The organism is Pseudomonas sp. GW821-FHT05D12, from assembly GCF_059419825.1.
In genome coordinates this window covers 54,343-109,409 of sequence record NZ_JBWKSN010000012.1, presented here as the reverse complement: position 1 = coordinate 109,409, position 55,067 = coordinate 54,343, and the positions used below count along the sequence as shown (strand labels likewise).

The 55,067-nt window shown below is 62.4% G+C and carries 55 protein-coding genes, 1 tRNA gene and 1 riboswitch (1 of these 57 running past the window's edge); of the genes, 25 read left to right on the top strand and 31 right to left on the bottom strand.

Annotated elements, in window-relative coordinates; genetic code table 11:
- Both AC07SI_RS22160 and olsB read right to left on the bottom strand, forming a co-directional pair.
- Window positions 1–439 carry the 5' portion of a lysophospholipid acyltransferase family protein gene (locus AC07SI_RS22160; protein WP_106804898.1) on the bottom strand. The gene continues 353 nt to the left of window position 1, outside the view, so only the first 439 of its 792 coding nucleotides appear in the window; it begins with the start codon at window positions 437–439; the stop codon falls past the left edge of the window.
- Window positions 439–1,194 carry an L-ornithine N(alpha)-acyltransferase gene (gene olsB / locus AC07SI_RS22155; protein WP_049709576.1) on the bottom strand — a complete coding sequence of 252 codons (756 nt, stop codon included), beginning with the start codon at window positions 1,192–1,194 and terminating at the stop codon, window positions 439–441. The genes AC07SI_RS22160 and olsB overlap by 1 nt, the downstream gene beginning before the upstream one ends.
- Before the next feature lie 301 nt (window positions 1,195–1,495).
- On the opposite strand from olsB, the gene AC07SI_RS22150 reads away from it, so the two are divergent.
- The 5 genes from AC07SI_RS22150 to AC07SI_RS22130 all read left to right on the top strand — a co-directional run bounded on the left by AC07SI_RS22150 (window position 1,496) and on the right by AC07SI_RS22130 (window position 5,842).
- A complete protein-coding gene (locus AC07SI_RS22150; RefSeq protein ID WP_141697254.1) occupies window positions 1,496–2,305 on the top strand; it encodes a hypothetical protein in 810 nt (269 codons plus the stop codon).
- A gap of 91 nt (window positions 2,306–2,396) precedes the next feature.
- On the top strand, window positions 2,397–3,470 hold the full coding sequence (locus AC07SI_RS22145) for a serine hydrolase domain-containing protein (protein WP_495006515.1): 1,074 nt from the start codon (window positions 2,397–2,399) through the stop codon (window positions 3,468–3,470).
- Window positions 3,467–3,781, top strand: coding sequence for an amidase (locus AC07SI_RS22140; RefSeq protein ID WP_495006514.1), 315 nt, complete (start codon window positions 3,467–3,469; stop codon window positions 3,779–3,781). The genes AC07SI_RS22145 and AC07SI_RS22140 overlap by 4 nt, the downstream gene beginning before the upstream one ends.
- 320 nt (window positions 3,782–4,101) lie before the next feature.
- On the top strand, window positions 4,102–4,683 hold the full coding sequence (locus tag AC07SI_RS22135; protein ID WP_065899461.1) for a YceI family protein: 582 nt from the start codon (window positions 4,102–4,104) through the stop codon (window positions 4,681–4,683).
- Between the two features lies 1 nt (window position 4,684).
- A complete protein-coding gene (locus tag AC07SI_RS22130; protein ID WP_495006513.1) occupies window positions 4,685–5,842 on the top strand; it encodes a phospholipase D-like domain-containing protein in 1,158 nt (385 codons plus the stop codon).
- Window positions 5,843–5,956: 114 nt separating this feature from the next.
- Here the strand turns inward: AC07SI_RS22130 and bglX are convergent, their stop codons facing one another.
- Entirely contained in the window at window positions 5,957–8,248 is a 2,292-nt protein-coding gene (gene bglX, locus AC07SI_RS22125; RefSeq protein WP_106804895.1) for a beta-glucosidase BglX, read from the bottom strand.
- A 238-nt stretch (window positions 8,249–8,486) separates the two neighbouring features.
- On the opposite strand from bglX, the gene AC07SI_RS22120 reads away from it, so the two are divergent.
- The 4 genes from AC07SI_RS22120 (at window position 8,487) to AC07SI_RS22105 (ending at window position 11,933) form a co-directional block, all read left to right on the top strand.
- Complete coding sequence (locus AC07SI_RS22120) at window positions 8,487–9,098, top strand: LemA family protein (RefSeq protein WP_106804894.1); 612 nt, start codon at window positions 8,487–8,489, stop codon at window positions 9,096–9,098.
- A gap of 18 nt (window positions 9,099–9,116) precedes the next feature.
- Complete coding sequence (locus tag AC07SI_RS22115; RefSeq protein ID WP_065899457.1) at window positions 9,117–9,845, top strand: TPM domain-containing protein; 729 nt, start codon at window positions 9,117–9,119, stop codon at window positions 9,843–9,845.
- Between the two features lie 31 nt (window positions 9,846–9,876).
- Window positions 9,877–10,494: a TPM domain-containing protein gene (locus AC07SI_RS22110; protein ID WP_495006512.1), complete on the top strand. Its 618-nt coding sequence runs from the start codon at window positions 9,877–9,879 to the stop codon at window positions 10,492–10,494.
- Window positions 10,495–10,715: 221 nt separating this feature from the next.
- Window positions 10,716–11,933: a class I SAM-dependent methyltransferase gene (locus AC07SI_RS22105; protein ID WP_495006511.1), complete on the top strand. Its 1,218-nt coding sequence runs from the start codon at window positions 10,716–10,718 to the stop codon at window positions 11,931–11,933.
- 438 nt (window positions 11,934–12,371) lie between these two features.
- On the opposite strand, the gene AC07SI_RS22100 is transcribed toward AC07SI_RS22105, so the two are convergent.
- The 6 genes from AC07SI_RS22100 to AC07SI_RS22075 all read right to left on the bottom strand — a co-directional run bounded on the left by AC07SI_RS22100 (window position 12,372) and on the right by AC07SI_RS22075 (window position 19,567).
- Window positions 12,372–13,271, bottom strand: coding sequence for a DMT family transporter (locus tag AC07SI_RS22100; RefSeq protein WP_065899454.1), 900 nt, complete (start codon window positions 13,269–13,271; stop codon window positions 12,372–12,374).
- A 236-nt stretch (window positions 13,272–13,507) separates the two neighbouring features.
- Entirely contained in the window at window positions 13,508–16,078 is a 2,571-nt protein-coding gene (locus AC07SI_RS22095; RefSeq protein WP_495006510.1) for a TonB-dependent receptor, read from the bottom strand.
- Between the two features lie 127 nt (window positions 16,079–16,205).
- On the bottom strand, window positions 16,206–17,174 hold the full coding sequence (locus AC07SI_RS22090) for a FecR family protein (RefSeq protein WP_495006509.1): 969 nt from the start codon (window positions 17,172–17,174) through the stop codon (window positions 16,206–16,208).
- Window positions 17,171–17,710 carry an RNA polymerase sigma factor gene (locus AC07SI_RS22085; RefSeq protein ID WP_065899451.1) on the bottom strand — a complete coding sequence of 180 codons (540 nt, stop codon included), beginning with the start codon at window positions 17,708–17,710 and terminating at the stop codon, window positions 17,171–17,173. The genes AC07SI_RS22090 and AC07SI_RS22085 overlap by 4 nt, the downstream gene beginning before the upstream one ends.
- A gap of 172 nt (window positions 17,711–17,882) precedes the next feature.
- Window positions 17,883–18,755 carry a dihydrodipicolinate synthase family protein gene (locus AC07SI_RS22080; protein WP_495006508.1) on the bottom strand — a complete coding sequence of 291 codons (873 nt, stop codon included), beginning with the start codon at window positions 18,753–18,755 and terminating at the stop codon, window positions 17,883–17,885.
- A 29-nt stretch (window positions 18,756–18,784) separates the two neighbouring features.
- Window positions 18,785–19,567 carry an aldolase gene (locus tag AC07SI_RS22075; protein WP_213551979.1) on the bottom strand — a complete coding sequence of 261 codons (783 nt, stop codon included), beginning with the start codon at window positions 19,565–19,567 and terminating at the stop codon, window positions 18,785–18,787.
- A 160-nt stretch (window positions 19,568–19,727) separates the two neighbouring features.
- Here AC07SI_RS22075 and AC07SI_RS22070 point away from each other — a divergent pair, with 160 nt between their 5' ends.
- On the top strand, window positions 19,728–20,255 hold the full coding sequence (locus AC07SI_RS22070) for a helix-turn-helix domain-containing protein (RefSeq protein WP_065899448.1): 528 nt from the start codon (window positions 19,728–19,730) through the stop codon (window positions 20,253–20,255).
- An 80-nt stretch (window positions 20,256–20,335) separates the two neighbouring features.
- Here the strand turns inward: AC07SI_RS22070 and AC07SI_RS22065 are convergent, their stop codons facing one another.
- A complete protein-coding gene (locus tag AC07SI_RS22065) occupies window positions 20,336–21,352 on the bottom strand; it encodes a DUF4917 family protein (RefSeq protein WP_065899447.1) in 1,017 nt (338 codons plus the stop codon).
- A 125-nt stretch (window positions 21,353–21,477) separates the two neighbouring features.
- On the opposite strand from AC07SI_RS22065, the gene yiaY reads away from it, so the two are divergent.
- A complete protein-coding gene (gene yiaY, locus AC07SI_RS22060; RefSeq protein ID WP_201143691.1) occupies window positions 21,478–22,626 on the top strand; it encodes an L-threonine dehydrogenase in 1,149 nt (382 codons plus the stop codon).
- Here the strand turns inward: yiaY and AC07SI_RS22055 are convergent.
- Window positions 22,593–23,780 carry an MFS transporter gene (locus tag AC07SI_RS22055; protein WP_495006507.1) on the bottom strand — a complete coding sequence of 396 codons (1,188 nt, stop codon included), beginning with the start codon at window positions 23,778–23,780 and terminating at the stop codon, window positions 22,593–22,595. The two genes, yiaY and AC07SI_RS22055, sit on opposite strands and share 34 nt — an antisense overlap.
- Before the next feature lie 455 nt (window positions 23,781–24,235).
- Between AC07SI_RS22055 and AC07SI_RS22050 the strand changes: the two genes are divergently transcribed.
- The 5 genes from AC07SI_RS22050 to AC07SI_RS22030 all read left to right on the top strand — a co-directional run bounded on the left by AC07SI_RS22050 (window position 24,236) and on the right by AC07SI_RS22030 (window position 29,513).
- Window positions 24,236–24,910: an NAD(P)H-binding protein gene (locus AC07SI_RS22050; protein ID WP_065899445.1), complete on the top strand. Its 675-nt coding sequence runs from the start codon at window positions 24,236–24,238 to the stop codon at window positions 24,908–24,910.
- Entirely contained in the window at window positions 24,910–25,818 is a 909-nt protein-coding gene (locus tag AC07SI_RS22045) for a LysR family transcriptional regulator (protein ID WP_120447824.1), read from the top strand. The genes AC07SI_RS22050 and AC07SI_RS22045 overlap by 1 nt, the downstream gene beginning before the upstream one ends.
- A gap of 171 nt (window positions 25,819–25,989) precedes the next feature.
- Complete coding sequence (locus AC07SI_RS22040) at window positions 25,990–27,183, top strand: CaiB/BaiF CoA transferase family protein (protein ID WP_262134002.1); 1,194 nt, start codon at window positions 25,990–25,992, stop codon at window positions 27,181–27,183.
- A complete protein-coding gene (locus AC07SI_RS22035; RefSeq protein ID WP_495006506.1) occupies window positions 27,180–28,121 on the top strand; it encodes a hydroxymethylglutaryl-CoA lyase in 942 nt (313 codons plus the stop codon). The genes AC07SI_RS22040 and AC07SI_RS22035 overlap by 4 nt, the downstream gene beginning before the upstream one ends.
- Window positions 28,122–28,181: 60 nt before the next feature.
- Window positions 28,182–29,513, top strand: a complete 1,332-nt coding sequence (locus tag AC07SI_RS22030; protein ID WP_065899441.1) for an MFS transporter — start codon at window positions 28,182–28,184, stop codon at window positions 29,511–29,513.
- Here the strand turns inward: AC07SI_RS22030 and AC07SI_RS22025 are convergent, their stop codons facing one another.
- The gene (locus AC07SI_RS22025) at window positions 29,514–30,002 is read right to left on the bottom strand and encodes a DMT family transporter (RefSeq protein WP_495006505.1); all 489 of its coding nucleotides are present in this window, start codon (window positions 30,000–30,002) and stop codon (window positions 29,514–29,516) included.
- Window positions 30,003–30,079: 77 nt separating this feature from the next.
- Between AC07SI_RS22025 and AC07SI_RS22020 the strand changes: the two genes are divergently transcribed.
- From AC07SI_RS22020 to AC07SI_RS22005, 4 genes are all read left to right on the top strand, one after another.
- Entirely contained in the window at window positions 30,080–30,997 is a 918-nt protein-coding gene (locus tag AC07SI_RS22020; protein ID WP_495006504.1) for a LysR family transcriptional regulator, read from the top strand.
- A 12-nt stretch (window positions 30,998–31,009) separates the two neighbouring features.
- Window positions 31,010–31,420, top strand: a complete 411-nt coding sequence (fos, locus tag AC07SI_RS22015) for a fosfomycin resistance glutathione transferase (RefSeq protein ID WP_495006503.1) — start codon at window positions 31,010–31,012, stop codon at window positions 31,418–31,420.
- A 44-nt stretch (window positions 31,421–31,464) separates the two neighbouring features.
- Complete coding sequence (locus AC07SI_RS22010; RefSeq protein WP_495006502.1) at window positions 31,465–32,106, top strand: LysE family translocator; 642 nt, start codon at window positions 31,465–31,467, stop codon at window positions 32,104–32,106.
- 118 nt (window positions 32,107–32,224) lie between these two features.
- Window positions 32,225–32,752, top strand: a complete 528-nt coding sequence (locus AC07SI_RS22005; RefSeq protein WP_016975135.1) for a DUF4142 domain-containing protein — start codon at window positions 32,225–32,227, stop codon at window positions 32,750–32,752.
- A gap of 54 nt (window positions 32,753–32,806) precedes the next feature.
- Here the strand turns inward: AC07SI_RS22005 and AC07SI_RS22000 are convergent, their stop codons facing one another.
- A complete protein-coding gene (locus AC07SI_RS22000) occupies window positions 32,807–33,232 on the bottom strand; it encodes a low affinity iron permease family protein (RefSeq protein ID WP_262133996.1) in 426 nt (141 codons plus the stop codon).
- Between the two features lie 179 nt (window positions 33,233–33,411).
- Between AC07SI_RS22000 and AC07SI_RS21995 the strand changes: the two genes are divergently transcribed.
- A complete protein-coding gene (locus tag AC07SI_RS21995) occupies window positions 33,412–34,236 on the top strand; it encodes a GNAT family N-acetyltransferase (protein ID WP_495006501.1) in 825 nt (274 codons plus the stop codon).
- Here the strand turns inward: AC07SI_RS21995 and AC07SI_RS21990 are convergent.
- From AC07SI_RS21990 to AC07SI_RS21975, 4 genes are all read right to left on the bottom strand, one after another.
- On the bottom strand, window positions 34,195–34,695 hold the full coding sequence (locus AC07SI_RS21990) for a methylated-DNA--[protein]-cysteine S-methyltransferase (protein ID WP_106804878.1): 501 nt from the start codon (window positions 34,693–34,695) through the stop codon (window positions 34,195–34,197). The genes AC07SI_RS21995 and AC07SI_RS21990 overlap by 42 nt on opposite strands.
- Window positions 34,696–34,785: 90 nt before the next feature.
- Window positions 34,786–35,196: a type II toxin-antitoxin system HicB family antitoxin gene (locus AC07SI_RS21985; protein ID WP_065899433.1), complete on the bottom strand. Its 411-nt coding sequence runs from the start codon at window positions 35,194–35,196 to the stop codon at window positions 34,786–34,788.
- Between the two features lie 23 nt (window positions 35,197–35,219).
- Window positions 35,220–35,402: a type II toxin-antitoxin system HicA family toxin gene (locus tag AC07SI_RS21980; RefSeq protein ID WP_065899432.1), complete on the bottom strand. Its 183-nt coding sequence runs from the start codon at window positions 35,400–35,402 to the stop codon at window positions 35,220–35,222.
- 167 nt (window positions 35,403–35,569) lie between these two features.
- Window positions 35,570–36,463 (bottom strand): LysR family transcriptional regulator, encoded by an 894-nt coding sequence (locus AC07SI_RS21975; RefSeq protein ID WP_495006500.1) that lies wholly within the window; start codon window positions 36,461–36,463, stop codon window positions 35,570–35,572.
- A gap of 95 nt (window positions 36,464–36,558) precedes the next feature.
- On the opposite strand from AC07SI_RS21975, the gene AC07SI_RS21970 reads away from it, so the two are divergent.
- Both AC07SI_RS21970 and AC07SI_RS21965 read left to right on the top strand, forming a co-directional pair.
- Window positions 36,559–37,722, top strand: a complete 1,164-nt coding sequence (locus AC07SI_RS21970; RefSeq protein ID WP_495006499.1) for an MFS transporter — start codon at window positions 36,559–36,561, stop codon at window positions 37,720–37,722.
- Window positions 37,719–38,915, top strand: coding sequence for an MFS transporter (locus tag AC07SI_RS21965; RefSeq protein ID WP_495006498.1), 1,197 nt, complete (start codon window positions 37,719–37,721; stop codon window positions 38,913–38,915). The genes AC07SI_RS21970 and AC07SI_RS21965 overlap by 4 nt, the downstream gene beginning before the upstream one ends.
- A 96-nt stretch (window positions 38,916–39,011) precedes the next feature.
- Here AC07SI_RS21965 and AC07SI_RS21960 read toward each other — a convergent pair whose 3' ends face one another.
- The 13 genes from AC07SI_RS21960 to AC07SI_RS21900 form a co-directional block, all read right to left on the bottom strand.
- On the bottom strand, window positions 39,012–39,317 hold the full coding sequence (locus AC07SI_RS21960) for a DUF6482 family protein (protein ID WP_262133991.1): 306 nt from the start codon (window positions 39,315–39,317) through the stop codon (window positions 39,012–39,014).
- A 20-nt stretch (window positions 39,318–39,337) separates the two neighbouring features.
- Window positions 39,338–39,862 (bottom strand): DUF3833 domain-containing protein, encoded by a 525-nt coding sequence (locus AC07SI_RS21955; RefSeq protein WP_106804874.1) that lies wholly within the window; start codon window positions 39,860–39,862, stop codon window positions 39,338–39,340.
- Between the two features lie 196 nt (window positions 39,863–40,058).
- Window positions 40,059–40,132 (bottom strand) — tRNA-Gly (locus AC07SI_RS21950).
- Between the two features lie 208 nt (window positions 40,133–40,340).
- On the bottom strand, window positions 40,341–41,225 hold the full coding sequence (locus tag AC07SI_RS21945) for an alpha/beta fold hydrolase (protein WP_106804873.1): 885 nt from the start codon (window positions 41,223–41,225) through the stop codon (window positions 40,341–40,343).
- A 304-nt stretch (window positions 41,226–41,529) separates the two neighbouring features.
- Window positions 41,530–42,222, bottom strand: a complete 693-nt coding sequence (locus AC07SI_RS21940; protein ID WP_495006497.1) for a 16S rRNA pseudouridine(516) synthase — start codon at window positions 42,220–42,222, stop codon at window positions 41,530–41,532.
- Window positions 42,212–42,418 carry a cysteine-rich CWC family protein gene (locus tag AC07SI_RS21935; RefSeq protein WP_120447834.1) on the bottom strand — a complete coding sequence of 69 codons (207 nt, stop codon included), beginning with the start codon at window positions 42,416–42,418 and terminating at the stop codon, window positions 42,212–42,214. The genes AC07SI_RS21940 and AC07SI_RS21935 overlap by 11 nt, the downstream gene beginning before the upstream one ends.
- A gap of 47 nt (window positions 42,419–42,465) precedes the next feature.
- Window positions 42,466–46,083 (bottom strand): urea carboxylase, encoded by a 3,618-nt coding sequence (gene uca, locus AC07SI_RS21930; RefSeq protein ID WP_495006496.1) that lies wholly within the window; start codon window positions 46,081–46,083, stop codon window positions 42,466–42,468.
- Window positions 46,084–46,322: 239 nt separating this feature from the next.
- Window positions 46,323–46,952, bottom strand: coding sequence for an urea amidolyase associated protein UAAP2 (locus AC07SI_RS21925; RefSeq protein WP_065899422.1), 630 nt, complete (start codon window positions 46,950–46,952; stop codon window positions 46,323–46,325).
- Between the two features lie 9 nt (window positions 46,953–46,961).
- Window positions 46,962–47,687, bottom strand: coding sequence for an urea amidolyase associated protein UAAP1 (locus tag AC07SI_RS21920; protein WP_065899421.1), 726 nt, complete (start codon window positions 47,685–47,687; stop codon window positions 46,962–46,964).
- Complete coding sequence (locus AC07SI_RS21915) at window positions 47,684–48,448, bottom strand: ABC transporter ATP-binding protein (protein WP_065899420.1); 765 nt, start codon at window positions 48,446–48,448, stop codon at window positions 47,684–47,686. Before AC07SI_RS21915 ends, AC07SI_RS21920 begins: the two co-directional genes overlap by 4 nt.
- Window positions 48,445–49,260 carry an ABC transporter permease gene (locus tag AC07SI_RS21910; protein WP_495006495.1) on the bottom strand — a complete coding sequence of 272 codons (816 nt, stop codon included), beginning with the start codon at window positions 49,258–49,260 and terminating at the stop codon, window positions 48,445–48,447. Before AC07SI_RS21910 ends, AC07SI_RS21915 begins: the two co-directional genes overlap by 4 nt.
- A 12-nt stretch (window positions 49,261–49,272) precedes the next feature.
- Window positions 49,273–50,340 (bottom strand): putative urea ABC transporter substrate-binding protein, encoded by a 1,068-nt coding sequence (locus tag AC07SI_RS21905; protein WP_065899418.1) that lies wholly within the window; start codon window positions 50,338–50,340, stop codon window positions 49,273–49,275.
- A gap of 59 nt (window positions 50,341–50,399) precedes the next feature.
- Window positions 50,400–50,501, bottom strand: a riboswitch (guanidine-I (ykkC/yxkD leader).
- Window positions 50,502–50,668: 167 nt separating this feature from the next.
- A complete protein-coding gene (locus AC07SI_RS21900; RefSeq protein ID WP_106805711.1) occupies window positions 50,669–52,291 on the bottom strand; it encodes a methyl-accepting chemotaxis protein in 1,623 nt (540 codons plus the stop codon).
- Window positions 52,292–52,607: 316 nt separating this feature from the next.
- Between AC07SI_RS21900 and AC07SI_RS21895 the strand changes: the two genes are divergently transcribed.
- Window positions 52,608–52,973 (top strand): hypothetical protein, encoded by a 366-nt coding sequence (locus AC07SI_RS21895; RefSeq protein ID WP_083221300.1) that lies wholly within the window; start codon window positions 52,608–52,610, stop codon window positions 52,971–52,973.
- Window positions 52,974–53,027: 54 nt separating this feature from the next.
- Here AC07SI_RS21895 and dspII read toward each other — a convergent pair whose 3' ends face one another.
- Complete coding sequence (dspII, locus tag AC07SI_RS21890) at window positions 53,028–54,140, bottom strand: enoyl-CoA hydratase/isomerase DspII (protein WP_495006494.1); 1,113 nt, start codon at window positions 54,138–54,140, stop codon at window positions 53,028–53,030.
- 135 nt (window positions 54,141–54,275) lie between these two features.
- Between dspII and ung the strand changes: the two genes are divergently transcribed.
- On the top strand, window positions 54,276–54,968 hold the full coding sequence (ung, locus tag AC07SI_RS21885) for a uracil-DNA glycosylase (RefSeq protein ID WP_065899415.1): 693 nt from the start codon (window positions 54,276–54,278) through the stop codon (window positions 54,966–54,968).
- Window positions 54,969–55,067 lie beyond the last annotated feature (99 nt).

Genomic DNA, 55,067 nt, shown 5'->3' with positions numbered 1-55,067 from the left:
GGAACATCAGCAGCGGGTGCTGTTGCTCCAGATGACGGGTCATCTGCTTGCGGATCAACTGGCTGTCACCTGAACCGCGGCGGATAAACAGGCTGCCGGCCTTGGCCGCCAACCATCCGGCCACCGGCCAGGTGCGCACTTCGGCCTTGGACAGGAACGACATCGGCGTGACCATGCCCAGCAGCGGGATGTCGGTCCACGACACGTGATTGCTCACCCACAGCATCGGCGTTTGCGGCAGCTCACCGTGCACCGTCACGCGAAAGGGCAGGGCGTTGGTCAGTCGCGCCATGAAAAACCGCGACCAGCGTTGGCGGCGCACCATCGAATTGGCCACCCCCATGCGTTCGAACACGCCAAACACACTGGCCATGCTCAAGCCCAGTGCCACCACCCCCAGCACCCGGGCAATGCGCCCGTATACGCGCAGGCGGCTCATCACATGGCCGCCTTGAAGTGACGTGCATAGCGCGGGCACAGCTCGTCGCGCTTGAGCAGGATGAACACGTCGGCGACCTGGAAGTCTTCATCCCAGCACGGCTCGCCGCAGATCTTCGCACCCAGGCGCATGTAGGCCTTGAGCAGCGGCGGCATTTCGGCGATCACGTTGGACGGCAGGTCCAGCGCCGGCAGCGGTTTTTTCGGTTCGGCGCGCAGGTGTTCGTTGCACAGGTAGCGTTCGCGCAGGCGCTGCATGATCGCGTGGGCCTGGATGCCGCCGTCGTGCATCGGGATGCTCGCGCACCCCATCAGGTAGCTGTAGCCGCCCTGGTTGAGCACTTCGGCCAACTCGCCCCACAACACGGCGATGGTGCCGCCATTGCGGTAGGCCGGGTCGACGCAGGTGCGGCCGATCTCCAGGATCGGGCCCTGCAAGTGCAGCAAGCCATGCAGGCTGAATTCTTCTTCGCTGTAGAACCGGCCCAGGGTGCTGGCGGCCTGGTGGTCGAGCAAGCGGGTGGTGGCGACGAGTCGACCGCTGTTCAAGTCCCGCACGCCGATGTGGCTGCAGTGAACATCATAGTCATCCATGTCCAGGCCCAGTTCCGCGCCTTTCAGCTTGGCGTTGAACTCGCCGCTGAACACGTTGAACCGCAGGGCCTGGGCTTCCTGCAAAGCCTGCGCGCCGATCAGGCGTTCGGCTTGCAGACGGCGTTCATTGCCGGTGTCGCTGATGCGGGCGATCTGAGTCATGGCGAGTCTCCGAGTGCCGGCCACGATTTCGGCCGGTCGACTTTGTTGTCCAAAGTCAGGCTATGTAGCCTCGGTGTCATCTCCATGAAGTTATGGTGACGCTTGGATGACAGGCGTTTTGATAGGGCTGCACAGCAACGGTCGCCCGATATTGTTTTCCTACTTTTGATTTGGAGTAGGACGACCGCTTGGAGGGAACCGGATTACCCATGCTGCCACACAGGCTCTGGATGTGAGGGCAGATGGGCGCCTTATGCCGTTGGACGTTTGCCAAGCCTTCCGTTGTGGAGGTAGGAGCACTATGCCGGTTTCGCCAGTTTCGAATACCACTCCCGCCTGGTGGGAAATTAATAATCATGAAAAAAGTCAGGGTTCTGAGCCGCCGGAGGTGCAAGTCATCAGCAAACGGTACAGCGGCACCCGCAGCCAGGATGGTCGGTCTTATGGCGAACCCGTCAACAACAAGGTCGTGGCGTCGGGCATGCACCTGTTTGTATACAAGCCAGATAGTCGTGATCCTGGGAAGAAACCCGAGGACATTTGGAGTGCTTTCAGCCAGTGGAATCAGGACAACTGTGTGACCGTTGCGGCAATAAAGATGGCGATGATGCAGTTTGGTGAGCAGCCAACCGACGTATTCAAGGAGGTGCGAGAAGTCCCGGGTGGTTTCCAGGTTACGTTAAGAAATAACGAGTCGGTTTACGTGACCCAGGCTGAGCTTGAAATGACGTCCATGGCAATGAAGTTCAAGGGGACGGATCCAGGGGCGATCACCTCGGCGAACGTAATCAGTACGGTTATGGCCAAGGTTGAGCAGCAGAAATTATCCAAGGAACAGAACAGGAATGTGGGGTTTGGCGAAGCGCTGCAGGTCTTGAATCGCCCTGACGCCCTTCCTTTGGCGCTTGCGCGGCTTGGCTTGGGAAATATGATTGAAATGGTATCGCCTGAAGACTTGCTCAAGGGCCGTTTAGGGGCTTTTTCCAGCGGCGCTAAAAACGGCAGTCATAGCTCTGTGAGCGTGGGTGGTAAAGAGGAGCGTTGGGGGCTGCGCGGCGGTCCATCCCCGACTGGGGAGGATATTTACGCATATGCATTCAAGAAATCATAAGCGTGCGATGCTTGTCATAGCGGGTTGTCACAAAACCATCATTAGTCTCGGCTAGCCTCGCGGGCTTGAATGCCCCCTTGAGTTTGCGTCCATGGTCCGAGGCCTGTTGTGCGTTGCCCTGCTGTTAGCCACCGTCACCGCCCGCGCCGAAACCTGGCCGGACCAGGACTGGGTCAAGGGCACACCGCTTGAAGGCCCCGCTGTCGAAGCGCTCAACACTTATGCGTTCCCGCCGCGTGATGACACCACCCGACAAGGCATCCGCACCGATGCGTTGCTGGTGATCCGTGACGGCGAAATCATTTATGAACGCTACGCTGCGCCCACCACTGCCACCACGCCGCACCTGACCTGGTCCATCAGCAAAAGCCTGATGGCCACCGTGCTGGGCGTGGCCTTCGGTGATAATCGCTTCAAACTGACCGACCCGGCGGCGCGGTTTTACCCGCCGATGAAACAGCACCCCACGGTGACCATGGCTGACCTGTTGCACTGGGCCTCGGGCCTGGACTGGCAGGAAGACTACGAATACGCCCCGTTGAAATCCTCGGTGGTGGCGATGCTCTACACCCGTGGCCACGCCGACATGGCCGAGTTCGCCGCCGACACCGAAGCTTTCGCCGCCCCGGGCCAGGTCTTTCGTTACTCCAGCGGTGACAGCAATATTCTCTCCGCCACCCTTAAAGGCATGCTCGGCCACAAGGCCTATATGAGCTACCCGTGGGATGCCCTGTTCAAGCCGCTGGGGATTCACAACGCCACGTGGGAGACCGACGCCGACGAAACCTTTGTCGCCTCGTCCTACGCCTACCTCACCGCCCGTGACCTGGCGCGTGTCGGTCTGCTGATGGCGCGGGACGGGCGCTGGGAGGAGCAACAGCTGGTGCCCAAGGCCTGGGTCGATTTCAATCGCCAGCCGTTCGGTCGCTACCAGGCAGGCCAGGACGAAGCCGTGCCCGGCGGCCAATGGTGGCTCAACCAAGGGGCTCCACGCCCGTGGCCCGACGCCCCTGCGGACACCTTCGCCGCCCTGGGTCACTGGGGTCAGGCGCTGTTTGTGATGCCTGAAGAACATTTGGTGATCGTGCGCTACGGCGATGACCGCGATGGCAGCTACCGCCATAACGAACTGCTCAAGCGCGTGCTGGCGGCGGTGAAGCCATGATCCGTCGTCGCCCGTTTACCAGCCTGTTTCTGCTGCTGTTGCTCGCCCTGCTAGGATGGATCTGGCACGAGCGCGTCAACCTGCAAGCCTTCCCCGACATCATCGCGGCCTATACCGCCAAGGAATATTGCTCGTGTCGGTATGTGGCGAACAACCCGGCTAAATATTGCCGGGGGTATGTGCAGCAGTACGTGCCCACCAGCGCATTCACCGACAACCCGGAGCGCAGTGAAGTGACGGCCAGTGGGTTGGGGCGCACACACAGCGCGCGGTGGTTCGGCGATCGGCAGGGGTGTCGCCTCAACCCCTGACACACCGCCTTCCCATGCAGTAACCGGCTTGCCGGCGATAGGGATGTCGGCTGGTCTACCGCTATCGCAGGCAAGCCAGCTCCCACATTTGCTCGGCTTTGTCAGTTCCATCGCGCCAGCACGCGGTGCCAGGTGTCGCCCGAATTCCTGACACACCGCCTTCCCATGCAGGCGCCGCCAAGCCGGCGATAGAAATGTTGGCTGGTCTACCGCCATCGCAGGCAAGCCAGCTCCTACGTTTGCTCGGCTTTATCAGTTCCATTGCACCGGGCCCACGGCACAGTTAAGGTTCGTGCAGGTTTTTTGCCGCATGAGTCTTTATGTTCAATGTCAAACCCCTGGCCTTCTTCCTGCTGATCGCCGCCGCTGCGCCTGCACACGCCGATTGGTACTTGGACAACGAGTCCTCGCGCCTGTCCTTTGTGACGACCAAAAACACCGAGATTGCCGAGGTGCAGCGCTTCCTGGTGTTGCACGGCAAGGTCGACGGCAAAGGCGCCGCGCAGTTGGAGGTGGAGCTGGAGTCGGTCAACAGTGGCATTCCGCTGCGCGATGAGCGCATGCGCAACCAGCTGTTCGAGATCAAGACCTTCCCTGACGCGCTGATCAATGCGCAGATCAACCTGCAACCCATCAACGACCTGGCGCCTGGCGCGCAATTGGAATTGCGCCTGCCACTGAGCGTGACGTTGCATGGCAAGACCCAGACCTACAGCGCCGAGCTGTTGGCCACGCGCCTGGATGATCGACGGTTCCAGGTGGTGACCCTGGAACCGGTGGTGTTGCATGCCGAGGATTTCGAGCTGGTGCCAGGTGTGGCCGCGTTGCGCAAGGCGGCGGGGCTCAAGTCGATCAGTTTGTCGGTGCCGGTGGGTGCGGTGCTGATTTTCACGGCGCGCTGACGTGAGCGGCGCGGTCTTCCCGTGGCGCAGTGCCAACCGTTTCGAGTTGTTGATCGACGGCCCGCAATTTTTCCCACAGATGTTGGTGGGCATTGCCCGCGCCGAGCGGCAAGTCGATGTGGAGTTGTATCTGGTGGAAGCCGGCGCCTGCGCCGAAGCCATGGTGCAGGCGCTGGTGTTGGCCGCCGAACGCGGGGTACAGGTGCGCTGCCTGTTTGATGATTACGGTAGCCTGGCCTTTACCTTGGGGCTGCGCAAACGCTTGACCGACGCCGGTGTGGCGTTGCGTTTTTACAATCGCCTGAACTGGCGACGGTGGATGCGCAATCTCTACCGTGACCACCGCAAGCTGTTGCTGATCGACCAGCACATCGCCGTGGTCGGCGGCACGGGCGTTACCGATGAGTTCTGGACGCCGGGGCAAGACACTGTTGACTGGCACGAAGTGATGGTGCAGATCAGCGGCCCGCTGGTGCAGGACTGGCAGGCACTGTTCGATCGCCAGTGGCACGCCAACGCCGCGCGGCGCGAGTGGAAACCGGCCACGCATTTTGGTTTGCCCCGCTTGCCCAAGGTGCCGGCGACCGGGCCGGGCCTGGGGCGCGTGGCCTATGCCGATGCCCGCCAGCACCGCGATATTCTGCAATCGCTGATCCGCGCCTTGAACAGCGGCCAGCACCGTATCTGGCTGGCCACGCCATATTTCCTGCCGACCTGGAGTGTCCGCCGTGCCTTGCGCCGCGCAGCCGGGCGCGGGGTGGACGTGCGCCTGTTGCTCACCGGCCCACGCACCGATCACCCGTCCGTGCGCTACGCCGGGCACCGTTATTACCCGCGCCTGCTGCGTTCGGGGGTGCAGATCTTTGAATACCAGCCGTGTTTCCTGCACCTGAAGATGGTGCTGGTGGACGATTGGGTCAGCGTCGGCTCATGCAACTTTGATCACTGGAATTTGCGCTTCAACCTGGAAGCCAACCTGGAAGCGTTGGACCCGGAATTGACGCAGGCGGTGGCGGGCAGTTTCGAGCGCGACTTTGCCCAGAGCCTGGCGGTGAGCCTGGAGGCGTGGAAGGCGCGGCCATTGTGGCGGCGGGTGAAGCAGCGGGTGTGGGGATGGATTGATCGGCTGGTGGTCAACTTGCTTGATCGACGCGGCTGATTCGCTCACATCGATAAACGGTGGGAGCTGGCTTGCCTGCGATGACGTTGGTGAATGTTCCACCACTATCGCAGGCAAGCCAGTTCCCACATTGACCGTGTCTACAGCTTCAGGTCAGAGCAGTTCGAAGGTTTGTTGCTGCACATCCTGGGAGTCCAGCCCGATCTGCACGTTGAACTGGCCGGGTTCGGCGGCGTACTTCAACTGGGTGTTGTAGAACTTCAAATCGTCCTCGGTGATGGTGAAGTGCAGCGTGCGCTCCTCACCGGCCTTGAGCATGACCTTCTGGAAGTTCTTCAGTTCTTTGATCGGGCGGATCATCGAGCCGGCCACGTCCTGGATATACAGCTGCACCACGGTTTCGCCGTCGACCTTGCCGGTGTTTTTCAGCGTGACACTGGCGTCGAGCTTGCCGGTCTTGTTCAGGGTGGTCGACGATAACGCCATTTCCGACAGGCTGAACGTGGTGTAGCTCAGGCCATAACCGAACGGGAACAGCGGCCCGGTGACGTCATCGAAGTACTGCGAGGTGTAGTTGCCCGGCTTGCCCGGAGTAAAGGGCCGGCCAATGGTCAGGTGGTTGTAGTAGGTCGGAATCTGCCCCACCGAACGTGGGAAGGTGATCGGCAGCTTGCCCGACGGGTTGTAGTCACCGAACAGCACGTCGGCAATCGCGTTGCCGCCTTCGGTGCCGGCGAACCAGGTTTCCAGGATCGCGTCGGCCTGTTGGTTCTCTTCCAGGATCGACAGCGGACGACCGTTCATCAGCACCAGCACCAGCGGCTTGCCGGTGGCCTTGAGGGCCTTGATCAGGTCGCGCTGGCTTTGCGGGATGTTCAGGTCGGTGCGGCTGGACGACTCGTGGGACATGCCGCGCGATTCACCCACGGCAGCCACCACCACGTCGGCATCCTTGGCGGCCTTGACCGCTTCATCGATCAGCACTTGCGGCGAGCGGGTGTCATCCACCACTTCCGGGGCATCGAAGTTGAGGAAGTTGAGGTAGTCGACCACGGCCTTGTCGTTGGTGATGTTGGCGCCCCGCGCGTAGATCACCTTGCCTTTTTCGCCGATCACGGCATTCATGCCGTCGAGCAGGGTCACCGACTGCGCCGGTTTGCCGGCGGCGGCCCAGCTGCCCATCATGTCGATCGGTGCCTTGGCCAGCGGGCCGACGAGGGCGATGGTCGCGGATTTTTTCAAAGGCAGGGTGTCGTTCTGGTTCTTCAGCAGAACCAGGCTGCGGCGCGCGATGTCGCGGGCCTCGCTGCGGTGCAGGCGGCTTTCGGCGTAAGTGTCGGCCGGGTCATCCTCGGCCTTGCCGATGCGCAGGTACGGATCGGCGAACAGGCCCATGTCGTACTTGGCGCCGAGCACTTCGCGCACGGCGTTGTCGATGTCGCTCTGCTCGATCTCGCCGGACTTGAGCAAGCCGGGCAATTCCTTGCCGTACAGCGAGTCGTTCATGCTCATGTCGATGCCGGCCTTGATCGCCAGCTTGGCGGCTTCACGCCCGTCCTTGGCCACGCCGTGCTTGATCAGCTCGAAGATCGCGCCGTGGTCGCTCACGGCCAGGCCCTTGAAGCCCCAGTCCTTGCGCAGCAGGTCGTTCATCAACCAGGTGTTGGCGGTGGCGGGGACGCCGTTGATCGAGTTCAGGGCGACCATCACGCCGCCGGAGCCGGCCTTGATCGCCGCGTGGTAGGGCGGCAGGTAGTCCTGGTACATCTTGACCGGGCTCATGTCGACCACGTTGTAGTCACGCCCGCCTTCCACCGCGCCGTACAGGGCGAAGTGCTTGACGCTGGCCATGATACTGTCGGCATTGGCGGGGCTGGTGCCCTGGAAGGCCTTGACCATCACTTCGGCGATGCGCGAGACCAGGTAGGTGTCTTCGCCGAAACCTTCGGAGGTGCGGCCCCAGCGCGGGTCGCGGGAGATGTCGACCATCGGCGCGAAGGTGATGTCGAGGCTGTCGGCGGCAGCTTCCTGAGCGGCGATGCGCCCGGAGCGGCCGATGGCGTCCATATCCCAGCTGGACGCCAGGGCCAGGCTGATCGGGAAGATCGTGCGGTGGCCGTGGATCACGTCATAGGCGAAGAACATCGGGATCTTCAACCGGCTGCGCATGGCCGCGTCCTGCATCGGACGGTTTTCCGGGCGGGTGATCGAGTTGAAGGTGCCACCGATGCGGCCGGCGGCGATTTCCTTGCGGATCAGCTCGCGGGGCATCTCGGGGCCGATGCTGATCAGGCGCAACTGGCCGATCTTTTCATCGAGGGTCATCTGCTTGAGCAGGTCGCTGACGAAGGCGTCCTTGTCCTTGAGCGCAGCAGGCTTTGTTTCTGCCCAGACGGGGTGGGTGGCCAGAGTGGCAACAAGGCCGAGCAAACACAGCTTCTTCATGAATATCCTTTTTCGGCTCACTGCACAGCGCTGGGGCTGATCGGCCAAAATGTGGGGAGCGTCTATTGTTGTTCGGGTGTTGTTCAGATAAATGCAGCACACTCTGAACTCTTTTTCGCGCTGGGCATCTTTGTAGCTGATTGGCTCAATGCATTCCAGTGGTGGCGGATTATGCCCCAAGCGCGCGGTTTATAGGGTTAGTCGTCACATTCCATCCAGTTTGGTCAGGAGAAACACCATGCAAGCAGCACACTCTTCCCGCTGGGGCCTCAAGGCCGCGGCTTTGCTACTGATCAGCACGGTGCTGAGCGGTTGCGGCATCAACACCATCCCGACCCTGGATGAGCAGGCCAAGGCCGCCTGGGGCCAGGTGCAGAACCAGTATCAACGCCGTGCCGACCTGATCCCCAACCTGGTGGAAGTGGTCAAGGGCTACGCCGCCCATGAGCAGGACACCCTGACCGCCGTCATTGAGGCACGGGCCAAGGCCACCTCGATCCAGGTGGATGCCAGCACCCTCGACAACCCGGAAAAACTCAAGCAGTTCCAGCAGGCCCAGGATGGTTTGAGCGGTGCCCTCAGCCGCTTGATGGTGGTGTCCGAGCGTTACCCGGACCTGAAGGCCAACCAGAACTTCCTGGCCCTGCAATCGCAGCTTGAAGGCACCGAAAACCGTATCGCCGTGGCCCGGCGCGACTTTATCCAGGCGGTGCAGGCCTACAACACCGAGATCCGCACTTTCCCGGGTCGCTTGTGGCACAGCGTGATGTACAGCGATCTGCCGATCCGCGCCACGTTTGAAGCCACCAGTGCCGATGCCGATAAAGCGCCGCAAGTGAAGTTCAAATAAGGCTGCATTGAGGTGTCGATGCGTTTATTCAGGATAGGCCTGGCGCTGTGGCTGCTGGCCTGCGTGGGCGTGGCCCAGGCGGCGCTGACCTTCCCGGCATTGACCGGTCGGGTGGTGGACACCGCCCAGATGATCGACCCGGCAACCCGGGAGCAGATCACCCAGCAATTGCAGGCGCTCGAGCAAGCCCGTGGCGACCAGATCGTGGTGGTCACGGTGCCCGACCTGCAAGGTGTACCGATTGAAGACTACGGTTATCAGTTGGGCCGCCAGTGGGGCATTGGCCAGAAGGGCAAGGACAACGGCGCGCTGTTGATCGTCGCCCGCGATGAGCGCAAATTGCGCATCGAAGTCGGCTATGGCCTGGAAGGCGTGCTGACCGATGCGCAGTCCTGGGTGATCATCAACCAGGTGATCGCGCCCAAGTTCAAGGCCGGCAATTACAGCCAGGGCATCAGCGATGGTGTTTCGGCGATGGTGCAGGTGGTCGGCGGTGAACCGCTGGCGGTGCCGGCGCATGTGGCGGACGCCAACTTTGCCAAGGATAATCCGGGGTTTTCCATCGGCCTGTTTATCTTGCTGATCGGTGTGCTGTGGCTGTGCAATCGGCTGGGGCTGCCGGTGGGCGCCATCTTGCTGGCGATCCTCAGCAGCAGCGGGCGCGGCGGTGGTGGCGGAGGCGGTGGCGGTGGTTTCCGCGGAGGCGGTGGCGGCTTCGGCGGCGGCGGGGCCTCGGGCGGCTGGTAATGACAATAACGACAACAGAGCATCTACAACCATGGCACTACTGAGTGAACACGAGCAACGCCAGGTCGCCGAGGCGATTGCCCGCGTCGAGCAGCAGACCGACGCCGAACTGGTGACGGTACTGGCTGCCCGCGCGGACGACTACGCCTACATCCCACTGCTGTGGGCCAGCCTGATCGCCTTGGTGGTGCCGGGTGTGGTGCATTACTTGTCCGGCTACTTGACCATGTACACCTTGCTGTTGGCGCAGTGGGCGACGTTTATCGTGCTGTGCCTGGTGTTTCGCCTGCCCAAGGTCACCACCCGCCTGATCCCGCGCTCGGTGCGCCATTGGCGCGCGTCCAACCTGGCGCGCCGGCAGTTCCTGGAGCAGAACCTGCACCACACGCTGGGCAGCACCGGTGTGCTGATTTTTGTCAGCGAGGCCGAGCGCTACGTGGAGATCCTGGTGGATGAGGGGATTTCCAAGCGCCTGGATGACAGCCGTTGGGACACCATCGTCAGGGCGTTCACTCAGCAAGTGAAACAGGGGCAGACACTGGCGGGGTTTATTGCCTGCATTGAAGCCTGCGGGGAGTTGCTCAAGGTGCATGTGCCGGTCACGCAGACCCGCAATGAGTTGCCCAATCGCCTGGTCGTGCTCGAATAGTCCATCTTGCTCCAGGTCGGAACTGGCTTGCCTGCGGGGCGTGCAACTGGGTCTGTCTGGCCCGTCGAGGTGATGCAATCGCGGGCAAGGCCGGCTCCCACATAAGGTGGATCCCGCCGTGGATGGGCAGGGTTGACTGACCGTTGATCAAATAACCCCGTGCCCTCGGCCCCCATCCCCCCTAAAATGCCCGGCATCCCCAGCCCGAGGCTTTTTTGTTCATGTCTGTCACCGCTCAACCTGCCCGCCCTGCGCCGGATCATCACGCCCAGTTCATCGAACTGTTGAGCGCAAGCCTGGCGCAGCATGCGTTTATCAAGCTGGTGCTGGCCAAGTACGTCGGTGCGGAAGCCGAGCTGCAACGGCTGATCATCAAGCAGGTAGAGGTCAAGGAGCAGCCGTGCCTGTCCTTCGTCTACCGCTACAAGACCCGCGACATCACCAAGAATTTCGCGCTGGCCGAAGGCGTGGCGATGATTGCCGAGTTGCTGCCGGCGTCCTTCAAGAACGCGCACCTTCTGTCGCTGACCGATGAAGCGCAGCTGGAATACAGCAAGAAGAACAAAAGCTCGCTGTTCAAAAGCAAGCCGCAGCAACTGCGCGAGGCGCCCTCGGCTGAGCATAACCGCGAGAAGAATCGCTTCCTCGACCTGAGCCGGCCGTTCCTCGCCGACCTCGGCGTGACCGATGCCAGGCAGGCGCTGATCCCGTCGATGTCGCGCAAGTGGAAGCAGATCAACAAGTTCATCGAAGTGTTCAGCCATGCGCTGACCTCATCACCGTTGAAACTGGACCAGCCGGTGCGCGTCGCCGACTTCGGCTCGGGCAAGGGCTACCTGACCTTTGCGATTCACGATTACCTGCGCAACACCCTCAAGGCCGAGGGTGAAGTGACCGGCGTGGAACTGCGTGAAGACATGGTGACCCTGTGCAACAGCGCCGCTGCGCGCCTGGAGCATCCGGGCCTGGTGTTCAAATGCGGCGACGTGCGCAGCGTGGCGCCGAGCGAGCTGGACGTGATGATCGCCCTGCATGCCTGCGACATTGCCACCGATTACGCGATCCACACCGGTATCCGTTCCGGCGCGTCGATCATCATGTGCTCGCCGTGCTGCCATAAGCAGATTCGCCTGCAGATCCAGAGCCCGGCGCTGCTCAAGCCGATGCTGCAGTACGGCCTGCACCTGGGCCAGCAGGCGGAAATGGTCACCGACTGCTTGCGCGCGCTGTTCCTCGAAGCCTGTGGCTACGAGACCAAAGTGTTCGAGTTCATCTCGTTGGAGCACACCAACAAGAACAAGATGATCCTCGCGGTCAAGCGCGCCGAGCCTGTGGACAACGCGCAGTTGCTGGCGAAAATCCAGGAGCTGAAGGCGTTCTACCACATCACCGAGCACTGCCTGGAAACCCTGCTGAGGGCGGATGGTTTCTTGAACTGAACACACCACGGGCAGGCGCCGGCTTGTTTGGGAGCAAGCTGTCGAGCTTTAGCGAGGCTGCGAAAGCGGCGGCATGGGCGAGAGAGGGGTTGGCTGACCGGGCGCTTTCGCGAGCAAGCCCCACACATTTTGACCGTACCCCGCCACAGATTTCGTAGCCATCCCGCAATTCCCCTGTGGGAGCTTTCGAGCTTTAGCGAGGCTGCGAAGGCGGCGGTATTGGCGATAGAGGGGTTGGCTGACCGGCCGCCTTCGCGGGCAAGCCTGCTCCCACATTTTGACCGTACCCCGCCACAGATCTCACATACCCCCGCAATCCCCTGTGGGAACTCTCGAGCTTTAGCGAGGCTGCGAAGGCGGCGGCATGCGCGATAGCGGGGTTGGCTGACTGGCCGCTTTCGCGGGCAAGCCCGGCTCCCACACAAGCCGGCGCCTGCATTAGATAGCGTTTACCTTTGGCGCGGGCGCAGGCTGCACCGCCGTCTTGCGCCCGAGCATCACCGTGACGATCACCCCACAGGCGAACAGCCACGTAATCGGCTCGATATGTTCGCCAAAGAACAGCGCCGAAAAGGCGATGGTGAAGAAGATCTGCAGCAATTGGATCTGGCTGACCCGCGCGATCCCGCCCATGGCCAGCCCGGCGTACCAGGCGAAGAATCCCAGGAACTGCGAGAACAGCGACACATAGCCAAACGCCCACCAGGTGCGCATCGAAATCGCGCCTTGATGCTGCGCCGCCAGGTACCAGACCGGGCCGATCAGCACCGGCGTCGACAGCACCAGCGCCCAGCAGATCACTTGCCAGCCGCCCATCTCCTTGGCCAGCCGGCCGCCTTCGGCATAGCCCAGCCCGCCGACGGCAATCGCGCCGAGCATCAACAAATCGCCGGCCTGAATACTGCCGGCGCCGGTGATCAGCGCGTAACTCAACACCAGCGCACTGCCGAGCGCCGCGCAGGCCCAGAAGGCTTTGGACGGTCGCTCATGCGACAGCCACGCGGCATACAGTGCCACGCACAAGGGTTGCAGGCCGTTGACCAGCGCGCCATGGGAGGCTGGCAAGGTTTGCATGGCCCAGGCCGACAACACCGGAAAGCCCAGGATCACCCCGGCGATCACCAGGCACAGCCCGCGCACCTGCCGCCAGGTCGGCCAGCGCTCACGACGCCACAGCAACAGCGCCGCCGCCGGAATCGCCGCGAACAGCGCACGGCCGAGGCCGTTGAGCAACGGGTGGATTTCCTGCACCACGATACGGGTGAAAGGCAGGGTCAGGCTGAAGATGATGACGCCCAGCAGGCCGAGGGCCATGCCGGTATTTTCGCGCGAGCTCATGGGAGGGATCCGAAATCCAGAGGGCTTCAAGGGAAGCCCATCTAGCCACATCCCCCGCCAATCGCGGGCCTACAGCTGGGTGCGGATTTATCCGTACAGTTGCGGGCCAGGGCCGACAGTGCCGCCGCCATCGCCGTGTAGGCGCTGTCGAGCTTGAGCGAGACGGCGATGGGATCGCTGCTGTTTCGCGGGTAGACCGAGTCGCCCGCATCGCCGGCACGCCGGCGCCTACAGGTTCAGAAGAACCGCGTGATGCTGATCTTGGCGTTGCGTCCTTCGCTGTAGACACCATCGCCGCTGAGTGCTGGCTGGTAGCTGCGATTGAACAGGTTATCGACGGTGAAGTTGATCTCGGTGCCTTTGAGGCCCGCCTGCTGCGGTTTCCAGTTGGCGAACAGGCCCTGGGTGTCGTAGCTGGGGTTCTCGGTCTGGTCGTAGATAAAGTCGCCAATGGTGGAGTTGAAGCCGCCAGGATAGATGTCGGTAGGTACGCGATCGGTCTTGCGCACGAACTGGCCCTGCCAGCCCACCTGCGCGTCCCAGCTCGGGATCTTGGTGCCGAGGACTACCACCCATTTGGCCGGTGGAATATCCCGTGCCCACACGTGCCGGTCGGTAGCCCAAGGGTTGGTGTAGGGGTTGTCTCGTTTACCTGTAGCCCAGGAGTAAGTCAGGGAACCGAACACGTACGTCGAGTCGTAGTAGCTTTCCAGCTCGAAGCCCTTGATGGTCATGCCGCCCACGTTGCGATAGTTGGTCCTGGACGCCGCGTCGGTGCACACCGCATCGATACTGCCCGGCACGGTCATTTGCCGTTCGCAGCCGAGGCCGGTGGCCTTCATGATCTCGTCTTCGATGCGGTTGTGAAACAGCGTGGTGCGCAACTGCAGGTTGTCATCGCGGGTGAAGACGCCGGAGAAGTGCGTGACGTTGCCCGCCGTAATCGCGGTGATGCGCTCCGGGTCGAGGTTGAGGCTGGTGGCGCTGCGCGTGCTGGCAGAGCCTTGCACCTCGTACTGCTCATCGATAACCGGCGCGCGCCAGGTGCGGTTCCAGCTGGCGAAGAAGGCGACATCCGGGGTCACGTTCCAGAAGGCTGCCAGGCGTGGCGACCAACCGGTGTAGGTGCGGTCGCTGTAGTCATGGCCGACGCGCGGGTCCGGGCTGCTGTAGTACGGCGCATCGTTGGCTTCGCCGCGGTTGCGCACGTGGTCATAGCGCAGGGACGGCGTGAGGGTGACGTCGCCGAGTGTCACGGCGTCCTGCAGGTAGAACGCATTGGTGTCGACTTTGCCGTGGGGCATGAAGTACGGCTGGAAATGGCCATAGTTGTATCTAGCGGTGTTGTAGGTCGCGCCCGGCATCCAGCTTTCGGTTTCGCGATCGTGCTTGCGCACCTGCACGCCGGTGGTTACGGCGTGTTCCAGCGGGCCGGTGGTAAACAGGCTGATGTTGCGCAGCTCAAGGATGCGGTCAGTGTAAGACGTTTCCATCTTGCGCCCGCCGGTGGCCAGGCTGATCACCGCATTCTCGGCGCGCTCGTCGGTCTGATCGGTCTTGGAGAACGAGTAGCTGAGTTTCAAGTCGATCAGCGGGTTGTTCAACGGCTGGTATTCGTACTTGCCCGACCAGGTGGTGTCCACGGTTTCGCGGTCGGCCAGAAAGCGTTTCAGTGCGCCTTCGTAGCCATATCGGTCGATGGCTGATTGCGTCGGCGGCGACGGGTAGGTTTTAGCCGAGAACGGCGCCATGCGCTCGCTTCTGGCGCTGGAGTAGGACAGGCCCATGCTGTGCTCGTCGGTGAAGTGCGCGTTGAACTTGAACAGCTCGCCTTCTACATCCTGCGCGCTGTTGGGCAGGCGCTTGGGGTTGATCGGGTATTCGTTGCGTGGGTCGGGCGGGGTGCCGGCGAGCTTCAAATCGTCGCCGTCGCGTTTGGTCAGGTAGATCAGCCCATCCATGCGGCCGTCGTCGGTGCGGCCATACACTGCGCCGGTGTACACCTGTTCGTGGGTGTTGCTGGAGTAGCCGTACTTGGCCATCGCCCCGGCGTTACGCCCATCCTTGAGCAGGTCCGGTGCATCCTTGGTGATCATGTTGACCGTGCCGCCGAAACCGCCGTTGCCGTTGAACGGCGAATACGGACCTTTCTCCACCTCAATGCTTTTGATCAGCTCGGGTTCGATGAACACCGTGCCTTGCTGGTAGCGCTCGAAGCCGCTTTTGGTCGCGCCATCCACGGTCATTGGCACATCTTCGGCATCGCCCATGCCGCGAATGTTGATGGTCTGGCCACCGGGCTTGGGCGAGCCGCCCATGGACACTCCCGGCAAGGTCTGCAGCAGCGAAGGGATGTTGTCGGGCTGGTAGCGGTCGATATCGGCCTGGGTCAAGGTGGAGCGCCCGACGGTGCTGGAGTCGACCTCGTTGCCGGTGCCGATCACGCTCAGGGCTTCCAGCTGGATCGCGCCGCTCTGGGTGGTTTTTGCCTCTTCGGGCTTTACCACGTAAGTGCTGCCGACCCTGATCAGGATGAACTCGCCGTTTTTCAGCAGGGTGCGAATCGCCACTTCCGGGCTGAACTCACCGTTGAGCGCCGGTGCCTGCACGTTCTTGAGCAGTGCTTCATCGAACAACAGCTGGATCTTCGCCTGCTGCGCCACTTGGCTCAGCGACGTGGCCAGCGACTGGGCGGGCAGTTGCAGCTTGAACGACTCGGCCTGGGCGCTGAGGCTGAAGGCCAGGCAGGTGGCAATGACGGTCGGTCGAAGAAACAGGTGCGAAGCGTGGCAAGGCGCGCGAAACATGAAATCCCCCGGTGTGGCCAAGTGGCCGAAAAATGCGTGCGTATCAAACGCAGACCGGAGGAAGACGGGGCAGGCAAAAAAATCCACACCTGCGAATGAAAAATATTCTCAAGTACTGTTTCGAGGGTTATTTGCTGGGCTCGATCCGCACGATGCCATCGGCCGAGGCCACGGTTTTCACTGGCAGCAAGGCGGGCAGTGCGTTGAGCAGGGCGTCCGGGTCGTTGACATCGAGGTTGCCCGAGACCTTCAGTTGCGCCACTGCATTGCTGACCTGCAACGGCGCCTGGGGACGGTAGAGGCTCAGTTCATCGATCAGGCTGACCAGCTCGCGGTTGCGAAACGACAAGTGCCCGCTGCGCCAGTCGGCCACTTCTTCGGCGGTGAGGGTTTGTTGCTGCACGGTGCCCTTGGCGTAGCTGTAGGTGGCGCGCTGCTGGGCGCCGAGCAGGGTCACCGGGCTCTTTGCGTCCGGCTCGAAAGCCACCTTGCCGTGGGCGACGCTGACCACCAGTTGCTGCTGGCTGCGGCGTACATCGAAGCCGGTACCGACCACCCGCACATTGGCCTCGCCGGCCTGCACGAACAGCGGCCGCTCCTTGTCGGCGGCCACCTCGATATACAGCTGGCCCTTGTCCAGGTGCACGATGCGCTGGTGCGCGGTGAAGTCCACACGCAGGCGCGTGTTGGCATTTACATACAGCGTGCTGCCGTCGGGCAGGTTGAAGGTGCGCATGCCCTTGGCATGGGCCGCCACTTGCGTGTGATACAGCTCGCGGGGCGCGCCGATATGCGTGGCCAGCACGGCGCACAACACTGCGGCGGCGACGGCCAGGGCAGGGCGCCACACCGACGGTTTACGCTTGGGCAGGGGCACCGGTTTGTTCAGTTGCTGCAACTGTGCCAGGTCGGCCCACAGTTGCTCGAACTCGGCATAGGCGCGAGCATGCGCCGCAACCGCATGCCAGGCGGCAAACGCCTTGCGGTCGGCACGGCTCGCGTCATTACGGTTGCGTGCAAACCAGCTGGCGGCTTGGGCATCGATGGAGTCACTCGCTTCGATATCCAGGGCGTCGGTATCGCTCAGGCGGTTCATTCTGGCTGCTCCGTGCCGGGGTCTGATTGAAGGCGTCGCTTGCAATGCAGCAGGGCAAAAGCGATGTGCTTTTCCACCATGCTCGTCGAAATGCCCATGCGCTCGGCGATCTGCGCCTGGCTCAAGCCTTCGAAGCGGTGCAGCATAAGGGCTTCTCGCCGGCGCGGCGAGAGTTCGGCGAGGACTTCTTTCAACTGTTCCAGGCGTTGCAAGCGCTGCGCGGCGGCCATGGGATCGTTTTGCTCGTCGGTGACCGGTTCGGCGTCCCTGTCGGCCTGATCGGAATGGGCGGTGTGCCGTACCTTCTGTCTGCGCCAGTGATCACGCAGCAGATTGCGCGCCATCTGGAACAGAAAGGCCCGTGGCTGCTCGACCTTGGCCCGGTCGCGGTAGTCCAGCCACTGGGTAAAGACATCCTGGGTCATGTCCGCCGCGTCGCTGGCGTTGTCCGTGCGTTTGCGCAGGAAATGCAGAATATCTGCATAAAACCCGCGAAAAGCATCGGCCGACAGCGGGTCGGGCTTGGGACGAGACATGGATATCCTTCGTGACGAAGCACGGCGTAGAAATGCCGCGAATGATATCGAGAATTATTGTCATTTGTCTCGGTTTAATTGTCGACGCCGGCTTGTCGGCGATCGCGTCGGGGCAGTCGATGTTGATGTTGACTGCGAGAGCGCTATCGCCGGCAAGCCGGTTCCTACAGGGTCAGCGCAGCAATGCCTTTAGTTGCTCGATTCCGGCTTCACTCAACGGGAACACCGGCAACCGTGGGTCGCCGGCTTCCAGCCCGGTCAGGCGCAAGCCGGCCTTGATCGTTGCCGGTAGCCCGCCCTTGAGGATGAATTCCAGCAGCGGCAGTTGGCGGTAGAACAGTTCTCGCGCCTGGGTCAGATCATTCGCCAGCACCGCGTCATACAAAGCCAGGTTGAGCTGTGGGATCAGGTTTGGCGCTGCGGTGCACCAGCCTTTGGCACCCGCCACGAAGGCTTCCAGTGCCAGCGGGTTGCACCCGTTGAGGAACGGCACGTCGCTGTGGCGCCGTAATTGGTGCATGCGTTGAATATCGCCGGTGCTCTCCTTGACCATCGTCACGTTCTCCACGTGCTTGACGATCCGCAGGATCAAATCCACCGACATGTCCGTGCCGCTGGTGGCCGGGTTGTTGTAGAGCATGATCGGCACGCCGATGCTGTCGCCAATCGCAGCGTAGTGGGCGAGGATTTCCGCTTCGCTGAGTTTCCAGTACGAGGCCGGCAGCACCATCACCACATCGGCGCCATTCGCCTCGGCGTAACGGGCGCGCCGCACGGCTTTAGCGGTGGTCAGGTCTGAGACGCTGACCACAGTCGGTACGCGCCGGGCAATTTTTGCCAGGCTGTAGGCGCTGACTTCATCCCACTCGGCATCGCTCAGGTAAGCCCCTTCGCCGGTGCTGCCCAGGGGCGCGATGGCATGGACGCCGGCGTCGATCAAGCGGTCGATGGAGCGACCGAGGGCGTCGAGGTCGATGCGCTTACCGTCAGCGCTGAAGGGGGTGATGGTGTAGCCGATGATGCCGTGAATATCGGGGCTGGACATGGGAAGTCTCCTGTCGGAAAAGGGGCGGGTCAGTTCAGGCAATCGGCGTGCTGGCGCAGGCTCTGTCGCACGTAGTAATTGAACGCGGCGCCATGGCGCTTGGGCCGGGAGATCCAGTCGTGGGCCTCGCGCCCCAGCTCCGGCAGGATCGGCTTGATCGTGCCGGCCGCCATCGCCAGCAACTGCAGCTTGGCGGCGCGCTCGATCAACTGTGCAATCACGCAGGCCTCCTCGACGCTCGCGCCGGTCGACAACTGGCCGTGGTGCGAAAGCAGGATCGCGCGTTTGTCACCGAGTGCCGCGGTGATGATTTCGCCTTCTTCGTTGCCCACCGGCACCCCTGGCCAGGCCTCGAGGAACGCGCAGTCTTCGTACAGCGGGCAGAGGTCCATGTGGGACACCTGCAGCGGTACTTCCAGCATCGACAGCGCGGCGATATGCGTGGGGTGCGTGTGAATGATGCAGTTCACATCCGGGCGCCCTCGGTAGACCCAGCTGTGGAAACGGTTGGCCGGGTTGGGAATGCCGTGGCCTTCCAGCACTTCAAGGTCCTCGTTTACCAACAGCAGGTTGCTGGCGGTGATCTCATCGAAGCCCAGCCCCAATTGCTGGGTGTAATAGGTGCCGTGTTCGGGCCCTCGCGCAGTGATCTGCCCGGCGAGGCCCGAGTCGTGGCCGTGCTCGAAGAGGATACGGCAGGTCAGCGCCAGCTTTTGCCGCACGGTCCACGTATTATCCGCCAGGGTATTTTGCATCTGGATCAGCGCTTGCTTGACCAGCTGGTCTTTCGGGAGTGCTAATGTCTTGGCCATATCGGTGTCCTTTGGGTGGTTCAATGGACGTCTGGTTTGCTGGTCTCCCGCTGCTCGCAAGGTCGCTGGGTGAACGCAAATGACACTAAAGATGCTATATGACACAAAGTGTCATTGGCAAGCACAGCTCATCGCTTCCTGCATGGATTAACCGCGGAACATGTCTATCCGTTTGAAATTATTGAGAAAAAAACTTGGCGTAACCTTGGAGAGCCTGGCTGAAAAGTCCGGGATGACCAAGAGCTACCTGTCCAAGGTTGAGCGCGGCCTCAACACGCCGTCGATTGCCGCCGCGCTGAAACTGGCCAAGGCACTGAACGTGAAGGTCGAAGAGCTGTTCAGCGAAGACAGCGTCAGCCTCGACAGCTACAGCCTGGTGCGCAGCCATGAACGGCCCGACACGGCGCCCGGTTACGCGGTGCTCGCCCATCAGGTCAGCGAACGCAGCCTGCTGCCCTTCATCATCTACCCGCCGGCGGAATTCACCGACAAGAGCTTCAAGGAGCACGTGGGGGAGGAGTTTCTGTTTGTGCATGAAGGCCAGGTCGAAGTGGATTTCATGACTGAGCGCGTGATCCTCGAGCGTGGCGATGCGCTGCACTTCAATGCGCAGAAGCCCCACCGCCTGCGCTCGGTGGGGCCGGTGCAGGCGCAATTGCTGGTGGTGGTGCACAGCGCGCAGGACTGACGTCACTTGGCTGTTGTGAACACGCTCATGGTGGGCGCTGGCAAGCCAGCGCCTGTATTTGATCGAAGTCGCCCGGAAAGTCAGCGTTCGACCGGGACTGACAGCGCAGGATTGCCCAACGGGTGGGTGCGCGCCGCAAAGAATTCCAGCGCCACGCCCGACCCATCAAACAGCTCCGAGTACCGCCGCTTCTGCTGGCGAATAAACCCGTCGCTACGGCCCGATACCGAGATTGCCAGCGTGGTCACCGGGGCTTGGCGAATCGCATCCACCAAGTGTTTATCCTGCGGCCCGAGGTCGTGGCCGAAGAGGCACAGCGCGCCTTCATGGGTCAGCAGTTGCTCATAGCAGAACGACAGGTAATCCGAGCTGCGGATGGTCTTGAGCTTCTCGTCTACCGTGCCTTCGCTGACGAACAGCGGCACATCGTCGAGGGTCTTGATCGTGTTATTGATCGCAAAACTGCTCAGCAGGGTGCTGTCGGTGGTCGGCAATTTGCGCGCGGTACCGTCGAGGTTGCGCACCAGGTGCAGGCCTCCGTGCAGGTACAGAATGCGCGTGGCCTCGGTGCGCGTGTTGCGCAGGTCGAAGCTTGAGTCGGCGCTGCGAAACAGGTCGTCGATGCCTGGCGTGTGCAGGATCGCCCAGTAGTTGAGCAAGTCGTAGTTACTGGTAAACACCGTGGTGTATTGCGCCAGCTCCGCGTTGATCGTCGCCAGCGTCGACGGCTGCACCAGGCGCCACGGAATGTGCACCGCGTGGATGGTATTGATCAGCGCTTCCTTGATCGCGTAGTAGCGATTGCGCGGTGCCGCCGAGCTGACTGCCAGGGCCTTGTTGACCCGGCTGGTGGTCTTCAGCGCGCCAAGGGCCTGTTCGAAGCTGCGGGTTTGCAGGGCGTCGAACACGCTGAGTTCGGACTGGCCCAGAGGTTTTTCTTCGACGGTGCGCGCGTTTTCGAACAGCGAGTCGTAGGCGAAGTCTTCCCAAATCGTACGGCTGGCGCCGTTGCCGATCAGAATCCCGCTGAAGGCAGTGCGGCTGCGCAGTGCGCTCCAGTCTTCAAGGTGGGCGTCAATATCCTGGAAATCCTTCATTGCGGCGGGTCTACTCGAATTCGGCTGGACGGTGACTTTATCACGAGCCGGCGTTGATCCTGATCAAGATGCCGCAGGCGGGTGAAGTCGATGCTGTAGGCATAAACGTCATCCGAGGATTCGCCATGAGCAGCACCTTCTTCATTCCCGCCGTCAACATCATGGGCACCGATTGCCTCGACGAAGCCATGACCGCCATCCGCAACTACGGTTTTCGCAAGGCACTGATCGTCACCGACGCCGGCCTGGCCAAGGCGGGCGTGGCCAGCATGATCGCCGAGAAATTGGCGATGCAGGACATCGACTCGGTGATCTACGACGGCGCCAAGCCCAACCCCAATGTGGAAAACGTCGAGAACGGCCTGGCGCTGCTGCAACAGAGCGCCTGCGATTTCGTCGTGTCCCTGGGCGGCGGCTCGCCCCATGACTGCGCCAAGGGCATCGCGCTGTGCGCCACCAACGGCGGGCATATCGGCGACTACGAAGGCGTCGACCGATCGAGCAAGCCGCAACTGCCGCTGGTGGCCATCAACACCACCGCCGGCACCGCCAGCGAGATGACCCGTTTCTGCATCATTACCGACGAAAGCCGCCACGTGAAAATGGCCATCGTCGACCGTAACGTCACGCCACTGCTGTCGGTCAACGACCCGGCGCTGATGGTCGGCATGCCCAAGGGCCTTACCGCCGCCACCGGCATGGACGCCCTGACTCACGCCATCGAAGCCTATGTGTCCACTGCTGCCACGCCGATCACCGACGCCTGCGCGATCAAGGCCATCGAGCTGATCAGCGCCAACCTGCGCCTGGCCGTACGCGACGGCAGCGACAAGGCCGCACGGGAAAACATGGCGTACGCTCAGTTCCTGGCGGGCATGGCGTTCAACAACGCGTCCCTGGGTTTCGTGCACGCCATGGCCCACCAGTTGGGCGGCCTCTACGACCTGCCCCATGGCGTGTGTAACGCGGTGCTGTTGCCCCACGTGCAAAGCTTCAACGCCAGCGTCAGCGCCAAGCGCTTGAGCGACGTCGGCCGCGCGCTGGGAGCGGATGTCAAAGGCAGCACGGACGAAGAGGGCGCCCAGGCCGCCATCGCCGCGATTCGTGCGTTGTCCCTGGACGTCGAAATCCCCGCCGGGCTGCGCGAGCTGGGCGCCAAGTTGCAGGACATTCCGCTGTTGGCCACTAACGCGTTGAAGGACGCGTGCGGGCTGACCAACCCGCGCCGGGCGGATCAGCGTCAGATCGAGGAGATCTTTCGCAGCGCGTTCTGATCCGTACGGCACCCGGCGGCGCACAGAAATGCGCCGCCTGCCAACGCCATGCACAACAGTGCCAATGGCCATGATTGCTGACTCAGCAACAGGCTGGCCACGCCGCCGATCATGGCGGCCATCAGTTGATGCATAAAACCGCTCAAGGCCATGGCGTAAGGGCCGTTGATGGGGGAACCATCATTGGCCAGGGACAAGCTGATCGGGTAACTCATCGACTGGCCCAACACTGCCAGGCAATACGGTAACCACAGCAGCACAGCGAGCCCGCTGGCAAATACACTGCCGAGCAACATCACGGCAGCCCCCAGCAATATCAAGGCCACGCCCCAACTCATCATCGTCAACCGCCCCGTTTGTACAACGAGGCGATTGACCATCAACGCCCCTGCCAGATACGCGCCGCTTATCGGCCATCCCAGCCAGCCATACTGCGTCGCGCTCCAGTCGAAGCGCCCCTGCAGTATCAGTGGTGCGCAGGTGTTGAACGCAATGATGACGCCATAGCCCAGGCCGCCGATCATCGCCGCGTGGAGAAAGCCGGGGTGTCGCATAATCGTGGCGTAGATCCGCCAGGTCGGTAGCGAGGAAGCCGCCTTCACCAGCCGCGCAAACGCTACCCACCGCAAGATCACCATCAACGTGACGGCTGCGATCGCCAACGTATAAAAGATCGCTTTCCAGCCGAATGCCACTTGCACCAGCGAACCTGCAAACTGGCCGATACCCAGCGCGATCACAAAGGTCATGCCCAACCACGATAAGCCTTTGGCCAACAGTTCCCCGCTGAAGCTATCCCGCACCAACACTCGCGCCATCACCGAAACACCGCCCGCGCCGACTCCCTGAATCAGCCGCAATACCAAGAATGTTTCTACGTTCAACGCCGATGGAATGGCGGTACTGGCCATGGCATATACCGCCAGTGACGCCAGCAATACCGGCTTTCTGCCAAACCGTTCGCTCAGTCTTCCCCACAGCAGCATCGGCAGCGCCATACCCACCAGATACACCGCCAGAGCCAAGGCTACCTGGTCCTCGACGGCGCGCAGGGCTAGGGCGATGGCGGGCACTGCGGGCAAGTAACTGCTGATGCCGAGCTGGGCGAGGAAAGCGGCGCAGCAGGCGAGGGTAAGGGGCGTGGTGCTTCTCAAGGGGTGACATCCGTCAGTGGAGTTTTTGAAGTCATCATCGAAAATCCAGCTGCCAACATGAACCGTGCGATGTGATGCTTTGGTTATTGAGCAACCGCAAACGTCAGCGGTTGTCGTGTTCTTCTAGAAGCATCACGAGTCCTGAACAAAATGAACGTATCGTTTGAGGGAGCATGTCCGCGCGCAGTGTTATACGAATGGCGGCTTTTCCTCTGTCAGGCGTTTCCTATAGAGAGGGCGTCGCGCGGACTTTCTAATGTGGGCAGCCTCCTACGATACTCAGTGGCAATTAATCGCCTTGGGCTGTCCAGTCATGGCTCAAGGCGCCGTTCAATTTGTTGAGGTCGGCTCTCACGATAGTGAGTAAGGTGGCAGCGTAGGGGGCGAATGTGACGACGGCCTATGACGGCCTGTCTCTCAGATAGCCAAAATGAGCGGGATGAAGGGAGTGCTAGATGAGAGTTCTGTTATTCGGTGCCACCGGCATGGTCGGCCAGGGCGTCCTGCGCGAGTGCCTGCTTGCCCCTGACGTGCAGGAAGTGGTCGCCGTCGGGCGCACGCCGCTGACCCAGGAGCATGGCAAGCTGCATCAGGTGTTGCACAGCGACATGCTGGATTTCCAGCCGTTGGAAAACTTGCTGCAAGGCTTTGACGCGTGCTTTTTCTGCCTCGGGGTGTCCTCGGCGGGTATGAATGAAACCCGCTACACCCACCTCACCTATGACCTCACCCTCGTTGCCGCCAGCACCCTGGCACGGCTCAATCCGCAGATGACCTTCATTTACGTGTCCGGCGCCGGGACGGACAGTTCCGAGGCCGGCAAGTCGATGTGGGCGCGGGTCAAGGGCAAGACCGAGAATGCCTTGTTGCGCCTGCCGTTCAAGGCGGTTTACCTGTTCCGACCGGGGATCATCCAGCCGTTGCATGGGGTGCGCTCGAAGACGCCGTTGTATCAGGCGTTTTACTCCGTGCTCGGGCCGTTGCTGTCGTCTGTGCGTCGGCTCAAGCCGGGTTGGGTGGTCAGTACTGAAACTGTCGGCCGGGCCATGCTGGCGGCGGTGCGCCATGGCGCGCCACAGCCGGTGGTGGAGCAGGCCGAGATCAATCGCCTGGCGTCCGAGCGCGGCTGATGTTGCACAAGAGCCTGGTGCGCCGCCTGGACCTGATCACCCTGCAACTGTTCGTCGCGGTGTTCGAGGAAGGCACCCTGACCCGCGCCGCGGCCCGCGAAGCAATCGCGGTGTCGGCTGCCAGCAAGCGCCTGATGGAGTTGGAGCAGGTGCTCGGCGTGAGCCTGTTCGTGCGTCGGGCCAAGGGCATGGACCTGACCGCGGCCGGCGAGACCCTGTTGCACCATGCGCGGCAGATGCTGTTCAACGTGGAAAAAATGGGTCTGGAACTCGGTGAGCACAGCCACGGCGTGCGTGGTTACGTGCGGATGCTGGCCAATTTGTCGGCGATCATTGAGTTCCTTCCGGAAGACCTGCGCGATTTTTCCGAACTGCACCCCGAAGTCAAGACCGACCTTGAAGAGCGCCCCAGCAACGGCGTGGTCCAGGGCGTGCTGGATGGCGTCGCCGATCTGGGCATCTGTTCCAGCGACACCGACACCAAGGGCCTGCCCAGCGTGACCTACCGCCATGACAAACTGGTGGTGCTGATGCCGGCGGATCACGCGTTGGCGGCACGCGCATCCCTGGCTTTCGCCGACACCCTGGACAGTGACTACGTTGGCCTGCACGCCGCCAGCTCGATCAACATGCGCACCCACGCCGCCGCGCGCGAGGCCGGCAAAATGTTGCGCCTGCGCATCCACGTGCCGGGGTTTGATGCGATGTGCCGGATGGTCCAGGCCAATATGGGTATCGGCATCCTGCCGCAGAAGGCCTACGAACTGTTTGGCCGCGCGCTGGGATTGCACGCGGTGCCGCTGACGGATGCATGGTCGCACCGCAGCCTGATCCTGGTAGTGCGCGATGAAGCGCAGTTGTCGCCCGTCAGCCGCTTGCTGTTCGACTACCTCAGCGCGCCCCTGTAGGCGCCCGGCGTGCCGGCGATGGCGATCTCGACATCGCCGCAGGGCTCAGCATCCGGTCGCCCACCAGTGTGTTCGCGTTTCGCGAACGCTCCTTGCCAACTGACGGTTGGATTTTTCCTGTGCCTGTCCTCTAGCCTTGGCCGCACATTCCAAGAACAAGAGGTACACCCCATGACGGCTCCCCTGAGCGGTATCAAGGTGATCGAGATCGGTACGCTGATTGCCGCGCCGTTCGCCGCCCGGCTGCTGGGCGAATTCGGTGCCGAGGTGATCAAGATCGAAGCCATGGGCCAGGGCGATCCACTTCGCAAATGGCGAAAGCTGCACGAAGGCACATCGCTGTGGTGGTACCTGCAATCGCGCAACAAGAAGTCCCTGGCGCTGGACCTCAAGTCCGCTGAAGGCCTGGGCCTGATCAAGCAACTGCTGGGCGACGCCGACGTGCTGATCGAAAACCTGCGCCCCGGTGGCCTGGAAAAACTCGGCCTGGGCTGGGACGTGCTTCACGCGCTCAACCCCAAGCTGACCCTGGTGCGCATCTCCGGCTATGGCCAGACCGGCCCTTACCGCGACCGCCCAGGCTTTGGTGCGATCGGCGAGGCCATGGGCGGCATTCGCTACACCACCGGCAACCCGGATTCGCCACCGGCGCGGGTCGGCGTAAGCCTGGGTGACTCCCTTGCCTCGTTGCACGGTGTGATCGGCGCGCTGATGTCGCTGCTGCGGGTCAAGACCGGCCAGGGCGACGGGCAGATTGTCGACGTGTCCCTCGCCGAAAGCGTGTTCAACCTGATGGAAAGCCTGGTGCCGGAATACGACATGCTCGGCCACGTGCGAGAACGCAGTGGTGGCGCCTTGCCTGGCATTGCGCCGTCCAATACCTACCTGACCGCCGACGGTGCTTATGTGGTGATCGCCGGCAACAGCGACCCGATCTACAAGCGCCTGATGACCACCATCGGCCGCGTCGACCTGGCCGAAGCCCCTGAGTTTGCCCACAACGACGGCCGCGCGGCGAAGAGTGGATTGCTGGATGCCGCGATCACCCACTGGACCAGCAGCTTGCCCATCGACCAGGTGCTCAGCGCCCTGGAAGCTGCCGAAGTGCCGGCCGGACGCATCTACTCGGTGGCGGATATCGTCAGCGACCCGCATTACCAGGCGCGCGAAATGTTGCTCGATGCCGAGTTGCCTGGCGGTGTGTCGGTGAAGATGCCCGGCATCGTGCCCAAACTTTCCGAAACCCCCGGTGGCGTCAACTGGCAGGGCCCGGCCCTGGGCCAGCACACCGATGACATCCTTGGCAGCCTGGGCCTCACCGGCGCCGATATCCAACGCCTGAAAACCTCGGGAGTGGTGCAATGATCACTGACTATGGCGACCCGCTGATCGTGCAGGAAGTCTCCCCGCGCGATGGCCTGCAAATCGAACCGACCTGGGTCGAGACCGTCGACAAGATCGCGCTGATCGATCAGCTGTCGCTGGCCGGTTTTTCGCGTATCGAAGCCGGTTCGTTTGTGTCGCCCAAGGCCATCCCCGCGTTGCGCGACGGCGAGCAGGTGTTCCAGGGCATCGCGCGCAAACCCGGGGTGATCTATGTGGCGCTGATCCCCAACCTCAAGGGCGCCCAGCGCGCCATCGAGTCGCGCGCCGATGAGCTGAACCTGGTGATGTCCGCCAGCCAGACCCACAACCTGGCGAATATGCGCATGCGCTGCGAGGCCTCGCTGGCAGCGTTCGGTGACATCGTGCGCTTTGCCGCCGACCACCCGGTGCGCCTCAATGGCAGCATCGCCACCACTTTCGGTTGCCCGTTCGAAGGCAAGATCGATGAAGACCGCGTGCTACAGATTGTCGACGCGTATCAAGCCCTCGGCATCCAGGGCATCAGCCTGGCCGACACCACCGGCATGGCCAACCCGCGCCAGGTGGAACGCCTGGTCAAACGTGTGTTGCAGCGCGTACCGGCGGGCGACCTGACCCTGCATTTCCACAACACCCGCGGCCTGGGCTTGTGCAATGTGCTGGCTGCCTACGAGGCCGGCGCCCGACGTTTTGATGCGGCGCTGGGTGGCCTTGGCGGCTGTCCGTTTGCGCCGGGGGCGTCGGGCAATATCTGCACCGAAGACCTGGTCAACCTGTGTGACGAGGTCGGCATTCACACCGGTATCGACCTGCCGCACCTGCTGCATATGTCCCGGCGCTTGCCGGCCTTGCTTGGCCATGAGTTGCCCGGCCAGGTGGCCAAGGCCGGGCGCAACAGCGACTTGCATCCGCCACCGGCCTACATCGCCACGCTGTAACGCCGCACCAGACAACAAAAACAATCGGACGCCTGTGAGCAGTCCGCTGGAGAGAAACCCATGAGCACTAATACGTTGGAGGCCGGCGCGCGCCCGGCCGCTGAAATCGATGCCGAAAAAGCCCTGGTCAGCAAGGTCGCCTGGCGCCTGATGCCGCTGATCATGGTGTGTTACCTGTTCGCGTTTTTTGACCGTATCAACATCAGCTTCGCCAAGTTTCAGCTGCAAACCGACCTGAGCCTCAGCGACACCGCCTACGGCCTGGGCGCCGGTTTGTTTGTGGTGGGCTATGTGATCTTTGAAGTGCCGAGCAACATGATGCTGTACAAGGTCGGCGCCCGGCGCTGGATCGCGCGGATCATGATGTCCTGGGGCCTGGCCACGGCGGCCATGGTGTTTGTCACGGCCGAGTGGCAGTTCTATGGCCTGCGCTTCATCATCGGCGCGATGGAGGCGGGCTTCGCACCTGGCGTGTTGTACTACCTGACCCTGTGGTTCCCGCAGCATTTCCGTGGGCGCATCACCTCGATGCTGTTCCTGGCCTCGGCCTTCGCCGGCCTGGTGGGTGCACCGTTTTCCGGCCTGGTGCTCGAGCACCTCGACGGCGTACTGCAGATGCGCGGCTGGCACTGGTTGTTCCTGCTCGGCGGCTTGCCGTGCATCGGCCTGGGGTTCCTGGTGTTGACGTTGCTCAAGGACCGCATCGAAGACGCCCATTGGCTGACTTCTGCGGAAAAGGCCTTGCTGTCGAGCCGCATCGCCAAGCATGAGCCGAATACCCATGGCGGTTCACTGCTGTCGGCGATACGTATTCCGGGTTTCTTGATGCTCGGCTTTATCTACTTCCTGATCCAGGTCGCTTCCTACGGCCTCAACTTCTGGGCACCGCAATTAATCCGCAGCGCCGGCACCCAGAGCCCGGTGATGATTGGCCTGCTCACGGCCATCCCGTATGTGTGCGGTGCGATCAGCATGGTGGTGATCGGGCGTCTGTCGGATGCCACCGGCGAGCGCCGCAAGTTTGTCTGCGGCCTGGTGGTGCTCGGCGCGGTGGGCTTCTTCAGTGCCGGGATCTTTGCCGACCACACGACGTTCCTGATCATCGCCCTGGGCATGTTGGGCGCGGGCATCATCGCCTCGATCCCGACCTTCTGGACGCTGCCTCCCAAGCTATTGGCCGGCGCCGGTGCGGGCGCGGCGGGTGGGATCGCGGTGATCAACACCCTCGGGCAGTTCGGTGGGATCGTCAGCCCGGTAATGGTAGGGCGGATCAAGGACCTGACCGGCAGCACCACCCCGGCGCTCTACGTGATCGGGGTGTGCGCGCTGTTGGCCGCGGCGCTGCTGCTGTGGGGCCTGCCGCAGAAACTGCGCACCCTCGACAAAGGTTGATCAGCCCGCCGTCGCCAAGGTCCGGGCCGGCGTGGCGCTGAACTGAATCAACGCCACACCGCCGATCAACAGCAACGCCCCCAACACGCGGGGTGTTGTCAGTTGGCGCTCCACCAGGCCGAACAGGCCGAAATGGTCGAGCAGCAGCGAGGCAAGAATCTGCCCGGCCATGGCCAACGCAATAAACCCCGACGCGCCCAGCTTGGGCAGCAGCATCAACGCCAGGGAAATAAAACACACCCCGAATGCGCCGCCGACCCACATCCACAACGGCGCCTTGCTGATGAATGCCAGGCTTGGCAACGGCAAGCGCAGCGCGATGATGACCGGCAGCAGCACGATAATGCTCACCAGCAACGAGGCGAGCGTGGCCCAGAGCGGGTGGCCAAGCCCGCGACCGAGGTTGGCGTTGATCGCGCTTTGAAACGGCACCACCGCGCCGGCAATCACCGCCAACGCCAATAATCCCAGCCAGTGCAATGTGGTCATGGTGAATCTCCCAGAGGTTTTGCTGGACTCTAGGCTATTCGTCGAGCAAATTTAAATTCCAAATTCTTATGTCAGGCATGCAGCTGATGAATGATCTGCGCCGCATCGACCTTAACCTGCTGGTGATCCTCGACGCCTTGCTCAGTGAGCAACACGTCACGCGGGCCGCCGAGCGCCTGCACCTGAGCCAGCCCGCCGTCAGCCATGCGCTCGCGCGTCTGCGTGACCTGCTGGGCGACCCGTTGCTGGTGCGCCAGGGCGGCAGCCTGGTACCCACCGCCCGCGCCCTGGAGTTGGCGGCACCGCTGGCTGAAGCATTGGCCCAGGTGCAGGCACTGCTGGCGCCGAATCGCTTCGACCCGGCCTCGGCCAAGCGGCGTTTTCGGCTGGCGATGTCGGACTACAGCGCGGCGATATTCCTGCCCGGACTGGTGCGCACCCTGCGCCGCGAAGCGCCGGGCATCGACCTGCAAATCATCCAGGCCAGCCGTGAAGGCATGGTCGACGGCGTGCTCAACGGCGACCTCGACCTGGCCGCTGGCGTGTTCCCTGACATGCCCGCCGAACTGCGCACCACGCCATTGTTCGACGAGCACTACACCTGCTTGGTGGACCGCGCCAGCTTGCCGGAAGGCGGTGTGCTGGACCTGCCCACCTACCTGTCGCGGCCCCATGTACTGCTGGAGATGCGCGGCAGCGGCACGCCGGAAATCGAGCGCGCGCTGACGGCGATTCGTGAGCGCCGACATGTGGCGATCAGCCTGCCGCACTGGGGCGTGGCGCCGCAGTTGATCCAGGGCACGGACCTGATCCTGACCGTCTCATCCCGAGGCTTGCTGAACATCGATCATCAGCACTTGGTGGCCATGCCGCCGCCGTTTCATATTCCCTCGTTTGCGTTCGAGCTGGCGTGGCATACGCGTCGCGGTGGGGATTCGGGGTTGCAGTGGTTGAAAGAGCAACTGCAGGGTGTATTGTCCGTAGGCCCCCTATAACAGGAAACACACATGCTTTCAGGCCTCAACCACCTGACCCTGGCCGTCACCGATCTGGAGCGCAGCGTGCGCTTCTACCATGAGCGGTTGCACCTGAAACTTGACGCCACCTGGGACACCGGTGCCTACCTCTCTTTGCCGGGCCTGTGGCTGTGCCTGTCGCTGGACGCTCTTCGCGAGTCCATACCGGCGGCGGATTACACCCACTACGCGTTTACCGTCGAGGCGGCTGATTTCACCGCGCTGGTTTCGCAGCTGCGCGCCGTCGGCGTTCAAGAGTGGCGCGACAATCGCAGTGAAGGAGCTTCGTTCTACTTCCTCGATCCCGATGGCCACAAACTCGAAGCCCATGTCGGCGACCTGGCTTCGCGTCTTGAGGCCTGCCGCAACAAGCCCTATGCCGGGATGAAGTTTTACTCCTAGCGCACATCCACCACACCTTTCCACCGTCTGTCAGAGTCGTGCCCATGACCCCATCCTTGCTGTTTGCCGTCCTCGCCTCCGGTTTCATCTACGGTATTACGCCTGGGCCGGGCGTGCTGGCCGTGTTCGGCATCGGCGCCGCCCGTGGCCGACGTGCCGGAGCGGGTTTTCTATGCGGGCACTTGCTCGGCGACGTGGTGTGGTGCAGCACCGCGCTGATCGCGATTGTGGGCGCGCGCGAAGTCGGCAGCCGTGCATTTGATGTATTGGGTGTGCTCAGCGGGTTGTACCTGTTCTGGCTTGGCTGGCGCGCGATCCGCACCCAGCGCCGCAGCAGTGATACGCCCCAGGGCGCCGCGCGGCATCCGTTCTGGCACGGCATCCTGTTCGGCCTGACCAACCCCAAGGCCTACCCGGTGGCCGTGGCGACGTTTACTGCGTTGCTGTCCAGCCGTGCCGAACTGCTGACCTGGGCGATGCTGCCTACGTTGATCCTTCTGAGCTTTGTCGGCGGCCTGCTGGCCTACGCGATCCTGATCGGCGTGGTCGGTGCCCAGCGGGTGCGTACCGTGTATCAGCGGCATGAAATCCTGATCACCCGACTCTGTGGCGAGATGTTCATCGGCTTTGCCATCAACGCCCTGGCCCACGCGTTGCCGGGGCTGTTTGGTAGCAAAACGGCCTGAGGCGGCAGCGACCGTTCGTCGTACTGGCGAGTTTTTTCTAAACCTTTGCCGCCGTAAAAATTCGAATTCAGGGCGGGGTGTAGTCCCCGCACCCATTTTTGCCCTGGAGGAACCCATCATGAGCCGCATGGCTATCCGGTTACGCACCGCCAGTTTCGCGATGCTGCTGGGCCTCGGCGCCAGCAATGCTTTCGCCCAGTCGCCTGCTGAATTCATCGAGCAGGCTTCGGCCAAAGGTATGGCCGATATCGAAACCAGTCGCATGGCCCACGCCAAGACCTCGTCCCAGGAAATCAAGGACTACACCATCGAGGTGATCAACGAGCGCACCCTGGCCAACCAGCATTTGGCCGCCATTGCTAAGAAGCTCGACCTGCCGGTGGCGCCGCGCGAGAAGATCGTCGACAAGGCCGAGACCTTGATGCCTGAACTCAAGGACGGCGACTCGTTCGACGCCGCTTACACCGCCCAGCAGGTCAAGGAAAACGAAGACGCCATCGCCCTGTTCAAACAGGAAGGCGCGGCGTCGGATGTGCCGGAAATCAAGGCATTGGTGGATGAGACGCTGCCCAAGTTGGAGGAGCGCCTGCAAAAAGCCCGTGCCCTGGCATCGACCTACGGTAAAGGTCATCAAGGCGACGGCTGAAACTCTCGCCAGTAGAAAAAAACGGCGGTTGGAGCACATCCAACCGCCGTTTTTTTATGCCTGGTTCAAATCGGTTTTATTCGGCACCGCATCGTCGACGGCTTCACCGCAACTGCTATTGAGCGTGACGCTGCCGGTGGCGCCGATGCTGCGGTATTCATTGCGCAGTTTTTCCAGCTCCTTGCGGTCCAGCCCGTCCAGGCTCAGCACCGCGTTCTGCGCATCCTTGGACACGCGCAGCAGTTCGTCGATCTTGATATGCAGGATGTCGTTGTCGCGGTTTTGCGTGTTCTGGATCAGAAACACCATCAGGAAGGTGATGATGGTGGTCGAGGTGTTGATGATCAGTTGCCAGGTGTCGTTGTAGTGGAAGTAGGGTCCGCTCAGGCTCCACAGGAAAATCAACGCGACGGCCGCGTAAAACGTCCGGGCACTGCCTGCCCAGCGGGACAGAGATTGGGAGACTGCGGAGAATTTCATGACCGTTTTCCTCAAGGGTGGGTGATGAAAATACTGACCGCAGGGATGCTCTGAAATTTCTTTTTACAATTGCTGGGCGTGACCGAAGGTATGTGCTTTTTTTACAAGTGTTTAGGAGGGGGCCTACGCCGCCCCTTCCGTGATGGGCGCGAGACTGGATTTTTATCCGGATATTGCTCATGCACGCTGATGTCGCCTGTGACCTGCCCATGCTCTACCACCGAACCGAGGACCACTATTTTGCCGCGACATGCTCGCTGCATCGCCGCTACAACGCCTGTATCAACGCTTATCTGACCGACGAAACGCTGGACCCCTTTAACCTGTTATTCATCCGGGTAGGGAGTGGCCCCCTGGGCGACGCGGTGGCCGCGATAGTGGATGTGATTCGCGGTACAACGCTGGATATACGCGTGGTGATCCATGAGGAAAAGGTCGAGGGGTTGCGTGACGTACTCACGGAGCTGGGCTTCCAGGCGGCTGAAGTTACCACCGCGATGGTGCTCGAACAGTCGCACCTTGTTTCGCCGATGAGTGACTGCTCCGTGCAGATCAGCCTGACGCAGCACCTGGATGACTGGGCCGCTCCGCTCGGCAATGCATTTTCGATGCTGCCCGAAGGCCTCGCGCGCTATCAGGCCCGGCACGAACGGGCGCTTGAGGCGGGTGAGGCGCTTTACCACTTCATCTTGTCCAGCGAAGGGCAGGTGAGGTCTTCGTTAACGTTGTCGATGTGTGACGGGGAAGCGCGGCTGAATGATGTCGGCACGTTCATGGGCTTTCGCGGACGAGGCTACGCCACCCAATTGATTCAAGCGGCCTTGCGTCACGCTACGAGCCTGGGTGCCGAACGGTGTTTTCTTGAAGCATCGACGCAGGGCCTACCGCTGTATCGAACGTTGCGCTTCGCGCGCTTATTCGACTACCAGTCGTTTGTTCGTGGACCCCTCGCCGCTCCGTTATCAGAAGGCCATTTTGACTTGCCCGCGATCCTCGAGCCGTAACAGATACTGCTTGGCCTCAAGCCCCCCGGCAAAGCCGGTCAGCCCGCCTGACGCGCCAATGACGCGATGGCACGGTGCGATGATCGAGATGGGGTTACGACCATTGGCCGCCCCCACGGCACGCACGGCCTTGGGGTTGCCGATCTGTTGGGCGATCTGGCTGTAGCTGCGGGTTTCGCCGAAGGGGATGGTCAGCAGTGCCTGCCAGACCTGCCTCTGAAATTCAGTGCCGGCAAAGTCCAGCTCCAACTCGAATCGATGGCGCGTACCGGCAAAATATTCCGCCAGTTGACGCTTGGTTTCCAACAGCACCGGGCTGTCATTGGCTTCGTGCAAGGCGCCCAGGCGCACACGGTTGGCGCGCTCGCACTCCCACAGAATGGCACTGAGTTTGCCGTCGCGCGCCACCAAGGTGAGGACGCCGACAGGGGAGGGCATGAGGGTGTATTCGTAAGCCATGATCGAGCTCCTGGGTGGGCGGGTATGGGTTCAATCTAGCGCAGCCCGCGCCACTGAAAACTTCGTTTCTTGCGGTTGAATTCAGGCCGGTCAGTGCTCTTGCTGCAGCACTTTGAGCGCCGCCGACGCGAGGAAACCCGAGCGGCTTTTTTCCTCGGGGTGATGCAGCACGTATTCATCGATGCGGTTGAGCAAATAGCCCGGCAAGGTGATATTGAGCTTTTGCGCCTTGCCCAGGTACTTGGTGACGTCAATGTCCACCACCGCCCAGGTGCAGCCGGCGTACTGTGGGTTGGCTGCATGCACGGTGACTTTCTGTGCGCTGGGGATCGGTGCACCGTCTTCGGCAAGGATCTCGAAGTGCCCTTCAATGGCTTCACGCGCCATGGCCATGGCGTCATCGAGGTCGTCGCCGGCCGAGAAGCAGCCAGGAATATCCGGGACTTCCACGCCCCAGGCATGGTCTTGGTCGCCGGTTGAAATTGCGATGGGATACAGCATGTTCGTTGTCCTCCAGGGACGGCTTAACTCAGCAGAGCTTGTTTGAGAATGCTCTTGGCGGTCTTGTCCAGCAGGTCCTTCTTTGGATGAGGGATCGTTACCAGCCCCGGTTTGGTCGGGTGCCTGAAGTGATGATGACTGCCCCTGATGCGGACCAGATACCAGCCATCGGCAACGATGTGCCCCATCAAATATCGGCTATCCACAGCACCTCCTTGTGGTGTGTGTTGGTGGTGACTATAACCACGAAAAATAAATTATCAACACTATACCTACCGACGGTCGGCGACCGGTATTTCGGTAGGCGCATCTGGAGTGTATGACCGCGCAGGAAGGGCGTTTGGAAGAGGTATTGCGGGGTTTTGCGAATGCGTCAGCGAGACGGCATTACGTCGGCGATCACGGCGAGGAACGCGTCGACCAACACACTGTGTCTGTGTGTGGGGGTCAGCACCAGCAACGGTGCGCACGCATCCGCTTCCTCCAAGGGCCGATAGGTGACGCCCTTGTTCATCAAGCTGCGGGTACAGGCCGGCACCAGCGCGACCCCTTGCCCGGCCGCGACCAGCGCGATGATCGAGGTGATCTGTCGCCCGGTCGGCCCGGCACGCAGCGGCACGCCGTGGTGGCGGTAAAGTTGCTCGATGGACTGGTTCAGTCCCGAACCGTAGTCGGCGGGAAACAGGATCAGGGGATAGGTGCTCAGTTGGGCCAGGCTGATGTGCGCTTGCTGGGCCAGCGGGCTGTCGCTGGACACTGCGGCCACCAACGGCTCCTGACCCAGCGACAGTGCCTGCACCTGCTCGTTTTGCGGCAACAAACGGCTCAGCCCGATATCCAGCCGCCCGTCCGCCACCTGCGCTCCGAGGCTGCCGGAAGCGCATTCCACCAGCGTCAATTGCACATCGGCAAAGCGCTGGGCAAAGGCCTGGATGGTCTGGCTGAACAAATCCGAGAGGGCAATCGAGCTGACGTAACCCAATGTCAGCTGCCCGGCAGTGCCCGCCGCGAGTTTGGTGGCGATCACCTGCGCGAGTTCCACCTGTTCGAGTACGCCACGGGCGTAGGGCAAAAACGCGCGGCCCTGGGCAGTGAGGGTCACCGTTCGGCTAGTGCGATCAAACAGCTTGAACCCCAACTCGGTTTCCAGCGCCGAGATCTGTCGGGTCAACGGTGGCTGCGCCAAGTGCAGGCGCAAGGCGGCGCGGCCGAAGTGCAATTCTTCGGCGACCGTCAGAAAGTAACGCAGCTTGCGTAGGTCGAGCATCCTGATCCTTGGGTATTGATCGGTCGGAAATCGGTATTGGTCACGATCATGCCGCTCATTCTATAAAGGCGTTACAAAATAAAACGAGAGGTTTCATGAAACCGCGCCTGCATTGTGCCCGCCTTGCCCTGTTCCTGTGTGGCTGCGCGGCGTTTCTCAACCTCTATGCGACCCAGAGCATTCTGCAGACCTTTGCCGAGCAGTTTCATATCAGCGCCAAGGCGGCAGGGTGGAGCATCACCGTGACCACCCTGGCGGTGGCGATCACGGCCCCTTTCGTCAGCCGCCTGACCGGGCGTTTCCAGCAGCGCAGCGTGATCGCCGTGGCTGCGCTGTTGCTGGCGGTGCCGGCGTTGATGACAGCCTATGCCGACAGTTTCGCCGAAGTGTTGGTGTGGCGCTTTGTCGAGGGCATGTTGATCCCGGTGGTGTTCGCCACCAGCGTGGCTTATATCGGCGATCGCTGGAGTGGCGGCACAGTGACTGAAGTCACCAGCCTGTATGTCGCCGGCACCGTGTTGGGCGGGTTCGCAGGGCGCTTTGTCACCGGGGTGATGACCGAGTACGTGGGCTGGCGCGAAGCCTTTGAATTGCTCGCGGCCCTGAGTTTGATGGTCGGCGGGTTTATCCAGTTTCTGCTACCGCCCAACCGCGCGAGGTCGGTCGCGGTCAAAGCCTCTTCATCGGGGGGGGTTAGCCTGCCTTTGCTCGCCGCTTACGCCGTAGGTTTCTGCGTGTTGTTCTCGCAAGTCGCGGCGTTTACCTACGCAGGTTTGCACCTTGGCTTACCGCCTTTCAATCTCGGGCCTGCAGCGTTGGGCACGCTGTATATGGTGTTCCTGTTGGCGTTGATCGTGATTCCCATCGCCGGGCGTCTCAGCAAAGCCCGTCCGCACACCGAGCTGCTGACGGTCGCTGCGGTGCTCGGGGTCAGTGGCTCGGCGCTGACCCTGACGTCGTCGCTGTGGTGCATCGTGGTGGGCCTGGCGCTCAGTTCCACCGGCGTGTTTCTCGCACAGGCCGCCGCGAATGCCTATATCAGCGCCACCGCCGATGGCAACAAGGCACGCGCTGTGGGGCTGTATCTCACCTGTTACTACCTCGGCGGCAGTTGCGGCGCCATCGTGCCGGCCTTGATCTGGGAACGCTGGGGCTGGGCGGGCTGCGTGACGCTGATCATCGGTTTCCAATTACTGACGTTGCTGATCGCCCTGACCGGCTGGAAGCCGCCTAAACCCGAGCTGATTCCTACCTCATGAACGACACCGTCGCTGTGCCTGCGTCTGAAATATCCACTCGCCGTCGCGTGCTGTTCGCCGGTTGCAGCGCTCACGCCATCCACGATGGACTCACCGACGCCATCTACGTGCTGCTGCCTATCTGGCAAGCTCAGTTCGCCTTGTCCTACGCGCAGATCGGCCTTTTACGCGGCGCCTATTCCGGGATGATGGCGGTGTTCCAATTGCTGGCCAGCCGCGCCGCCAAACGCTGGGGCCGCGTACCGCTGCTGGTGGGGGGTACGGCGTTGGCAGGGTGTGCCTACCTGTTGGTGGGGCAGGCGACCGGATTGACGCTGTTGCTGGTCGCGCTGTTGCTGGGCGGCTTGGGCGCCAGCACGCAGCATCCGCTGGCATCCTCGATGATCACCGACGCCTATGAGGACGGGGGCGGGGTCAAGCAGGCGCTGTCCCAGTACAATTTCTCCGGCGACATCGGCAAAACCCTGATCCCGGGGCTGATCGGCCTGCTGCTCACTGTCATCAGTTGGCGAGCGAGCGCCACACTGCTGGGTCTGATCGGCCTGGTGGCGGCGGGGCTGTTGTGGTGGCTTATTCCTGTTCAAGCCTGCGAATCCACCGTCAGCAAAAAAGCCAAGCCGCTTAGGGGCGTCGGCTCCGTCACTGGCCTGCGCGCATTGATCCTCACCGGTACGCTCGACAGTGCCGTGCGCATGGGCTTTCTCACGTTTCTACCGTTCCTGCTGCAAGCCAAGGGCGCCGGTACCGCCGGCATCGGCCTGGCGCTGACGATGCTGTTTATCGGTGGCGCCTTCGGCAAATTGCTGTGCGGTTACCTCGGTGCACGCATAGGCATGATGAAGACCGTATGGATCACCGAAACCAGCACTGCGCTGCTGATCGTTGCCGCCGTATACCTGCCGCTGACGGGGTTGATGGTGATGTTGCCGCTGCTGGGGTTGGCGCTCAATGGTACGTCTTCGGTGCTCTACGGCGCCGTGCCGGACCTGGCCGGCGCGGGCAAGCGCGAGCAGGCGTTTGCGCTGTTCTACACCGGCACAATCGGCGGCGGGGCGCTGGCACCGGTGGTGTTTGGCGGCGTGGGGGACGCGCTGGGTGTGCCGGTGGCGGTGATGGTGCTGGCAGGAGTCTTGTGTGTGACGTTGCCGCTGGCGTGGGTAGTGCAAAGGGGAGTGGACAGGAACGAACGATGATCGCTTTTCGCAGGTGAAACTCAGTTCCGTCCTACGTCATGACCTGGGCCTCCTGGGTTGTAGCGTTCGCGCTTCATGAACGGATGAAGCCAGCATTCAAAGTGTCGCCGCCAGCGAAAACGGAATGCGCAACGCCCCGATCGGCCCTTCGCGCGTACCGCACATCTCGTCATGAACGCAGTGCTGCACCAGTACACACGGAAACGGTGGAACCCTTTGCAACAGATCGCGCAAATGCGTGGTGGAACCGATGCGCATCGGCTTGCCGCTATCGTCCAGTAACGTCATCTCGACGTCATCCAGTCTCACGCGAGCGATATAGAAACCGCCTTCCAGCGACAACAATTCCAGCTCACGTATTTCGCCTTTCCCAGCCAGTTCGGCCAGCTGTTGCAGATTCATGATTGAGCCTCGCTTCAGGGTCATTGGCGACGAAAGAACAAAGTGACCTGACCCCACTCGACACCAAACTTGGACATGCTCGAGCGGTTGATCAGGGTGTCCTCGTCCATCAGGTACATCCAGTCGTCAAAGCTGACTTCGTAGACGGAGCCATCCACCGGTAGGTTGAGACGGTAGCGCCAACGCAGTGCGTTGCCCGCCACCTCGCCGATAGCTTCGCCGACCACGTCTCCCGCCCGCCCGCGCCAGCGTCCCGGGCCGTCCGGGGTCAGCGTCCAGATTCGTTGCTGACGCGTGCCGTCGCTGTAGAGAAACCGCTCGTCGAGAATCAACGCATCGCCCTCGCGCCGGCTGGCGATATTCACCTCAAAGCGCTTGGCGACTTCACCCGAGCGCTTCTGGAAGATGCCCCAGGCTTTCACGGGCTTGCTGAAGAAACGCTCCAGGTCCAGCTGCGGTTGCTGGCCGGCGTAGTGATCGACCCCCACGTTGCCGCAACTACTCAAACTCAACACCAGCAACAATGAAATCCATAGACGCGTCATTGTCCGGCTCCATGAAGGTGCGCGGCGTAGTGCCATCGCTCAGGATTGATACTTGTACAAAAATATTGATTTGTACATGTTTGTGCGAGGCGACTGACGAGTAGCACAAATCCCACCCATAAAAAACCGGCCACCAAGGACCGGTTTTTTAGGCCTCCCCCGTCAGAACCATCCTGACGTGGGCGCGAAATCTGAGTGGAGCGGGTAGAGGGAATCGAACCCTCGTCGGAAGCTTGGGAAGCTACTGTTCTACCATTAAACTATACCCGCTCAGAGCGGCTGACTTTGTACCAGATGTGCGCCGGGATTTGAAGTTTTTCTTCGAAAAATGTGTGGGTTGCGTGCGCCAGGCGAGGCTGCAAACTGATCTCGGTGTGGCGCGAGCGTGCGTAAGGGCTGGGTTTGCCCGCGATAGACGGACCTTTGGGGTCAGGCTATCGCGGGCAAGCCAGTGCCTAGGCACGCTGGCGAGCGTATTTCAGATGGCGAAGGCATGCTGGGTCTGGCCTTGGTGATAGCGCAATCGGTTGACCTGCCGCTCGGGTTTGAGAAAACCCACCACCGCCGCACGACTGTCCCGGCACGCGGCCTTGTGCTCCATGTCCAGGAAGTGCCCGGTCGCCTGGATGGTGCTGAAGCTGCTGTTCGTCACGTACTGCCCGAACTGCCTGGCGTCGTCGGCGCTGGTGTATTCGTCCCACTCGCCGTTCAAGAACAGCACCGGTACGTCGATCTGCCGTGCGGCCTTGAGGTAGCACAGGCGGTCACTGTGCAGCACCTGGCTGATGTGAAAATGCATCTGCCCGTACTCGTGCTCGGCCAGGCTGCTCACATGCTTGTAGTTGAAACGCTTGAACAGGGACGGCAAGTGTTTGCCGATGGTGCTGTTGACCAAGTGGCCGACGCTGTGGCGATCAAGGTTGCCGAGGTAGTCGACACCACGCTCCAGATAGTCGCGCATCGGCGCGTTGATCACCGGGGAGAACGAGCTGATCACGGCCTTTTCCACACGGCGCGGGCGGTGGGCGAGGGCGACCAGGGTCGCGGCGCCGCCCCAGGAAAAGGACAGCACGTGCTCGGCCGCGAAGTGGTCGATCAGTTCCAGCAGGATCTGGCCTTCGACTTCTTTCGTCAGCATGTGCTCATGGCGATTATGGATCTTGGAGCGACCGGCGTAGGGCTGGTCGTACAAAACCACGTTGAATTGCGGGTACAGGCTTTTCACGGTTTGGGCGAAGGATGCCGTGGTGGCCATGGAGCCGTTGACCAGGATGATGGTCTTTTCAGCAGCGTCCGCGCGATAGAACTCCGTGTAAACCCGATACTGACCCTGTATATCCAGCACAGCGATTTCTGGCCTCATGTCGTAAGACTCCTGGCAAGCGGGTAGGGCGCGCAGATCACTCTGCACGAGCTTTGTGACAGGTAGGCATACGCCTGGAAAATGAGGGCCCATGTCGATCCGATCACGGTTGGCCGACGGGTGTTGTTATGGCGGGCTGTTTGCCTGGGAGGCCCGTAGATCAAGCGCGGGCGGGGCAAGGTGTTTCTTGGAGGTTATAGGCGACTCGCCAGTCATAATTTGGCTGACGGTTTGATTCAAGCAGTCGAGTGGCCAGCTCGCAAGCCGGCAGACAGGTTTTTTGCCATCACCGGCTGAACGGTCGTCAGACCTGTCGGATTTCTTCCTCGGACAACGGCCGATACTCGCCCGGCGCCAGGCTCAGGTCCAACACCAACGGGCCCATCCGCTCACGGTGCAAGCCCGTCACTTTGTTGTTGAAATGCCCGAACATACGCTTCACCTGGTGATAGCGGCCTTCGATGATGCTCAGGCGTGCGGTCCTGGGCCCCAGCAACTGCAGATCGGCGGGTTGCGTGATCAGGTCTTCAAACGCGAAATACACGCCCGCCGTAAAGGTAGCCGCGTAGTGCGGGCCGATGTCCTGCTCGGTCTGCACGAGATAGACCTTGGGCAGCTTGGTCTGCGGTTGCGTCAGGCGCCGTGACCACTGGCCATCGTTGGTGATCAGCATCAGGCCCGTGGTGTTGAAATCCAGACGACCGGCGATGTGCAGCTCGTCTTTGTCCGGCTCATCCAACAGGTCCAGGACCGTGCGGTGTTGCGGGTCCGCGGTAGCGCTCACGCACCCCTGGGGTTTGTGCAGCATGAAGTAACGCGCTGCGCGCCCCGCCTGCAACACTTCAGCATCCACGCACACGCGGCTGAATTCGCGTACTTCATGGTGAGGATCACTGACGGCGACACCATCAACGCTGACACGCCGCTCGACCAGCAACACCCGCACCTGCTGGCGATTGAAACGCGGAAGATTGCTGAGGAAACGGTCAACGCGCATGGCGAATCTGCTCATCGACCTGCGCGCACCGCGGGCACAGGCAGGCCTTGTTGCGCAGTTCATCGGGCAGCGCTTCAAGTACCGCCGGGTCGATGGTGACGCTATAGCACCAGCAAGGCTGATCGGCGGTACGTGGGTCGGCCAGGGTGCAGTCGTTGCGGGCACCGCAGGCAGGGCAAAGGGTTGGCGTGGTCATGGTCGGTCGGGCAGGGCCTCGGAAGTCCCTGCACGATACAGCGCCGTTCAGTCGCGTTCCAGCACGACGACCCGCTGGCCGGCGCCGATACTGCTGCCCGGCTGCACCGGAATCTTGCGCACCACCCCGGCAAACGGCGCCAGCACCGGGATCTCCATTTTCATCGACTCCAGGACCACCAGCACATCGCCGGCCGCCACGCGCTCACCCGAGCTCACCTGGACTTGCCAGAGATTGCCGGCGATATGGCTGTCGATGCTGTACTCATTGGCTTGCAGCGGCGTGTCCTGCGCCAGCGGCGGCGCCGACTCTTCACTGTCGAAATGCGCCTGGCCGCTGGCGATCCAGCGTTCGCGCTCGGCGTTGAAAGCGTGCTGCTGGTGCTCACGAAAGGCGTCGATCGTGGGGGCTTCCCGCGCGAGAAATGCCTGATAATCCGCCAGGTTCAACGTGCTGTCTTCGATGCTCAGCTCAAAGCGCCCCAGGGGAAAGTCCCGCCGAATCTGCAGCAGTTCCTGCGCGCTCACCGGGTAGAAGCGAATCTGGTCGAAAAACCGCAGCAGCCATGGCTTGCCATCGAACGCCGCCACCTCTCGATAGCGGTTCCACATCTGCAGCGTGCGCCCGACAAACTGATAACCGCCGGGGCCTTCCATGCCGTACACGCACAAGTAGGCGCCGCCGATGCCCACCGAGTTCTCGGCGGTCCAGGTGCGCGCCGGGTTGTACTTGGTGGTCACCAGCCGGTGGCGCGGGTCGAGCGGCGTGGCCACTGGCGCGCCGAGGTAGACATCGCCCAGGCCCATGACCAGGTAGCTCGCCTCGAACACGGTGTGGCGCACTTCATCGAGGTTGGCCAGGTCGTTGATACGGCGGATGAACTCCAGGTTGCTCGGGCACCAGGGTGCGTCCTTGCGCACGGTGGTCATGTATTTTTCGATGGCCAGCTGACACGCCGGGTCGTCCCAGGACAACGGCAAGTGCACGATGCGCGACGGCACCTGCAGGTTTTGCCGGGCGCACACGGCGCTCCACTCGCTGGCGATCAGTGCCAGCAGATCCGCCAGGGGCAGTTGTTCGGGCTGGTAGTGGATCTGCAGGGAGCGGATGCCCGGCGTCAGGTCGATCACGCCGTGCAGCGCACGGGCTTCGAAGGCTTGCATCAGGGCGTGGCCGCGAAAACGCAGGACCAGGTCCAACTCGGCGGCGCCGATTTCCAGCAGCAGATGGGTGTCGCCTGCGAGGCGGGCGACCAGGCGGGTGTCGTCCTCGCCGATATCCAGCACCACCGGCGACGTGTAGGCGCCCGGCGTGCCGGGGATGGCGGCGCCTTGGTCAGCCTGAAGCACCGAGTTGTCGGCATCGCTGGCAAGCTTGCTCCTGCAGACGCGGTTCTCTTTCATGGCCAGTTCGCGGGCGGTCTTGAGGTCGACCGGCTCGAAGCGCACCTTGTCGCCGGCCTTGAGCTGCCCCAGTTGCCACAGGTCCGCCTCGATCACTGTCACCGGGCAGACGAAACCGCCGAGGCTCGGGCCATCCGGGCCGAGGATCACCGGCATGTCGCCGGTGAAATCCACCGCACCAATGGCGTACGGATTGTCGTGGATATTCGACGGATGCAGCCCCGCCTCCCCGCCGTCCGTGCGTGCCCACGATGGCTTGGGCCCGATCAACCGCACGCCGGTACGGCTGGAGTTGAAATGCACTTCCCACGGCGTGGCAAAGAAGATGTCGATGTACTCCGGCAGGAAATATTCCGGCGCGCCGTGGGGGCCGTAAATCACTCGCAGCGTGCGCACCTGCGGCAGCGGTTCGGCGAGGCACTGCTGGCCGGCACTCGCGTCCAGCAGCGGCGCCAGGTGCAACACATCCCCGGCGCGCAACGCCCGTCCACCATGGCCGCCGAACTGGCCGAGGGTGAAGGTACTTTTACTGCCCAGGTAGTCCGGTACTTGCAGCCCGCCGCGCAGGCACAGGTAGCTGCGCGCGCCGGCGCCGGCGATGGTGCCAAGGCTCAACATCGCGCCGGCCTCGATCAGCAGCGCGGTGTTCATCGGCACCGGCTGCTCATTCAACAACAATGGAATGTCCGCGCCGGTCACCGCGACCACCGCCGCACAGTTGAAGCGCAGCAGCGGCCCGCTCATGGTGATTTCCAGCGCGGCGGCGCCGTCGTCATTGCCCAGCAGGCCATTGCCCCTGCGCAGCGCGCGGCTGTCCATCGGCCCTGACGGTGGCACGCCCACGGCCCAGTAACCGAGGCGGCCGGGATAGTCCTGCACGCTGGTTTGCGTGCCGGCGCTGAGCACCTCGAAGGTGTTGGCGACGTAGACCAGATCTTCCAGGCAACGCGTCCAGGGCCGGCCGCTGGCGAAGGGGGCGGCGAGCAGAATCTGGCGCAGGTAGTCGCGGTTGGTTTCCACCCCATACAGCTGGCTGTCGCTCAAGGCCTGGTGCAGGTCCAGGCGCGCCTGTTCGCGGGTCGGGGCCCAGGCGATCAGCTTGGCGATCATCGGGTCGAAGTACGGCGGGATCTCACACCCGGCCTCGACCCACGTGTCGATGCGCAGGCCATCGCCTGCGGGGAAGTCCACACAGGTCAACAGCCCTGGGCTCGGCTGGAAGTCGCGGCCGGGGTCTTCGGCGTACAGCCGCGCCTGGATCGCATGGCCCCGAGGTTTTACGTCCAACTCACTCAATGGCGGCAGTTCACCCGCCGCCAGTTGCACCATCCAGCGCACCAGGTCCACGCCCCACACCTGCTCGGTGACGCCGTGTTCCACTTGCAGGCGCGTGTTCACTTCAAGGAAGTAGAAGCGCCCGTCGGCGCTATCAAAGATAAATTCCACGGTGCCGGCGCTGCGGTAATTCACCGCCTTGGCGAGGGTGATGGCGGCTGCACACAAGGCCTCGGCCATGCCTTCGGGCAGGTTCGGCGCCGGGGTTTCCTCGAGGACTTTCTGGTTGCGCCGCTGCACGGAACAGTCGCGCACGCCGAGGGCGATCACGTCACCTGCGCCGTCGCCGAACACCTGCACTTCAAGGTGACGCGCGTGCTCGATGTACTTCTCGATAAACACACCGGCGTCGCTGAAGTTGTTCTGGCCCAGGCGCTTGACCGCCTCGAACGACTCGCTCAACTGCGCCGCGCTGCGGCACACGCGCATGCCAATCCCGCCGCCGCCGGCGGTGCTTTTCAACATCACCGGGTAGCCGACGGTGTCGGCGGCCCGCAACGCAGCGTCGAGGCTGTCGAGCAGCTCGGTACCTTCCAGCAGCGGAATGTGCTGTTGCCTGGCCAGGGCGCGGGCAGTGTGCTTGAGACCGAACACGCGCAACTGTTCGGGCGTCGGCCCGACAAAGGCAATGCCTGCGTGTTCACAGGCTTGGGCAAAGGCGGCGTTTTCCGACAGGAACCCGTAGCCCGGATGAATCGCCCTGGCACCGCAGGCCTTGGCGGTCGCGAGGATTTTTTCCACCGCCAGGTAGGTCGTGGCGGCGGCGCCTTCACCGAGGCTGTAGGCCTCGTCGGCGTGTTGGATATGCAGGCTCGCCGCATCGGCTTCGGCATAGATGGCGACGCCCTTGACCTGCAGTTCGCGCAAGGTGCGCAGGATGCGGCAGGCGATGGCGCCACGGTTGGCGATCAACAGTTTTTCGAACATGGCAAAACCCTGCGGGCCGTCCCGCAAAGTGAGGGAGCACTTCGGTCGTCCGAAATGCATGCGGTCAGTGTGGGAGCGGGCTTGCTCGCGAATGCGGTGTTTCAGTCAATGCATGTATCGCTGATACACCGCCTTCGCGAGCAAGCCCGCTCCCACATTTGATCTTCAGCGTTTGTGGAGGCACTGCCCGGCGCGGGCCTGGCACAGGGCAAACAACCATTGACGCAACCGGCTCATTTTCAATTCCATACCAGCAGCTCCGCAGGGGTGGGGTTGTAGGCGTTGCACGGGTTGTTCAATTGCGGGCAGTTGGAAATCAACACGATCACGTCCATCTCCGCGCGCAGGTCGACGTACTTGCCAGGGGCGGAAATCCCGTCTTCGAAGGTCAGCCCGCCGTCGGCGGTTACCGGCACGTTCATGAAGAAATTGATGTTCGGCCCGATGTCGCTTTTGCCCAGCCGGCCATCGTGGGCGCAGGCGCGCAGGTAGTTATCGCGGCAGCTGTGCATGTAGCGTTTTTCCAGGGCGTAGCGCACGGTGTTGCTCTCCTGGGCGCAGGCGCCGCCGAGGGTGTCGTGGCGCCCGCAGGTGTCTTCGACGATGGTCAGCATCGGCTGGCCGAGGTTGGAATACAGCACGCTACCGGTGCCCAGGTACACGCTGTTCTGGCGACGCAAGGTGCGTTGCACGTCGTAGCGCTCACGTGGGTTCTTGAGGCTGTAGAACAGCGTGTCGACGGCCTGGTTGCCCTCAAGGTCGAGGATGCGCAGGGTCTGCCCGGCCTTGACCTCCATCAGCCACGGCTCGCCGGCGGGGATGGTGGCGCGGTATACCGCTGCATCCGGTTGTTTCAGTGCGATAGACATGGCAGTTCCTCAGGCGAACAGACGGTCGGTGTTGATAAAGCCGCGCGCGTTTTCCGGGCGCGAAGTGCGGCAGTGTTCGGCGACGCTGGGGTCGGCGTTCATCCAGCTCAGTTTCAGTGGTTGTGGGGCGTAGTCAGGGTTGGGGTCCATCGGGTGTTGCAGCGCGGTGAGCACCACCAGGGTGTCCATCGGGGCGTAGAGTTCGATGTAGTCGCCGGCCTTGGAGTTGCCCGGCACGAAGTGCAGGCCGCCGTCGGCATCCACGCTGACGCGGCTGAACAGGTTGAGGGTCATCAGCAGGTCGGACAGGCCCAGGCCCCACTTGCCCAACTCCACCAGCAGGTTGTCGGTGCCGTTGCGGAAAAAGCCGTTGCGCAGTTCCTGATAGCGGCCCTGGCCGTACTTCTCGGCGACTTCGGCGGCGCACAACACGCCGCCAATGCTGTCACTCCAGCCGCAGGTGTCGGCGGTGATGGCCGCCAGTACGCGGCCCATGTCCGAGTACAGGCAATGGCCGGTGGTGAGCTTGGCAGTGTGCTGGCATTTGAGGCTGTCGGGCAGGTTCAGGCGCTCGGTTTTTTCGTTGGCGTTGAGCAGGGTCAGGCTGACGTTGGCGCCGCCGCGAATATCCGTGAGACGCAGCAGTTGACCGCGCTTGAGCACGAACGAACGGTGACCACCGCCGGGTAGCATTTCCTCGGCGAATGGCGGGAACAGCGGGTTGGAATCAGTCATTTGGAAAGGGCTCCAAGTTCGGCGGCGAGCGCCTTGCGACGCTCGCTGTTCAAAGGGATGTCGTAGGTGATACGGGCGCCATAGGCGCCGGGGGCGTGGGGGTCGACGCGCACTTTGTCGAACACCAGCAGGCGCGTGCCGAGGCTGAAGCCTTCGCTCAGGTCGTGGGTGACCATGAACACCGTCAAGCGGGTTTCGCGCCACAGTTCCAGCAGCAGTTGGTGCATGTCCTTGCGAATGCCCGGGTCGAGGGCGCCGAAGGGTTCATCCAGCAGCAACACGCGCGGCTGCATGATCAGGGCCTGGGCGATGGCCAGGCGTTGTTGCATGCCGCCGGAGAGCTGCGCCGGGTATTTGTCCAGCGCATGGCCGAGGCCGACCTTGTGCAGCAGTGCGCCCGCCTGTTCGCGAGCCTGCTGCCTGGCCTTGCCGAACAACCGGCCGAGCAGTGCTGAACGCGGCAGTTCCAGGCCCAGGGCGACGTTGTCGAGCACGCTCAGATGCGGGAACACCGAGTAGCGCTGGAACACCACGCCACGGCTGGCATCCGGCTCGGCAGCGAGCGGTTGGCCGTCCAGCAGGATCTGGCCTTTGCTCGCGGTTTCCTGGCCCAACAGCAGGCGCAGGAAGGTCGATTTACCGCACCCCGAGGTGCCCACCAGCGTGCAGAACTCGCCCTCGGCCACGTGCAGGTTGAGGCCTTCGAGCACCACCTGGTCGCCATAGCGCTGCCACACATTGTTGACGCTGATAAAGCTCATGCCCGCGCTCCTTCGTACCAGGGGAACGCGCGTCGGGTCAGGGCCTTGAGGCCCCAGTCCATCAGCCAGGCCAGCAGGGTGATCCACACCACGTATGGCAGGATCACGTCCATCGCCAGGTAGCGGCGCACCAGGAAGATGCGGTAGCCCAGGCCATCGGTGGAGGCGATGGCTTCGGCGGCAATCAGGAACAGCCAGGCCGAGCCCAGCATCAAGCGCAGGGAGATCAGCAGGCGCGGCAGCAATTGCGGGAGTACCACGCGCAGCATCAGGGTCCATGTGGAGGCGCCGAGGGTCTGCGCCTTCACCAGCAGCTCGACCGGAATCTCGCGCGCGCGCTGCTCCAGGTCACGGGCCAGGGCCGGGGTGATGCCGATCACGATCAGCATCACCTTGGACAATTCCCCGAGCCCGAACACGATGAACAGAATTGGCAGGATCGCCAGCGGCGGCACCATCGACAGCACCGTGAGCAGCGGCGACAACGGCGCGCCAAACAGCGGCAGCGTGCCAGCGGCGATGCCCAGGCACAGGCCGGCGAGGGCGCTTATTCCCAAGCCGATGGCCAGGCGGCGCAGGCTCGACGCGCTGTCTTGCCAGAGCACGTATTCCCCGGTGCGCGCGTCGGCGCTGAACGCCAGGCGTTTCACCGCGTCGCTCATTTGCGCGGCGCCGGGCAGCAGCTTGTCGTTGGGATTTTCCGCCAGGCGCTCGGCCGAGCCCACGAAGTAGGCGAACAGCAGCAGGGCGAACGGCAGTATCACCAACAACAGGCGGCTGGAGCGTTCCGGATGACGGTTGATCAGGCGCATGGCCAGGTCCTCTTACAGCTTGCCGTCGGCGGCCATCTGTACGTAGCTGGGGTCGAAATGCAGCTTGAGGTTGGCGGTGTCGCCGCTGGTCACGCCGTTGGCGAAGCTCATGCCCACGGCGCTGGTGTCCTTGGCGCCTTCGCCGAGCAAACCGTGTTCAAACGAGAACTCGGCGACCTTGCGCATGGTCGCCGGCAGCTGCGCGCTGGTGGCGAACGCCAGGGCTTCCTTGGGCGTGGCAAACAGCTTGGTGGTGTCCAGTTGCGCCTGGAAACCCTTGAGGTCGGTGCCGGAAGCCTTGGCCATGTGTTCCAGGGCCTCGGTGCTGGCGGCGCCCTTGGCGTTCATTAGTGCGACCACTTCAAACCAGGCGCCCGTCAGCGCTTTGCCGAGCTTGGGGTTGTCCTTGAGGGTCTGGGTGTTGACCACCATCATGTCCATGATTTCGCCGGGCACTTTGCTCGAATCGAACACTTCGCTCACGCCGGGCTTGGCCTTGATCTCCGAGAGCATCGGGTTCCAGGTGGTGACGGCCTGCACCTGATCGGTGTTGAAGGCGGCAGCGATATCGGCGTCGGAGGTGTTGACCACCTTCAGGTCTTTTTCAGTCAGGTCCGCCGATTCCAGCGCACGGGCCAGCAGGTAGTGGGACACCGAGAGTTCCACCAGGTTGACGTTCATGCCCTTGAGGTCGGCCACGGTCTTGCCCGTGCCCTTGATGATCACCCCGTCGTTGCCGTTGGAGAAATCGCTGACCACCAGCGCGGTGCTGTCCACGCCACCGGCGGCGGGGATGGTCAGCGCGTCCATGTTGGTCATGGTGCAGCCATCGAACTGGCCGGCGGTGTACTGGTTGATGGATTCGACGTAGTCATTGAGCTGGACCATGTCGATGCTGATGCCGTATTTCTTCGCCCACTTGTCGAGGATGCCTTGGCTGCCGGCATACTCCCAGGGCATCCAGCCGGCGTAGATCGTCCAGCAGACGCTGAAGTGGTCTTTGGTGGCGGCCTGGGCCGGCAGGCTCAGCACGGCGGCAAACGCGGCGGCGAGGAGGGCGGGTAAACGGATTGAGGGCATGGGCTTCTCCAGTTGATCAAGGGCGAGCAGGAGCAACGCGGCACCGCGAACGGTGGCTTGTCTCCCGGGCTTTTATCCCGCCGTGTAACCTCAACTGGAGGTCGCCAACTCTCGGACCAGCCACTCGCTTGTGGCGAGCCGGAACCCTAGTCGGCCATTGCAAATTGTGGTGCCGCGAACCTGTGATGAATCCTGCACGGCAGATGCAAAGCGAGGTTCGTGCCAAGTGCGCCGGGGCCCGGCTGTGCAGGCGGCCCGGCGAGGAGGGAGGGTAAAGGTCAGGACAGCGTGCGCCACGCGGGTGCGTCGGCGCACTGCAATGAGGCGCTTACAGCTGGAACTTGCTGACCAGCACGTTGAACGAAGTGGCCAGGCGTGACAGGTCCTGGCTGGAGGCGTTGGTCTGGTGCGCGCCGGCGGCGGTCTGGGTCGACAGGTCCTGGATGTTGAGCAGGTTGCGGTCGACTTCGCGGGCCACCTGGGCCTGCTCCTCGGAAGCCGAGGCGATCACCAGGTTGCGCTCGTTGATCATCGCCACACTCGCGGTAATCCGCTGCAGCGCGTCGCCGGCGTTCTGCGCGAGGGCCTGGGTGTTGTTGGCCCAGGTCAGGCTTTTGTTCATCGCGGCCACCGCGTCATCGGCGCCGACTTGCACTTCGCCAATCATCTTTTCGATGTCCACGGTCGAGGTCTGGGTGCGATGGGCCAACGCGCGGACCTCATCGGCGACCACCGCAAAACCGCGACCTTGTTCACCCGCGCGGGCGGCCTCGATGGCGGCATTCAGGGCCAGCAGGTTGGTCTGGTCGGCGATGCCGCGGATCACATCGATGACCTTGCCAATCTCGCGCACTTGGCCTGCGAGGTCGGCCACCGATTGGGTGGAGTCGTTGATCTCGTCGACCATCGATGACATACCGGACACGGCCTGCTCGACCTGCTGGCGGCCATCTTCAGCCTCGGTGGTGGCCTGGCGCGAGGCTTCTGAAGTCGACACCGCGTTGCTGGCCACTTCGTCGACTGCCGTCGTCATCTGATTCACGGCGGTGGCGGCTTGCTGGATTTCGTCGTTCTGGCGCGTCAGGCCGCGGCTGCTTTCGTCGGTGACCGCGCTCAGTTCCTCGGCAGCCGAGGCGAGCTGGTCGGCGGCGTTGGCGATTTCCACCAGGGTGCTTTTCAGGCCACCCTGCATATCGGCGAGTGCCATCAGCAGTTGCCCGGCTTCGTCGGTGCGCTCGGTGAGGATGGCTTGGGTCAGGTCGCCCTTGGCAATGCGTTGCGCACTTTCTACCGCCTGGGCGATGGGACGGGTGATCAGCCGCGTGATCAGCACGCCAATGATGATCGCAATGATAAAGGCCAGCACGATGCCGGCAATCATCCAGGTCAACGCACTGCTGCGCAGTTCATCGGCGGCGACGGCGCCTTCCTGGATCTGGCGGTTGTTGGAGTCGATCATCACGCGGATCAAGTCGCGGGCCTGGCGGAACAGTTCATTGTTGCTGCTGTTGAGCTGCGCGCGGGCCTGCTCGACCTGGCCGCCATCGAGCATGGCGATGATGCGTTCGGAGTTGCTGACATAGGTCGGCCAGAGCTGGTCGAGCTTGTCGCCTGCTGCGCGTTCGTCATCTTCCAGCGGCGTGGCGCGGTAGGTGGCGTAGGCGGCCTGGCTGCGCTTGAGTTCGTTGCTGATGTCGTCGCGCACGCGGTTGCGGTCCTGCGCGGCGACGTCGCCCTTGCTGGCATCCAGCAGGCGGTACAAGCCACGGTTATGTGCAACCAGGCCATTGAGGGTGGCGGCCGTGTTGCTGACGGACACCAGGTTATTGGAGAACGTCAGCTCCAGCGCGCTCGCCAGTCGCACGACGCCTTTGATCCCCAGCAGGCCGACCCCGAGGGTGACCAGCGCGCACAGTAGAAATGACAGCAGCAGCTTGGTGGAAATTTTCATGGCTCGAATCCGCAGATGTTGGCGAAGGGCGCACAGTAGAGCCTTCCTGGCGTTGTGCGATGTCATAGTGACATCATCGCAATCGACAAAGTTTCGAGCCAGATAAATTTACTGAATCGTTAAAGCTTCGAGCAGACTAAACACGCTCTCCCCATGCAGCCATACGGGCCTTCAAGCCACCGGCATTGATGTATCAAGTTGTTACCAGAACGCACCAGATTCTGTTTTTGATGTCAGATATTTCGTCATTCGTTGAAAGATGAATGCCGCCCTCCAGCGTCGCTGGAGGAGCTCTTCCGCGGTCCAGGAGGCCGCCATGTATCGACGATTGCTACTCAGTGCGTTACTCGGCCTTACGCTTTCTGCGTGTGTGCCTTACTACGATGGAGGCCAGAGCTATTACCGCTCCGAGGTCTACACCGCACCGGCGCCGGTGTATTACTACGGCGGTGGCCCGACGTACCAATACCGTCGTGACTACTACCCCGCACCGCGTTACTACGCCCCTCCACCGCGTTATTACTCGGCACCGCGCTATTACGCGCCGGCGCCTCGCTACTACCCGGCAGGCCCAAGGGCGGGTTACCGGCCTTACCCGAACCAGGGCTGGGGTGATCACGGCGGTAATGGCGGGCATGGACGTGGAGGTGATCACGGCGGCGGCCGTGGCGGTCACCGTTGATCGATCAAATACGCAAACGGCGCAGGAAGCGCCGTTTTTTATGCCTGTAATCCCTCAGTAATCCGACAGATCCGCCAGCGGGTGCCGGCCTTCCCAGGCCTTGTTGAAATGCGCCCGCACCACGGCGTCGGGGATCGTGTTGATATCCGGCCAATGCCAGTGGGGTGTCTGGTCCTTGTCGATCATCCGCGCGCGCACCCCTTCGCTGAACTCCGGATGACGGCAGCAATTGAGGCTCAGGGTGTATTCCATCTGGAACACCTCGGCCAGCGACAGATGGCGAGCACGCTGGATCTGTTCCCACACTAAATGCGCGGTCAGCGGGCAGCCTTCGCTCAAGGTCTTGCCGGCGCGGCTGAACAGTGGGTCGGCGTGCTCGCGCAACAGGCTCAAGGCGCGCCAGGCACAGCGCACATCGCCGACATCCAGCCATGCATCGATCTGTGCCCGGCGCGGCAGCCATTGGGCTTCGGGTTGCTGGTCGACGGCTTCCTGGGCCAGGGCCTTGAGCAGGCTGTTGAGTTGCATCGAGGTTTGTTCCTGCCAGTTCAATTGCAGCAGGCCATCGAGCAGTTCGTCCTGTTGATCGTCGCGCAGGAAACGGTCGGCCAGGCCCAGGTCGAGGGCATCACGACCATTGATGTGCGCGCCGGTGAGGCCCAGGAACAGGCCGAGTTTGCCCGGCAGGCGCGACAGGAACCAACTGGCGCCCACATCCGGGTACAGGCCGATGCTGATCTCGGGCATGGCCAGGCGGCTGCTCGGCGTGACGATGCGCACCGCCGCGCTCTGCAGCAGGCCCATGCCGCCGCCCAGCACGTAGCCATGGCCCCAGCAGATCACCGGTTTGGGGTAGGTGTGCAGGCGGTAGTCGAGGCGGTATTCCGCCGCGAAGAACTGCGCAGCCAGGGCCGGCACTTCTCCTGGATGTTCACGGCAGGCCAGGGCCAGGCTGCGCACCTCGCCACCGGCGCAAAAAGCCTTGGGGCCGTTGCCGCGCAGCAGTACGCAGACGATGTTCGGGTCTTTGGCCCAGGCATCCAGGCGGTCGGCCAGGGCCAGGATCATTGGCAGGGAGAGGGCGTTGAGGGACTTTTCAGCGTCCAGGCTGGCGATGCCGATGCGGGCGCCGTCGCTGCCGGTCAGCTCTTCGAAGTGCAGGTTCATCGTGACCTCAATCGAGAAAGTGAAGGTTCAGTATGATCGCTTCGTGGGAAAGTGCCGATGGTGTGTCAGATCAATTGACAAGCGGGGTCGGCTTTCCTAGGGTTCGCCCATTCTTTTTCAGGCGACGACCACACTATGACCGAAGGCGACCGTATCAAACTCGAACCCAGCTGGAAACACGCCCTGCGCGATGAGTTCGAGAAGCCCTACATGGCCGAGTTGCGCGAGTTCCTGCGCCAGGAACATGCCGCCGGCAAAGAGATCTATCCGCCTGGCCCGCTGATTTTCAACGCGCTCAATTCAACCCCGCTGGACAAGGTCAAGGTGGTGATCCTCGGCCAGGACCCGTACCACGGTCCCGGCCAGGCTCATGGTTTGTGCTTCTCGGTGCAGCCGGGCGTGCCGACGCCACCGTCGCTGGTCAATATCTACAAAGAGCTCAAGCGCGACCTGAACATCGACATCCCCAACCACGGCTGCCTGCAGAGCTGGGCCGACCAGGGCGTGTTGCTGCTCAACACCACCATGACGGTGGAGCGCGCCAACGCCAATGCCCATGCGGGCAAGGGCTGGCAGTTCTTTACCGACCGGATTATCGAAGTGGTCAGCGAACACCAGCCGCACTTGGTGTTCCTGCTGTGGGGCGCGCATGCCCAGGGCAAGCAGAAGCTGGTGGATGCCACCAAGCACCTGGTGCTGACCTCAGTGCACCCGTCGCCGTTGTCGGCGTATCGCGGGTTTCTGGGCTGCGGGCATTTCAGCCGCACCAACAAGTTTCTTGAGCAAAATGGCGAGACGCCGATTGAATGGCGGTTGCCACCGCTCTAACCCTCGCCACCCCACTGCAGGCGCCGGCTTGCCGGCGATTGCAGTGTGTCAGCCAACCAAGTTGTCGACGGAGCCAGCGCCAGCGTCGGCAAGCCGGCG

Excerpts from the sequence above, each read along its gene's own strand:
- olsB (WP_049709576.1), bottom strand. The coding sequence starts at position 1,194 with ATGACTCAGATCGCCCGCATCAGCGACACCGGCAATGAACGCCGTCTG.
- AC07SI_RS22150 (WP_141697254.1), top strand. The coding sequence starts at position 1,496 with ATGCCGGTTTCGCCAGTTTCGAATACCACTCCCGCCTGGTGGGAAATT.
- AC07SI_RS22145 (WP_495006515.1), top strand. The coding sequence starts at position 2,397 with ATGGTCCGAGGCCTGTTGTGCGTTGCCCTGCTGTTAGCCACCGTCACC.
- AC07SI_RS22140 (WP_495006514.1), top strand. The coding sequence starts at position 3,467 with ATGATCCGTCGTCGCCCGTTTACCAGCCTGTTTCTGCTGCTGTTGCTC.
- AC07SI_RS22135 (WP_065899461.1), top strand. The coding sequence starts at position 4,102 with ATGTTCAATGTCAAACCCCTGGCCTTCTTCCTGCTGATCGCCGCCGCT.
- bglX (WP_106804895.1), bottom strand. The coding sequence starts at position 8,248 with ATGAAGAAGCTGTGTTTGCTCGGCCTTGTTGCCACTCTGGCCACCCAC.
- AC07SI_RS22120 (WP_106804894.1), top strand. The coding sequence starts at position 8,487 with ATGCAAGCAGCACACTCTTCCCGCTGGGGCCTCAAGGCCGCGGCTTTG.
- AC07SI_RS22115 (WP_065899457.1), top strand. The coding sequence starts at position 9,117 with ATGCGTTTATTCAGGATAGGCCTGGCGCTGTGGCTGCTGGCCTGCGTG.
- AC07SI_RS22110 (WP_495006512.1), top strand. The coding sequence starts at position 9,877 with ATGGCACTACTGAGTGAACACGAGCAACGCCAGGTCGCCGAGGCGATT.
- AC07SI_RS22105 (WP_495006511.1), top strand. The coding sequence starts at position 10,716 with ATGTCTGTCACCGCTCAACCTGCCCGCCCTGCGCCGGATCATCACGCC.
- AC07SI_RS22100 (WP_065899454.1), bottom strand. The coding sequence starts at position 13,271 with ATGAGCTCGCGCGAAAATACCGGCATGGCCCTCGGCCTGCTGGGCGTC.
- AC07SI_RS22095 (WP_495006510.1), bottom strand. The coding sequence starts at position 16,078 with ATGTTTCGCGCGCCTTGCCACGCTTCGCACCTGTTTCTTCGACCGACC.
- AC07SI_RS22090 (WP_495006509.1), bottom strand. The coding sequence starts at position 17,174 with ATGAACCGCCTGAGCGATACCGACGCCCTGGATATCGAAGCGAGTGAC.
- AC07SI_RS22085 (WP_065899451.1), bottom strand. The coding sequence starts at position 17,710 with ATGTCTCGTCCCAAGCCCGACCCGCTGTCGGCCGATGCTTTTCGCGGG.
- AC07SI_RS22080 (WP_495006508.1), bottom strand. The coding sequence starts at position 18,755 with ATGTCCAGCCCCGATATTCACGGCATCATCGGCTACACCATCACCCCC.
- AC07SI_RS22075 (WP_213551979.1), bottom strand. The coding sequence starts at position 19,567 with ATGGCCAAGACATTAGCACTCCCGAAAGACCAGCTGGTCAAGCAAGCG.
- AC07SI_RS22070 (WP_065899448.1), top strand. The coding sequence starts at position 19,728 with ATGTCTATCCGTTTGAAATTATTGAGAAAAAAACTTGGCGTAACCTTG.
- AC07SI_RS22065 (WP_065899447.1), bottom strand. The coding sequence starts at position 21,352 with ATGAAGGATTTCCAGGATATTGACGCCCACCTTGAAGACTGGAGCGCA.
- yiaY (WP_201143691.1), top strand. The coding sequence starts at position 21,478 with ATGAGCAGCACCTTCTTCATTCCCGCCGTCAACATCATGGGCACCGAT.
- AC07SI_RS22050 (WP_065899445.1), top strand. The coding sequence starts at position 24,236 with ATGAGAGTTCTGTTATTCGGTGCCACCGGCATGGTCGGCCAGGGCGTC.
- AC07SI_RS22045 (WP_120447824.1), top strand. The coding sequence starts at position 24,910 with ATGTTGCACAAGAGCCTGGTGCGCCGCCTGGACCTGATCACCCTGCAA.
- AC07SI_RS22040 (WP_262134002.1), top strand. The coding sequence starts at position 25,990 with ATGACGGCTCCCCTGAGCGGTATCAAGGTGATCGAGATCGGTACGCTG.
- AC07SI_RS22035 (WP_495006506.1), top strand. The coding sequence starts at position 27,180 with ATGATCACTGACTATGGCGACCCGCTGATCGTGCAGGAAGTCTCCCCG.
- AC07SI_RS22030 (WP_065899441.1), top strand. The coding sequence starts at position 28,182 with ATGAGCACTAATACGTTGGAGGCCGGCGCGCGCCCGGCCGCTGAAATC.
- AC07SI_RS22025 (WP_495006505.1), bottom strand. The coding sequence starts at position 30,002 with ATGACCACATTGCACTGGCTGGGATTATTGGCGTTGGCGGTGATTGCC.
- AC07SI_RS22020 (WP_495006504.1), top strand. The coding sequence starts at position 30,080 with ATGCAGCTGATGAATGATCTGCGCCGCATCGACCTTAACCTGCTGGTG.
- fos (WP_495006503.1), top strand. The coding sequence starts at position 31,010 with ATGCTTTCAGGCCTCAACCACCTGACCCTGGCCGTCACCGATCTGGAG.
- AC07SI_RS22010 (WP_495006502.1), top strand. The coding sequence starts at position 31,465 with ATGACCCCATCCTTGCTGTTTGCCGTCCTCGCCTCCGGTTTCATCTAC.
- AC07SI_RS22005 (WP_016975135.1), top strand. The coding sequence starts at position 32,225 with ATGAGCCGCATGGCTATCCGGTTACGCACCGCCAGTTTCGCGATGCTG.
- AC07SI_RS22000 (WP_262133996.1), bottom strand. The coding sequence starts at position 33,232 with ATGAAATTCTCCGCAGTCTCCCAATCTCTGTCCCGCTGGGCAGGCAGT.
- AC07SI_RS21995 (WP_495006501.1), top strand. The coding sequence starts at position 33,412 with ATGCACGCTGATGTCGCCTGTGACCTGCCCATGCTCTACCACCGAACC.
- AC07SI_RS21990 (WP_106804878.1), bottom strand. The coding sequence starts at position 34,695 with ATGGCTTACGAATACACCCTCATGCCCTCCCCTGTCGGCGTCCTCACC.
- AC07SI_RS21985 (WP_065899433.1), bottom strand. The coding sequence starts at position 35,196 with ATGCTGTATCCCATCGCAATTTCAACCGGCGACCAAGACCATGCCTGG.
- AC07SI_RS21975 (WP_495006500.1), bottom strand. The coding sequence starts at position 36,463 with ATGCTCGACCTACGCAAGCTGCGTTACTTTCTGACGGTCGCCGAAGAA.
- AC07SI_RS21970 (WP_495006499.1), top strand. The coding sequence starts at position 36,559 with ATGAAACCGCGCCTGCATTGTGCCCGCCTTGCCCTGTTCCTGTGTGGC.
- AC07SI_RS21965 (WP_495006498.1), top strand. The coding sequence starts at position 37,719 with ATGAACGACACCGTCGCTGTGCCTGCGTCTGAAATATCCACTCGCCGT.
- AC07SI_RS21960 (WP_262133991.1), bottom strand. The coding sequence starts at position 39,317 with ATGAATCTGCAACAGCTGGCCGAACTGGCTGGGAAAGGCGAAATACGT.
- AC07SI_RS21955 (WP_106804874.1), bottom strand. The coding sequence starts at position 39,862 with ATGACGCGTCTATGGATTTCATTGTTGCTGGTGTTGAGTTTGAGTAGT.
- AC07SI_RS21945 (WP_106804873.1), bottom strand. The coding sequence starts at position 41,225 with ATGAGGCCAGAAATCGCTGTGCTGGATATACAGGGTCAGTATCGGGTT.
- AC07SI_RS21940 (WP_495006497.1), bottom strand. The coding sequence starts at position 42,222 with ATGCGCGTTGACCGTTTCCTCAGCAATCTTCCGCGTTTCAATCGCCAG.
- AC07SI_RS21935 (WP_120447834.1), bottom strand. The coding sequence starts at position 42,418 with ATGACCACGCCAACCCTTTGCCCTGCCTGCGGTGCCCGCAACGACTGC.
- uca (WP_495006496.1), bottom strand. The coding sequence starts at position 46,083 with ATGTTCGAAAAACTGTTGATCGCCAACCGTGGCGCCATCGCCTGCCGC.
- AC07SI_RS21925 (WP_065899422.1), bottom strand. The coding sequence starts at position 46,952 with ATGTCTATCGCACTGAAACAACCGGATGCAGCGGTATACCGCGCCACC.
- AC07SI_RS21920 (WP_065899421.1), bottom strand. The coding sequence starts at position 47,687 with ATGACTGATTCCAACCCGCTGTTCCCGCCATTCGCCGAGGAAATGCTA.
- AC07SI_RS21915 (WP_065899420.1), bottom strand. The coding sequence starts at position 48,448 with ATGAGCTTTATCAGCGTCAACAATGTGTGGCAGCGCTATGGCGACCAG.
- AC07SI_RS21910 (WP_495006495.1), bottom strand. The coding sequence starts at position 49,260 with ATGCGCCTGATCAACCGTCATCCGGAACGCTCCAGCCGCCTGTTGTTG.
- AC07SI_RS21905 (WP_065899418.1), bottom strand. The coding sequence starts at position 50,340 with ATGCCCTCAATCCGTTTACCCGCCCTCCTCGCCGCCGCGTTTGCCGCC.
- AC07SI_RS21900 (WP_106805711.1), bottom strand. The coding sequence starts at position 52,291 with ATGAAAATTTCCACCAAGCTGCTGCTGTCATTTCTACTGTGCGCGCTG.
- AC07SI_RS21895 (WP_083221300.1), top strand. The coding sequence starts at position 52,608 with ATGTATCGACGATTGCTACTCAGTGCGTTACTCGGCCTTACGCTTTCT.
- dspII (WP_495006494.1), bottom strand. The coding sequence starts at position 54,140 with ATGAACCTGCACTTCGAAGAGCTGACCGGCAGCGACGGCGCCCGCATC.
- ung (WP_065899415.1), top strand. The coding sequence starts at position 54,276 with ATGACCGAAGGCGACCGTATCAAACTCGAACCCAGCTGGAAACACGCC.